The organism is Leucobacter sp. Psy1, assembly GCF_020096995.1.
GTDB lineage: Bacteria > Actinomycetota > Actinomycetes > Actinomycetales > Microbacteriaceae > Leucobacter.
The window spans coordinates 2,282,481-2,340,151 of record NZ_CP083692.1 but is presented as its reverse complement, the minus strand read 5'-3'; the positions used below and the strand labels follow the sequence as shown (position 1 = coordinate 2,340,151).

General features: G+C 67.0%; 50 protein-coding genes and 1 tRNA gene (2 of these 51 cut by a window edge). 32 read left to right on the top strand and 19 right to left on the bottom strand.

From position 1 onward, the window contains the following. From K8P10_RS11070 to K8P10_RS11050, 5 genes are all read left to right on the top strand, one after another. Window positions 1-3,509 carry the 3' portion of a choice-of-anchor G family protein gene (locus K8P10_RS11070; RefSeq protein ID WP_224778976.1) on the top strand. It extends 52 nt beyond the left edge of the window, so 3,509 of the gene's 3,561 nt are visible here — the last part of the coding sequence; the start codon falls outside the window, past its left edge; its stop codon occupies window positions 3,507-3,509. Window positions 3,510-3,627: 118 nt separating this feature from the next. Further along, entirely contained in the window at window positions 3,628-4,449 is an 822-nt protein-coding gene (locus K8P10_RS11065; protein ID WP_224778975.1) for a DUF5819 family protein, read from the top strand. Continuing rightward, entirely contained in the window at window positions 4,446-5,549 is a 1,104-nt protein-coding gene (locus tag K8P10_RS11060) for an HTTM domain-containing protein (protein WP_224778974.1), read from the top strand. Before K8P10_RS11065 ends, K8P10_RS11060 begins: the two co-directional genes overlap by 4 nt. 9 nt (window positions 5,550-5,558) lie before the next feature. Next, complete coding sequence (gene radA, locus K8P10_RS11055) at window positions 5,559-6,887, top strand: DNA repair protein RadA (protein ID WP_224778973.1); 1,329 nt, start codon at window positions 5,559-5,561, stop codon at window positions 6,885-6,887. Between the two features lie 66 nt (window positions 6,888-6,953). Beyond that, window positions 6,954-8,447, top strand: a complete 1,494-nt coding sequence (locus K8P10_RS11050; protein WP_224778972.1) for a malate:quinone oxidoreductase — start codon at window positions 6,954-6,956, stop codon at window positions 8,445-8,447. A gap of 60 nt (window positions 8,448-8,507) precedes the next feature. On the opposite strand, the gene K8P10_RS11045 is transcribed toward K8P10_RS11050, so the two are convergent. Together K8P10_RS11045 and K8P10_RS11040 are read right to left on the bottom strand one after the other, a co-directional pair. Next, window positions 8,508-9,275 carry an HAD-IIB family hydrolase gene (locus K8P10_RS11045; protein ID WP_224778971.1) on the bottom strand — a complete coding sequence of 256 codons (768 nt, stop codon included), beginning with the start codon at window positions 9,273-9,275 and terminating at the stop codon, window positions 8,508-8,510. Between the two features lie 30 nt (window positions 9,276-9,305). Then, the gene (locus K8P10_RS11040) at window positions 9,306-10,715 is read right to left on the bottom strand and encodes an alpha-amylase family glycosyl hydrolase (protein ID WP_224778970.1); all 1,410 of its coding nucleotides are present in this window, start codon (window positions 10,713-10,715) and stop codon (window positions 9,306-9,308) included. 182 nt (window positions 10,716-10,897) lie between these two features. Here K8P10_RS11040 and K8P10_RS11035 point away from each other — a divergent pair, with 182 nt between their 5' ends. Further along, complete coding sequence (locus tag K8P10_RS11035) at window positions 10,898-11,173, top strand: DUF2277 domain-containing protein (RefSeq protein ID WP_224778969.1); 276 nt, start codon at window positions 10,898-10,900, stop codon at window positions 11,171-11,173. A 19-nt stretch (window positions 11,174-11,192) separates the two neighbouring features. Here the strand turns inward: K8P10_RS11035 and K8P10_RS11030 are convergent, their stop codons facing one another. Then, entirely contained in the window at window positions 11,193-12,149 is a 957-nt protein-coding gene (locus K8P10_RS11030) for a carbon-nitrogen hydrolase family protein (protein ID WP_224778968.1), read from the bottom strand. 181 nt (window positions 12,150-12,330) lie between these two features. Between K8P10_RS11030 and K8P10_RS11025 the strand changes: the two genes are divergently transcribed. After that, window positions 12,331-12,579 carry an antitoxin gene (locus K8P10_RS11025; protein ID WP_224778967.1) on the top strand — a complete coding sequence of 83 codons (249 nt, stop codon included), beginning with the start codon at window positions 12,331-12,333 and terminating at the stop codon, window positions 12,577-12,579. On the opposite strand, the gene K8P10_RS11020 is transcribed toward K8P10_RS11025, so the two are convergent. Next, window positions 12,562-13,758 carry a benzoate/H(+) symporter BenE family transporter gene (locus K8P10_RS11020; RefSeq protein ID WP_370632010.1) on the bottom strand — a complete coding sequence of 399 codons (1,197 nt, stop codon included), beginning with the start codon at window positions 13,756-13,758 and terminating at the stop codon, window positions 12,562-12,564. The two genes, K8P10_RS11025 and K8P10_RS11020, sit on opposite strands and share 18 nt — an antisense overlap. A 137-nt stretch (window positions 13,759-13,895) precedes the next feature. On the opposite strand from K8P10_RS11020, the gene K8P10_RS11015 reads away from it, so the two are divergent. From K8P10_RS11015 to K8P10_RS10970, 10 genes are all read left to right on the top strand, one after another. Continuing rightward, window positions 13,896-14,534 carry a DUF1345 domain-containing protein gene (locus K8P10_RS11015; RefSeq protein ID WP_224778965.1) on the top strand — a complete coding sequence of 213 codons (639 nt, stop codon included), beginning with the start codon at window positions 13,896-13,898 and terminating at the stop codon, window positions 14,532-14,534. Between the two features lie 78 nt (window positions 14,535-14,612). Beyond that, window positions 14,613-17,123 carry an FdhF/YdeP family oxidoreductase gene (locus tag K8P10_RS11010; RefSeq protein ID WP_224778964.1) on the top strand — a complete coding sequence of 837 codons (2,511 nt, stop codon included), beginning with the start codon at window positions 14,613-14,615 and terminating at the stop codon, window positions 17,121-17,123. Next, window positions 17,098-17,256 (top strand): hypothetical protein, encoded by a 159-nt coding sequence (locus tag K8P10_RS11005; RefSeq protein ID WP_224778963.1) that lies wholly within the window; start codon window positions 17,098-17,100, stop codon window positions 17,254-17,256. Before K8P10_RS11010 ends, K8P10_RS11005 begins: the two co-directional genes overlap by 26 nt. A gap of 10 nt (window positions 17,257-17,266) precedes the next feature. Further along, entirely contained in the window at window positions 17,267-17,416 is a 150-nt protein-coding gene (locus K8P10_RS11000; RefSeq protein WP_224778962.1) for a hypothetical protein, read from the top strand. 133 nt (window positions 17,417-17,549) lie between these two features. After that, the gene (locus K8P10_RS10995) at window positions 17,550-17,867 is read left to right on the top strand and encodes an HPP family protein (RefSeq protein WP_224778961.1); all 318 of its coding nucleotides are present in this window, start codon (window positions 17,550-17,552) and stop codon (window positions 17,865-17,867) included. Window positions 17,868-18,078: 211 nt separating this feature from the next. Continuing rightward, window positions 18,079-19,353, top strand: a complete 1,275-nt coding sequence (otnK, locus tag K8P10_RS10990; protein ID WP_224778960.1) for a 3-oxo-tetronate kinase — start codon at window positions 18,079-18,081, stop codon at window positions 19,351-19,353. 44 nt (window positions 19,354-19,397) lie between these two features. After that, window positions 19,398-20,618 carry a TIM barrel protein gene (locus tag K8P10_RS10985; RefSeq protein ID WP_224778959.1) on the top strand — a complete coding sequence of 407 codons (1,221 nt, stop codon included), beginning with the start codon at window positions 19,398-19,400 and terminating at the stop codon, window positions 20,616-20,618. A 36-nt stretch (window positions 20,619-20,654) separates the two neighbouring features. After that, window positions 20,655-21,635 carry a D-erythronate dehydrogenase gene (denD, locus tag K8P10_RS10980; RefSeq protein WP_224778958.1) on the top strand — a complete coding sequence of 327 codons (981 nt, stop codon included), beginning with the start codon at window positions 20,655-20,657 and terminating at the stop codon, window positions 21,633-21,635. Next, the gene (locus K8P10_RS10975) at window positions 21,632-23,080 is read left to right on the top strand and encodes a GntP family permease (protein WP_224778957.1); all 1,449 of its coding nucleotides are present in this window, start codon (window positions 21,632-21,634) and stop codon (window positions 23,078-23,080) included. The genes denD and K8P10_RS10975 overlap by 4 nt, the downstream gene beginning before the upstream one ends. 68 nt (window positions 23,081-23,148) lie before the next feature. Continuing rightward, window positions 23,149-23,811: an aldolase gene (locus tag K8P10_RS10970; protein ID WP_224778956.1), complete on the top strand. Its 663-nt coding sequence runs from the start codon at window positions 23,149-23,151 to the stop codon at window positions 23,809-23,811. 293 nt (window positions 23,812-24,104) lie between these two features. On the opposite strand, the gene K8P10_RS10965 is transcribed toward K8P10_RS10970, so the two are convergent. Continuing rightward, window positions 24,105-24,181, bottom strand: a tRNA-Pro gene (locus tag K8P10_RS10965). Window positions 24,182-24,308: 127 nt separating this feature from the next. After that, complete coding sequence (locus K8P10_RS10960; protein ID WP_224778955.1) at window positions 24,309-25,076, bottom strand: alpha/beta hydrolase; 768 nt, start codon at window positions 25,074-25,076, stop codon at window positions 24,309-24,311. Between the two features lie 62 nt (window positions 25,077-25,138). Between K8P10_RS10960 and K8P10_RS10955 the strand changes: the two genes are divergently transcribed. Beyond that, window positions 25,139-25,705 (top strand): DUF4916 domain-containing protein, encoded by a 567-nt coding sequence (locus K8P10_RS10955; RefSeq protein WP_224778954.1) that lies wholly within the window; start codon window positions 25,139-25,141, stop codon window positions 25,703-25,705. A 15-nt stretch (window positions 25,706-25,720) separates the two neighbouring features. On the opposite strand, the gene K8P10_RS10950 is transcribed toward K8P10_RS10955, so the two are convergent. The 5 genes from K8P10_RS10950 to K8P10_RS10930 form a co-directional block, all read right to left on the bottom strand. Next, complete coding sequence (locus K8P10_RS10950) at window positions 25,721-26,803, bottom strand: aldo/keto reductase (protein ID WP_224778953.1); 1,083 nt, start codon at window positions 26,801-26,803, stop codon at window positions 25,721-25,723. Between the two features lie 21 nt (window positions 26,804-26,824). Next, the gene (locus tag K8P10_RS10945; protein ID WP_224778952.1) at window positions 26,825-27,337 is read right to left on the bottom strand and encodes a GntR family transcriptional regulator; all 513 of its coding nucleotides are present in this window, start codon (window positions 27,335-27,337) and stop codon (window positions 26,825-26,827) included. An 18-nt stretch (window positions 27,338-27,355) separates the two neighbouring features. Continuing rightward, on the bottom strand, window positions 27,356-27,841 hold the full coding sequence (locus K8P10_RS10940; protein WP_224778951.1) for a glutathione peroxidase: 486 nt from the start codon (window positions 27,839-27,841) through the stop codon (window positions 27,356-27,358). Window positions 27,842-27,890: 49 nt separating this feature from the next. After that, a complete protein-coding gene (locus K8P10_RS10935) occupies window positions 27,891-29,492 on the bottom strand; it encodes a DASS family sodium-coupled anion symporter (protein ID WP_370631854.1) in 1,602 nt (533 codons plus the stop codon). 106 nt (window positions 29,493-29,598) lie between these two features. Further along, complete coding sequence (locus tag K8P10_RS10930) at window positions 29,599-30,369, bottom strand: sulfite exporter TauE/SafE family protein (protein ID WP_224778950.1); 771 nt, start codon at window positions 30,367-30,369, stop codon at window positions 29,599-29,601. A 245-nt stretch (window positions 30,370-30,614) separates the two neighbouring features. Between K8P10_RS10930 and K8P10_RS10925 the strand changes: the two genes are divergently transcribed. Continuing rightward, on the top strand, window positions 30,615-32,654 hold the full coding sequence (locus K8P10_RS10925) for a BCCT family transporter (protein WP_224778949.1): 2,040 nt from the start codon (window positions 30,615-30,617) through the stop codon (window positions 32,652-32,654). A 19-nt stretch (window positions 32,655-32,673) separates the two neighbouring features. Here K8P10_RS10925 and K8P10_RS10920 read toward each other — a convergent pair whose 3' ends face one another. Beyond that, window positions 32,674-33,588, bottom strand: coding sequence for a formylglycine-generating enzyme family protein (locus tag K8P10_RS10920; RefSeq protein ID WP_224778948.1), 915 nt, complete (start codon window positions 33,586-33,588; stop codon window positions 32,674-32,676). Between the two features lie 35 nt (window positions 33,589-33,623). Here K8P10_RS10920 and betC point away from each other — a divergent pair, with 35 nt between their 5' ends. The 5 genes from betC to K8P10_RS10895 all read left to right on the top strand — a co-directional run bounded on the left by betC (window position 33,624) and on the right by K8P10_RS10895 (window position 39,207). Beyond that, the gene (betC, locus tag K8P10_RS10915; RefSeq protein WP_224778947.1) at window positions 33,624-35,156 is read left to right on the top strand and encodes a choline-sulfatase; all 1,533 of its coding nucleotides are present in this window, start codon (window positions 33,624-33,626) and stop codon (window positions 35,154-35,156) included. 183 nt (window positions 35,157-35,339) lie between these two features. Then, window positions 35,340-36,374, top strand: a complete 1,035-nt coding sequence (locus tag K8P10_RS10910) for a substrate-binding domain-containing protein (RefSeq protein ID WP_224778946.1) — start codon at window positions 35,340-35,342, stop codon at window positions 36,372-36,374. Between the two features lie 4 nt (window positions 36,375-36,378). Beyond that, on the top strand, window positions 36,379-37,425 hold the full coding sequence (locus K8P10_RS10905; protein ID WP_224778945.1) for an ABC transporter permease: 1,047 nt from the start codon (window positions 36,379-36,381) through the stop codon (window positions 37,423-37,425). Next, complete coding sequence (locus K8P10_RS10900) at window positions 37,422-38,294, top strand: ATP-binding cassette domain-containing protein (RefSeq protein ID WP_224778944.1); 873 nt, start codon at window positions 37,422-37,424, stop codon at window positions 38,292-38,294. Before K8P10_RS10905 ends, K8P10_RS10900 begins: the two co-directional genes overlap by 4 nt. 55 nt (window positions 38,295-38,349) lie before the next feature. Continuing rightward, window positions 38,350-39,207: an inositol monophosphatase family protein gene (locus K8P10_RS10895; protein WP_224778943.1), complete on the top strand. Its 858-nt coding sequence runs from the start codon at window positions 38,350-38,352 to the stop codon at window positions 39,205-39,207. 48 nt (window positions 39,208-39,255) lie between these two features. Here K8P10_RS10895 and K8P10_RS10890 read toward each other — a convergent pair whose 3' ends face one another. Genes K8P10_RS10890 through K8P10_RS10880 form a run of 3 tightly spaced genes read right to left on the bottom strand, consistent with a single transcriptional unit; the run spans window position 39,256 to window position 42,346 of the window. Further along, window positions 39,256-40,236 (bottom strand): TAXI family TRAP transporter solute-binding subunit, encoded by a 981-nt coding sequence (locus K8P10_RS10890; protein ID WP_224778942.1) that lies wholly within the window; start codon window positions 40,234-40,236, stop codon window positions 39,256-39,258. Then, window positions 40,233-41,684, bottom strand: a complete 1,452-nt coding sequence (locus K8P10_RS10885) for a HAMP domain-containing sensor histidine kinase (RefSeq protein WP_224778941.1) — start codon at window positions 41,682-41,684, stop codon at window positions 40,233-40,235. The genes K8P10_RS10890 and K8P10_RS10885 overlap by 4 nt, the downstream gene beginning before the upstream one ends. Then, window positions 41,681-42,346 (bottom strand): response regulator transcription factor, encoded by a 666-nt coding sequence (locus K8P10_RS10880; protein WP_224778940.1) that lies wholly within the window; start codon window positions 42,344-42,346, stop codon window positions 41,681-41,683. Before K8P10_RS10880 ends, K8P10_RS10885 begins: the two co-directional genes overlap by 4 nt. Window positions 42,347-42,543: 197 nt before the next feature. On the opposite strand from K8P10_RS10880, the gene K8P10_RS10875 reads away from it, so the two are divergent. Beyond that, window positions 42,544-43,836 carry an Nramp family divalent metal transporter gene (locus K8P10_RS10875; RefSeq protein WP_224778939.1) on the top strand — a complete coding sequence of 431 codons (1,293 nt, stop codon included), beginning with the start codon at window positions 42,544-42,546 and terminating at the stop codon, window positions 43,834-43,836. A 68-nt stretch (window positions 43,837-43,904) separates the two neighbouring features. On the opposite strand, the gene K8P10_RS10870 is transcribed toward K8P10_RS10875, so the two are convergent. The 4 genes from K8P10_RS10870 to K8P10_RS10855 are packed head-to-tail and all read right to left on the bottom strand — an operon-like array spanning window position 43,905 to window position 46,713. Beyond that, complete coding sequence (locus K8P10_RS10870; RefSeq protein ID WP_224778938.1) at window positions 43,905-44,654, bottom strand: sulfite exporter TauE/SafE family protein; 750 nt, start codon at window positions 44,652-44,654, stop codon at window positions 43,905-43,907. Beyond that, window positions 44,651-45,109 (bottom strand): SprT-like domain-containing protein, encoded by a 459-nt coding sequence (locus K8P10_RS10865; RefSeq protein WP_224778937.1) that lies wholly within the window; start codon window positions 45,107-45,109, stop codon window positions 44,651-44,653. The genes K8P10_RS10870 and K8P10_RS10865 overlap by 4 nt, the downstream gene beginning before the upstream one ends. 3 nt (window positions 45,110-45,112) lie before the next feature. After that, window positions 45,113-45,964 carry a spermidine synthase gene (locus tag K8P10_RS10860; protein ID WP_224778936.1) on the bottom strand — a complete coding sequence of 284 codons (852 nt, stop codon included), beginning with the start codon at window positions 45,962-45,964 and terminating at the stop codon, window positions 45,113-45,115. 32 nt (window positions 45,965-45,996) lie between these two features. Further along, the gene (locus K8P10_RS10855; protein WP_224778935.1) at window positions 45,997-46,713 is read right to left on the bottom strand and encodes a phosphatase PAP2 family protein; all 717 of its coding nucleotides are present in this window, start codon (window positions 46,711-46,713) and stop codon (window positions 45,997-45,999) included. Window positions 46,714-46,966: 253 nt separating this feature from the next. Between K8P10_RS10855 and K8P10_RS10850 the strand changes: the two genes are divergently transcribed. From K8P10_RS10850 to rpsG, 7 genes are all read left to right on the top strand, one after another. After that, window positions 46,967-50,470 carry a DNA-directed RNA polymerase subunit beta gene (locus K8P10_RS10850; protein WP_224778934.1) on the top strand — a complete coding sequence of 1,168 codons (3,504 nt, stop codon included), beginning with the start codon at window positions 46,967-46,969 and terminating at the stop codon, window positions 50,468-50,470. A 36-nt stretch (window positions 50,471-50,506) separates the two neighbouring features. Next, complete coding sequence (locus tag K8P10_RS10845; protein WP_224778933.1) at window positions 50,507-54,400, top strand: DNA-directed RNA polymerase subunit beta'; 3,894 nt, start codon at window positions 50,507-50,509, stop codon at window positions 54,398-54,400. Window positions 54,401-54,632: 232 nt separating this feature from the next. Beyond that, window positions 54,633-55,685, top strand: coding sequence for a hypothetical protein (locus K8P10_RS10840; RefSeq protein ID WP_224778932.1), 1,053 nt, complete (start codon window positions 54,633-54,635; stop codon window positions 55,683-55,685). Further along, on the top strand, window positions 55,682-56,311 hold the full coding sequence (locus K8P10_RS10835) for a hypothetical protein (protein ID WP_224778931.1): 630 nt from the start codon (window positions 55,682-55,684) through the stop codon (window positions 56,309-56,311). Before K8P10_RS10840 ends, K8P10_RS10835 begins: the two co-directional genes overlap by 4 nt. Before the next feature lie 2 nt (window positions 56,312-56,313). Next, window positions 56,314-56,955: a spermidine/putrescine ABC transporter substrate-binding protein gene (locus tag K8P10_RS10830; RefSeq protein ID WP_224778930.1), complete on the top strand. Its 642-nt coding sequence runs from the start codon at window positions 56,314-56,316 to the stop codon at window positions 56,953-56,955. A gap of 265 nt (window positions 56,956-57,220) precedes the next feature. After that, window positions 57,221-57,595, top strand: coding sequence for a 30S ribosomal protein S12 (rpsL, locus tag K8P10_RS10825; protein ID WP_208237877.1), 375 nt, complete (start codon window positions 57,221-57,223; stop codon window positions 57,593-57,595). Continuing rightward, window positions 57,595-57,671 carry the start of a 30S ribosomal protein S7 gene (rpsG, locus tag K8P10_RS10820; RefSeq protein WP_224778929.1) on the top strand. 394 nt of this gene lie beyond the right edge of the window, so 77 of the gene's 471 nt are visible here — the first part of the coding sequence; the start codon lies at window positions 57,595-57,597; its stop codon lies beyond the right edge, outside the window. Before rpsL ends, rpsG begins: the two co-directional genes overlap by 1 nt.

Sequence of the window (57,671 nt, the reverse complement as noted above, 5' to 3'; positions counted from 1 at the left end):
GCCTCAGTCTCGGCCTTATTGGCGGCGCGAGCTCGCTGAGCGAGTATCCGGGCACCGTCACCGACACCCACGGTCTCGATCTCGAGCTTCTTGAGACGGTCAACGTCGATCTCGGTCAGATCGATATTCCGCTCATCGGAGACGGTGAGAACGGTGGACTCCTCGCGCTGGGCGGGCTCGGGGCGATCTCCAGCCACAGCGAGTCGCCAACTGAGACGCACTCCTTCTCGTCCTCCGGCCTCATCAATGAGAACGGCTCGCTGAATCTGAGTCCCGTCGAGGACCCGGCGAGCTTCGAGCCGGCCTCCCTCAACCTCAGCGACCTGCTCCGTCAGGTCCTCTCCGAGGAGGTCGTGAACACGGTTCTGAGCGACGCATCGATCGAGGTCGGCGCCGTTGGCGCTCGCGCTGAGAAGAACGGCGTGACCATCGAGGATGTCGAATCCGAGTACATGCTCTCCGACCTGCAGCTCGACGTACAGAGCCCGCTCGTTGGGGACCTCAGCGGCGTGCTGACCGGAGCGGTGAATGACATCGTCGCTCCCGTCAACGGGCTCGTGGGTGAGGGCGGACTGCTCAACGAGGCGGTCACGCAGGTGAGCGAGGTAGTCGACTCGATCGACCTGACCATTCTGGGGACCGGCGTTCAGCTGGAATCCGATCCCGAAGCCAGCGGCCTCGAGCTTACGGGCGTCGATACCCTTGTCAACGGTGTAGTCGAGGATATTCTGCAGGAGGAGACCTCGAACGCCTCCGGTTCGGTCGTGGTCGACCTGTCGACCGGCCTGATCCACGTGAACCTCGCGGAACTCATCATCGAGGCGCAGGACAACCCGGAGATCACGAACCTCAGCCAGCTCCCTGCGAACACGTCGGTGCTCACCGAGGAAGTCGTGAACGCGCTCACGAACGGTGTGACCGAAGCGTTGGTGGGCAACTCCGAGAACTCCCTCATCAGCAAGGTCCAGACGCTGCTCTCTGAGCGCATTTGGGACGTGGGAGTGAACCTGAACATCAACGCTGGCGGTCAACTCTGTGTGCTCATCGCATGCTCCACACTCGCCGATGCCGAGATCAACATTCAGGGAACCCTCGCGGAGTTCGCTGCGCAGAATGGTGAGTCGCTCGATTCGAGCAACATCTCTACCACGTTGGATCTCTTGGGAATCATCCCGGTGGGCGATCTCATCAACGGTATTTCCAGCCAGATCCTTGCTCCGATCGTGAACAACGTCGCAGGCCCGCTCGTTACGGTGATCACCGACGACGTGCTTGGCAACGTTCAGTCGATCTTGCAGACGACGCTCGAGGCGACGCTCGGCCAGCTGGTCGGTGCGCTGGAACCGCTTCTGGAGCAGACGGTGGCTCTGACGATCAACCAGCAGCCAGTAGCCGCCGGTGGCACAGGCGACTTCGGCGCCGACAGCTTCACGGTGCGCGCGCTTGCCGTCGAACTCCTTCCCGGACTGGCGACGAACGCCGCGACGCTGCAGTTGGGCTCCGCTACCGTGAAGGCTCTTGACGAGCTGCCAGCAACGCTGACCGCAACGCCAAACCCGGTCGAGCAGGGCGGCGTCGTCACCCTGACCGGCACGGGCTTCGAGCCGGGCGAGGACGTCGAGATCACCCTCCCGGACGGGTCGATTACCACGGTCGTCGCGGACGAGGACGGCAACATCGAGACGACGTGGGATGTTCCCGCGGATTATGCTCCGGGCGCCGCGGACTTCGTGGCCACGGGACAGACGAGTGAGCGAACCGCTACCGCTTCGACCGAGGTGGAGGCAGCTGCCGATCCGGACGCTGATGCTGATGCAGACGCGGATCCGGGTGCTGCGGTGAACACGAACGCTTCGGCTTCGGCTGCGGCTTCGGCTGACGCGGACAACAACTCGAACCCCGCGGCCCAGGCTGCGGCAGAGGTTGCTGCTCAGGCTGACGCGACCACGACGGCTTCGGCTACCGCGGATGCGGATGCAACGGCTGCGGCTTCGGCTGCTGCGAACGAGGATGCGTCGACGACGGCTTCGGCCGACGCCGCACCGGATGCGAATGCTGCCGCTCAGGCCGCCTCGCAGGCCAGCGCCGACTCGACCGCTACTGCCGCTGCCAACGCTGAAGCTTCGGCTGCAACGGACGCGACCGCGACCGCGGATTCCTCCTCGGCAGCTCAGGCTGCTTCGGAGGCCGCTGCTGAGGTCGATTCATCGGCCACCGCATCGAGCACGGCTGCTGCTGACGTAGACGCTGACGCTGCTGCCGACCCGGCTGCCGAGACCACCGCAACCGCTGATGCGACTGCGGATCCGGGTGCTGCGGTGAACACGAACGCTTCGGCTTCGGCTGCGGCTTCGGCTGACGCGGACAACAACTCGAACCCCGCGGCTCAGGCTGCGGCAGAGGTTGCTGCTCAGGCTGACGCGACCACGACGGCTTCGGCTACCGCGGATGCGGATGCGACGGCTGCGGCTTCGGCTGCTGCGAACGAGGATGCGTCGACGACGGCTTCGGCCGACGCCGCACCGGATGCGAATGCTGCCGCTCAGGCCGCCTCGCAGGCCAGCGCCGACTCGACCGCTACTGCCGCTGCCAACGCTGAAGCTTCGGCTGCAACGGACGCGACCGCGACCGCGGATTCCTCCTCGGCAGCTCAGGCTGCTTCGGAGGCCGCTGCTGAGGTCGATTCATCGGCCACCGCATCGAGCACCGCGAGTGCGGACGTAAGCGCAGACGCTGCCGCTGACCCGGCTGCCGACGCCACGGCGACGGCAACTGCCGACGCAGATGTGGACGCGGACGCGAACGTCAACGCTTCGGCTTCGGCTTCGGCTTCGGCTGACGCGGACGACAATTCGAACGCTTCGGCACAGGCTGCAGCTCAGGCCGCTGCCGACGAGGACGCGAATACGACCGCTTCGGCTGCTGCCGACGTGGACGCAAACGCTGCCGCGGAGTCCGCTGCGAACGAGGATGCGTCGACCGACGCCTCGGCCGAGTCGAACGCTGCGGCTTCCGCAGCTTCGCAGGCCAGCGCCGATTCGACGGCTGACTCGGCATCGAACGCTGAGGCTTCCGCTGCAGCGACCGCGGATGCGAATGCGGCATCCGAAGCAGCCGCGTCTGCCTCCTCCGAGGCCGCCGCCGAGGCGAACGCTTCGGCTTCGGCGTCGAGCTCGGCATCCGCCGATGTGACCGCGGACGCGACGGCTGCTGCCGCCGCTGCCTCGCAGGCGGACGCAGACGCTTCGGCTGCTGCTTCGGCTGACTCGTCGGCGAACGTCGACGCTGATGCCTCGGCTGCTGCCGGTGCTGCTGCGGACGACAACACGTCGGCCTCGGCGAACGCTGCCGCGGATAAGGCTGCCTCGGGTTCGGCCGCCGCGAAGGGTGACCTGTCGAACACGGGTGCTGCGAACATGGCGCTGATGGGAACGGCTGCTGCACTGCTGCTGCTCCTCGGTGCTGGTGTCGTGGTCCTCCAGCGGTACCGTAGTCGTCAGACGCAGTAACCGCTCCCTGCGCCCGGTGCGGGCGGGGTCGTGATTCACGGCTCCGCCCCGCCGGGCGTTTCGGGCGTCCACGGGCGTCCGACCGACACACTTGGCAGATCGAACATAAGGGAGAGCAGTGGGCTCAGAGTCGTCCCCCTCACGCACTCAGAAACCGAAAGTCTGGGTGCGCCTGGTCGCCTTCGTGGCCGTGCTCGCGACCGCCTGGCACATCTTCGCCTCGTTCCTGTGGATCGCCCCGCCGTCGCCGCTGCGCGAGGTGGTGCCAGGCAACGCCCTGAGTTCATACATGATTCCGATGTTCGGGCAGTCGTGGAGCGTGTTCGCTCCCGAGCCCATCAACGGTGACTTCCACTTCAACGTCCGCGCAAAGGTGCCGGGCGATGACGGTGAACTTCGGGAGACGGGGTGGGTGAGTGCCACCGATGTCGAGCTCTCGATGATCCAGTACAACCTCACCCCGCCTCGTGCAGGCCTCCAGTCCAGCGAGGTCGCGTCGAGCTACAAGAACGCCTACGACAAGCTCGAGCAGGTGCAGCGCACGACCGTCGGAGGGAACTTCGCCGTCGATGACTGGCTGGTCGGACTCGAAGCCGCGCTCGAGAACCAGGCAGAATCCGCGCAACAGGACTCCGAAGAGGGTGAGCAGGCACAGCCGAACACCGCAGAGATCGAGCAACTCGTCGCTGAGGAGCGCCGATCCACCGCCTACGCCACCCAGGTGGCGCGTGCGATCTGGGGCGAGGAGGTCGAGGAGGTCCAGTACCGCGTGAGCCGTCAGAACGTGGTTCCTTTCGCGCAGCGACACAACGACAATGCTGAACGGCCGGAACCGACGGTGATCCTGCCAGGATGGCGAGGCCCCGTGATCGAGGAGGGCCAGGACGACGGCAACTTCGCCGCGACCTTCCGCAAGCAGTACGAGAGGAATGCAGAATGAGCGACCAGCCCACCACTCCGGTCGCCAGATTCGGCGCATTCATCGGAAGCCTCATCGCGGGCACCTGGATGGCCGCGATGAACGGTCTCGGCCGCGCGATCGAGGCGCTTGAACGCTGGCTGTTCAGCGGCAAGAAGTCGCTGTACGGCCTCGCGGTGACCCGCATCATCTTCGGTCTGACAGCGCTCGGACTGTTGCTCACCAACTTCAGCACCCGCCTGTACACGTTCGGCTCGGGCTCCGCCTGGAACGGGGAGATGCGCGCTCCGCTCAGCGACTTCCCGCAGATCTGGCTCTTCAGCGCGTTCCATCGCGTCGCGGCGAACGACGTCGCGTTCACGATCCTGTACGTTCTGCTGATGGTCATCGCCATCCTGTTCGCGCTGGGCTGGCGGTTCCGGATCGTGCTGCCCGTGTTCTTCGTGATGTGGGTCAGCTTCATCGAGATGAACGACATGGTCGGCGATCAGGGTGACAATATGTTCAGGATCGCGCTGATCCTGCTCTTCTTCGCGGATCCCGCGGCGCGCTGGTCGCTCGACGCCAGGCGGCGCGCGAAGCGCGAGTGGTTCCCCGAGGGAAGCTCGGGCAACCAGATCGGGACCGTCCTGCACAATCTCGCACTCGTCGCGCTCACCGCTCAGGTGGCGTTCGTGTACGCCTCAGGCGGGCTGTACAAGGCGCAGGGCGCACCGTGGGCAGAGGGATACGCGGTGTACAACCCCCTGCAGACGGCGCGGTTCGGCACCTGGCCGATCCTCAGCGACCTGGTCACGGCCTGGGGCCCGATGGTCGCGATCGCGACCTGGGGGTCCGTGCTGCTGCAGATCGCCTTCCTGTTCATGCTCCTCTCGCGTCCGACGCGCCTCGCCGGACTGTTCGGTATCCTCAGCTTCCACATCGCCATCGGTGTGCTGATGGGGCTGCCCTGGTTCTCGCTCACGATGATCGCGATCGACTCGATCTTCATCCGCGACCGGAGTTGGCACGAGCTCGGCGAGCAGATCAAGACGCGGTGGCGCGCCACGGCTCGGCCGCAGACCGGGGAGTCCGAAGCGGAAGTCGAACGCGAGACCGTGGGTGTCGGAGGTGACCGCTAGGCTCGCCGCATGGCGAAAACCAGAAGCGGGTACGTCTGCTCCGAGTGCGGGTGGCAGACGAGCAAGTGGGTCGGTCGCTGCGGCGGCTGCCAGCAGTGGGGCACGCTGCAGGAGAAGGCGCCAGAGGGGGCGAAGCTCGCCCGCACCGTCGCCGCGACCGTTCCGGCTTCGGGCCGCGAGGCGCAGCCGATCACGCGCGTCAGCGGCGATCGGGTGGCCCACATGCCCACGGGCATCGGTGAGCTCGATCGGGTGCTCGGGGGAGGAGTCGTGCCCGGCGCGGCAATCCTGTTTTCGGGCGAGCCAGGAGTCGGCAAGTCGACTCTGCTGCTAGACGCCGCAGCGCGCGTGGCGGCCTCAGGCGCCCGTGTGCTCTACGCGAGCGGGGAGGAGTCGACGGGGCAGATCCGTCTGCGCGCCGAGCGCACCGGAGCCCTCCACGACACGCTCTTCCTGGCCAGCGAGACCGATCTCGCGACGGTACTCGGGCACATTGAACAGGTGCGCCCTGGCCTCATCGTGGTCGACTCGGTGCAGACGCTCGCGAGTGCTCAGGTCGAGGGTGGTGCCGGCGGCCCCGCGCAGGTGCGGGAGGTCGCGGCAGCGCTGATCCGGGTCGCGAAGGAAAGCGGTATCCCGGTGATCATCGTCGGCCACGTCACGAAAGACGGCACGGTGGCAGGGCCCCGGTTGCTCGAGCATCTCGTCGACGTCGTCTGCCACTTCGAGGGCGACCGGCAGACGGCACTGCGTTTTCTCCGCTCGCTGAAGAATCGCTACGGGCCGACGGATGAGACCGGCTGCTTCCAGATGGCGAGCGGTGGAATCGAGGAGGTCCCCGACCCGAGCGGACTGTTCCTGAGTCGCACTGAGGAGCCGGTGAGCGGCACGTGCGCGACGGTCTCGCTCGAGGGGCGCCGCGCCCTGCCCGTGGAGGTGCAGGCGCTCACCGCCACGAGCTCGACACCGAATCCGCGACGCGTGACGAGCGGGGTCGACTCCTCCCGGATCGCGATGATCCTCGCGGTGCTCGAGCGGCACACGGGGGAGAAGCTGCACGACGTCGACGTGTACGTGTCGACGGTCGGTGGGGTGCGCCTCACCGAGCCTGGAGCGGACCTCGCGATCGCCCTCGCGGTGCTCTCGTCGATTCGGGATCGGCCGTTGCCGCGCGACTTCGCCGCCGTCGGCGAGCTCAGCCTCGCGGGGGAAGTGCGTGCTGTCGTCGGAGGCGAGCAGCGGGCCGCTGAGGCGAAACGTCTCGGCTACGCCCAGTTCATGGATGCCACCGTGAAGACCGTCGTCGCGGCGCGGGATCGCCTGCTCCCGCGGTCGTAGCGCACGTGATTCGCTCTGCGGAGGTGCGTCACCGGCGCCCAGTCACGAGGAGTAGACTTGGTTCCTGTGAGTAATAACACGGTAGATGTCGTCCTGATCGGCAGTGGCGTGATGAGCGCCACACTCGGCACCCTGATCAAGCAGGTCCAGCCGGACTGGTCCGTGACCATCCTCGAATCCCGCAGCGCCGTCGCGACCGAGAGCAGCAACGGCTGGAACAACGCTGGCACCGGGCACGCGGCGCTCTGCGAGCTCAACTACATGCCCGAGGCCATCGACGGGACGCTGAACGTCGACAAGGCCGTGAAGATCAACGAGCAGTTCCAGCTCTCGCGGCAGTGGTGGAGCTCACTGGTCCGCGACGGCGTGCTCGAGGATCCGTCAACCTTCATCAACGCGACGCCGCACATGACGTTCGTCCGCGGTGAGGAGAACATTGCGTATCTCCGTCGTCGCTGGGAGCTCCTCCGTGACGAGCCGCTCTTTTCCGACCTCGAGTTCAGCGAGGACCCCGAGCAGATCGCCGAGTGGGCCCCGCTGCTCATCGACCGGCGTGCGAAAGACGAGCGCTTCGCCGCGACTCGCTCGGAGAGCGGTACCGATGTCGATTTCGGGGCGTTGAGCGTGCAGCTCATCGACCACCTCAGCGAGCAGGGCGTCGACGTCGAGATGTCGACCGAGGTCCGTCGTCTGCGCCGGCTGCCCGACGGTACCTGGGATGTCCTCGCCCGCAATCGCAACGGTTACGGTCGCACACGCATCAACGCGCGATTCGTCTTCGTGGGTGCGGGCGGCGGAGCGCTCTCGCTGCTCCAGTCGTCGAAGATCCCCGAGATCAAGGGGTTCGGCGGCTTCCCGATCAGTGGCAAGTTCCTCCGCTGCGACAACCCCGAGGTCGTCCGTCAGCATCAGGCCAAGGTGTACGGCAAGGCCTCGGTCGGCGCGCCCCCGATGTCGGTTCCGCACCTCGACACCCGCGTGGTCGATGGTCAGGAGAGCCTGCTGTTCGGCCCCTATGCCGGGTTCAGCCCGAACTTCCTGAAGAAGGGCTCCTGGTGGGACCTGCCAGGATCGATCCGACTGCACAACCTCGGGCCGATGCTCAAGGTCGGCCTCACCGAGTTCTCGCTTGAGAAGTACCTCCTCAAGGAGCTCCTGGCGAGCCGTGAGAAGCAGATGGAGACACTCCGGGAGTACATGCCTGCCGCGCGCACGGAGGACTGGTCGATGATCTCGGCCGGCCAGCGCGTCCAGGTGATGAAGAAGGACCCCGAGAAGGGCGGAGTGCTGCAGTTCGGCACCGAGATCATCACCGGCGCAGACGGCTCCATCGCCGGACTGCTCGGGGCTTCCCCCGGGGCGTCGACCGCGGTGCACGCGATGCTCGACATCATGCAGCGCTGCTTCCCGGAGAAGTTCGAGAACGAGTGGCGCGAGAAGATCGTGGAGCGGGTGCCGGCGTACGGAACCGGCCTCAACCACGACCGCGACGCCGCAGCGGCTTCGCTCGCCGAAACCGCCGACGTGCTCGGCCTGTCGCGTCGGGCCGTCGAGGCGTAGCATCAGTTTTCGCGGTCGATGTCGGCGCATCTCGACCGCGAAAGCGAGCGCGGCTCCGGGTCAGTCCTCGGAGGTGAGTTCTTCGAGGAACGCGACGGTGTCCTCCCACCCGGTGACGGCGTGCGTGGCGACGCCCATCGCCTTCACCGGGTAGTCGTTGCCCGCCGGATCGAGACGGTCGCCGATGAAGAGCATGTCGTCGAGATCGATGCCGGTGTGCTCGGCGAGCTTGCGCATGCCGTATGCCTTGTCGATGCCGCGCCTCGTGATGTCCACTGAGGTCGAGCCTCCGCTGCGCACCTCGAGATCGGGGAGTCTCGCCGCGACAGCGGCGCGGAGGGCGTTCTTCTTCGCGCCGTCCGGATCCCAGACCTGCTTCACCTCGACGGGGGCGGTCTGGCCCAGTGCGGAGAATGTGACCTGAGAGCCGCGATCCTCCAGGATCTCGCCCCAGGGCTCGGCCTCCCAGAGCCCGAGTCGCTCTGCTTCCTCTCGCAGTGCGATGAGGGCCGCGTCCCGTTCTGCGGGAGTCAGGTGCTCCTGGTAGATCGTGCGCCACGTGCCGCGTTCGCGCCGTTCGTAGCGAGTGCCGCAGGTGGGGAGCAGGTGGAGGCGTTCGAGCGCCACCTCGGTCACGTCGGGGGACCGCTCGAGGCTGCCGACCAACTGTGCAGTGAACTGCTCGAAGTTGCCCCCGGAGATGACGGCGACAGTGGTGCGGTCGAGCAGAGCGAGGAGCGCTGACACCATACGCGGGTCGACGGCGGACTTGGAAGGTGCGAGGGTGTCGTCGAGGTCGAACGCGACGAGGCGAGGGATCTGAGGCACGGCAGTATTCTCCCACAGCCGTTGCGCCTCTCAGACGACGCGGAACCAGGCTGTCGTCTCCCCGCGGAGTGTGGCGGTGTCGCCTCGGGCTCGCCGCGGTGCGCTGCTGAGGAGGAGGTGGACGCTTCCCAGCGCTGCGGGCAGTCGCACGTCGGCCGATCCGAAGTTGGTGACGGTGAGCCAACCACCGGGTCGCCGGAACCCGACGACGTCGGGGTGGCTGCAGTCGATCCACTCCAGGCTCTCCGAGGTCTGCAGTTCGCGACGCAGTGCCACGGCCCGTCGGTAGAGCGAGAGCGTGGAGTCCGGGTCAGCCGCCTGCACGAGTGCGGCATGGTACTTGAACCACTCCGGCTGAAGGATGTCGGTGGGGCCGCCGAAACCGTATGAGGGGCCGTCGAGGGTCCAGGGGAGCGGGACGCGGCAGCCGTCCCGTCCGACACGGGTTCCGGCGCTGGTGAAGAACAGAGGATCCTGCCGTTCGTCGTCGGCGATGTCGGCAACCTCGTGCAGTCCGAGCTCTTCGCCCTGAAATAGCGATGCGCTCCCTGGTAGCGCCAGCATGAACAGAGTCGCGGCGCGTGCCCTCCTGAGTCCGATCGCGTGATCCGGTCCTGCCGTGCGCCCGCGGCTGGCCACCCAGTGCTCCGCGGCGTCCAGGTGCCCATTCGGCGAACTGCGAAGGCCAGGTGGGCTCTGCTGCGGAAAGCCGTAGCGGGTCGCGTGGCGGACCGTCGTGTGATGCGACAGTGCCCACGTGGGTGCGGAGTCGGATGCCGCCGCCCGGGCGAGTTGATCCCGCACCACGACGCTGAACGCGTGCGCCTCGAACGGTACGCGGCAGAGGTCGAGCGTGAGGACCTGGCCCGTGCTGGTGGGTGGCGCGGCGGTGGGCGCTCGCTCATCTGCGCGAACCGCCGTGACCGCGTGACGTGGAACGGGGTACTCGCCGAGCGTGCGTCTCCACTCGCCGATGACGGCGTGGAAGTCCTCCCGCGCCCAGAAGGCGGGGGTCCCCTCGACGCGGAAGCCGTCCACGCCGCGGTCGGACCAGAATCGCATGGTGTTCTGGAAGTCGTCGCGCACCTCGGAGTCCCCCCAGTCGAGATCCGCCGCGCGATCCGGGAGGAGCGTGATCATCAGCTTGATGTCTGCCGCATGCATGCGGGCGACCATGTTGTCGAAATCCTCGAGTGTCCCGAGCCGCAGGTCCACCTCGCGGGGGTCGTCTGCGTCGGAGCCGTCGCCCGTGCGCGCGGAGGGGTAATGCGGGCTCAGGCATACGGCATCGACGCCGAGAGCGCGGAGATGAGCGATCCGTGAGGTGATCCCCCGAAGGTCGCCGATACCATTCCGGTCGGCGTCGGCGAATGAGCGCGGATAGATCTGATAGACGCAGGCCTGGCGCCACCAGTCAGCGGTCGATGAGTGATGGGGCATGGTGTCCTCTTCCGCTCGAGACTCTGCCGACCCGATGCGGATCGGCTCAGCCGAGCGGCGCAGATGCGTGTTCGGCAACCCCACCCTGATGTTCCATGCCAATTATATTCGGCCACGTGCAGTGGCGCAAATCCCTGCGCTCCAGGGTGGCGCAAGCGAGTCGCTCGGCGTACGGTGACGGTATGTGCCGCAATATTCACACACTTCACAACTTCGAGCCGACAGCCACGTCCGACGAGGTGCACGCGGCCGCGCTGCAGTATGTGCGCAAGATCGCGGGAACATCGAAGCCGTCCCGCGCGAACACCGCGGCCTTCGACCGAGCAGTCGCCGAGATTGCTCACGCGACCGAGCACCTCCTCGCATCGCTGGTGGCGACGACTCCTCCGAAGAATCGCGAAGCGGAGGCCGAGAAGCAGCGCGCGCGGGCGCTCGCGTCGGGCCGATACGCGCGCTGACGCGGCCGGGTGCGTCGCGTCAGCTCGAGGGAATGACCGGGATCGCCGACGTGTCGACCGGAACCAGGGCAGCGACCACCGGGATCGCGGAGGTGTCGGACGGCACGCTCAGTGCCGCTGCCGCGGGAACCTCGTAGTTCCACACCGCCGGGTCGATGCGGCCACCGTAGAGCGGAAGCGGGATGGGCGCATCGTCGTTGCGGAACTGCGACCAGGGACGGGATACGGCGGCGGTGCCGAACTGCCTGGCCGCCGCCGCGTCATCGAAGTTGACGAGCGCGGTCAGCACCTCTGGCCCGGACTCCGGGCATGCGGCTCGCACGACGCCCTGCGGGTCGACGAGCAACGAGCGGCCCCGCCCGGTCGGCGCGGCCGAGTTCACGGAGGCGATCCACACCTGATTCATGATCGCGTTGCCACGGACGATGGTGTGCTCCTGTTCGCGATCGCTCGTGCCGGTCTGTACGAGATTCAGCACGAGTTCCGCGCCCATCCACGCCAGGTGGCGGGTGTGCTCGGGGTACCAGACGTCGTAGCAGATCGACATGCCGACGCGGCCGTAACCCGGCATGTCGAACACCTCGAAGGCGCTGCCAGGGGTGCTCGCCTCTGCGGGGCGCCAGGGGAAGATCTTCCGATACGTCGAGACGCGCTCACCGTCGGGGGAGTAGACCAGCGACGTGTTGTAGATGCGTCCGTCACCGCCGCGCTCGTACACGCTGCCGGGCACGAGCCACACCCCCAGTTCGCGGGCGAGCTCCCCGAGTGCTGCGAAGCGGGCGTCGTCGAGCGGGTGGGCGAGCTCTTCCGGATTGCGCCAGGGCTCGGCCGAGTCCAGGTGGAGCTCGGGGAACACCCACATACGGACCTGCGGGTAGCGCGCGGCGAAGCTCCGCATCCGGTCCGCGAAGTCGGACGAGTCGGGCCGGGCCTCTGCCGGGTACTGCACCATTGCCAGGCTGAGCGTGCGAGACATCAGTGTCCTCACCGTGTTGACGAGCGAATGCTCTGCGAACAGATGTCTTCTAGCTTAGGGGGAACAGCGACGTCTCGATGGCCCGCGGCTCACAGTGATCTGCTCCAGCGTCCCTGACGCTCACCGCTGAGTTCACTGAAATCCCTTGACAGTGATGGCCGCCGCAACGAAGCATATGGTCATGGGACTCGACAAGATCGTGAACGCCGCCAAGAAACTCGCCAACGACCCGAAGGTGCAGGAACACCTGAAATCGGAGCGGGCCGAACAGATCAGCGATTCCGTCCTCGACAAGGCGGCCGGTGCCGCGAACTCGGTCACGGGCGGGAAGCACGAGGAGAAGATCACCCGTGCGCGGGACGCTGCGGATCGGGCGATCGGCACCGACGGCGATCCCGATCAGCGGGGCGACTCAGCGCCGCGACGCTGACCCGAGGAGCACGGCCCGGGTCGCCAGCCCGATGAGGAGCGCCCAGAACGCCGCGCCGATGCCCCACACCGTGATCCCGGATGCGGCCACGAGCAGCGTGAGCGCGCATGCCAGGCGATCCTCGGCGTCTGCCCACGCGCTCTGCACGGACGAGGCGAGGGTACCGATGAGGGCGAGCCCGGCAACCGCCGGGATGAGGCCTCCTGGCGCGGCGAGCGCGATGGTCGACACGGCCGCTGCCCCGATGGCGAGGGGCAGGTAGAAACTGCCGGCCCACGCTGCGCTGCGCCACCGACGTCCGAACGGAACCCCGGTTTCGTTGCCGGCGGCGAGCGCGGCGCTGATGGCAGCAAGGTTGATGGCGTGCCCGCCGAAGAATGCCGCTGCCGACGTGCCGAGTCCGGTCGTGATGAGTGATGGACGCCACGGGGCGGTGTAGCCGAACGACTGGAGCACCGCGGCGCCCGAGACGTTCTGCGACGCCATCGTGACGATGTAGAGCGGCAGCGCGAGGCCGAGCATCGCCTGCCAGGTGAACGTGGGGAGCACGAACTCGAGCGCGGGCGCCCAGCGCACGGCTGCCACATCTGCCGCGCCGATCGCGAAAGCGATCGCAATGATGACGAGCGCCGCGCCGAACGCGATCGGAACCGCCCACCTGGGCCAGAACCGCATGCCGATCAGCCAGACCAGTGCCACGGGCAGCACGACCGCTGGACTCGCCACAGCCGCCTGGACCGGTACGAGACACAGCGGGACCAGCACTCCGGCGAGCATCGCCTGCGCGATGCCGGCGGGGATCCGTGTCATGAGGCGCCCGAGCTGCGGCCAGAGCCCGGTCACGAGGAAGAGAACACCGCACACGACGAACGCCCCGACCGCGTCGGAGAACCCGCCTGGCAGTCCACCGGACCCCGCCAGTACCGCAGCGCCGGGAGTCGACCACGCGAGCGTGACCGGTACCCGATACTTCAGGGACAGGACGAGGCCGCCGAGCCCGACGACGAGGCAGAGCGCGCCGAGGCCGGAGGCGGCCTGGGCGGACGATGCTCCAACCGCCTGCAGTCCCGTCAGCACCACGGCGAATGAGGCGGTGAACCCGACGGCGGTCGTGACGAACCCTGCGCCGACCTCGTTCGCCTGGACACGGGGAACGGGTGCGGCAGTCACGCACTCCATTATGGGTGACGCCGGCACCGCAGTGCCGCGGCTCCGTGCCAGGACGCTATCCGGTCAGAAGTGATCGCCCTGCAGCGTATAGGCTCTTCGCCACCGCACCCCGGCAGGGAACGACTTCGAGAATCGAGGCACGAACGATGAACGCACTCCGCAGATCCACGCGACTGAGGTTGGTCCTCAGCGCCTGCGTGGGCCTCGCGGCAGGGTTCGGAGTGTGGATGCTCGGGGAAGTGCATCTCGGAGTGACGATAGGGATCACCGTGGCAGAGGTGTGCTTCGTTGCTGCCACCTGGGGGCTCCTGTGGACACTCGACGAACGCGCTACCGCCGAGAACGCCAGGCGCGAGGACTTCAACCCGGTCGCCGACGAACTGCTCGTCGTCGTCGCCTCGAGTCTGGCGATCGTATCGGTGATCGCTCTGCAGCTGGTCAACGGTGCCGAAGCCGGGGTCCTTGCTGCTGTGTTCACGCTGATCGGCGTCTTCGGTGCGTGGGCGTGCGTGCAGCAGACATATTCGCTGCACTATGCCTCCCTCTACTATCGGGAACCCGTCGGCGGCCTCGACTTCAACCAGAGCGACCCGCCTCGGTACTCCGACTTCGTCTACTTCAGTTATGCCGTCGGCATGACCTACGGGACCACGGACGTGGCGGTCGGGAATCGCGAGTTCAGGGCGATCGTGCTGAGACACGGACTCACAGCGTTCATCTTCGGCCTGGTCATCCTGGGTGCTTCCGTGAACCTGGTGGCCGGTGTGTTCGGCCTCGGCGGGTGACGCGCCGTCATCCGCTACCCAAATGCGTCTGCGGGACGTAGCCTGGGACCTACTGACCGTGGGGTGGGGGGAGCGCTCATGACACAGCAGGACGGGGACAACGGGCTCCAGGGTCGCCATGAGCGTGAGGACCATGGCAGCGCGGATCCTGACCCGACGCACCACGCGGCTGAGAGCATCGAGCGACCGCCGGAGGAGCGGGGTTCGGCGGTGCCAGAGCAACTGCCGATTGTGAACGCGCGTGGTGAACAGGGCGCCGGAGGCTACGGTCCGCGCGTGGACGGGCGCTCGAGTCAGCGCGACTACGACCATCCAGCTGCAGGCTGGGGCGCGGCGCTGTCAGTCGGTGAGGTGCTGATCCGTGAGAAGGAACCGATCGCCGGTTCTGCGGCGATGCTGAAGATGAATCAGGAGCGCACAGGTTTCGACTGCCCAGGATGCGCTTGGCCGGATGACCTGCACGGATTGAAACTCGATATCTGCGAGAACGGCGTCAAGCACGTGACGTGGGAGATGACGCGAAAGCGGGTCGATGCGGAGTTCTTCGCCCGCCACACGGTCTCCGAGCTCAAGACCTGGACCGATTTCGCACTCGAGGATCAGGGGCGACTCACCGAGCCGATGACCTATGATCCGGAGACCGACACGTACGTCCCGATCTCCTGGGAGGACGCTTTCGCTCTGGTCGGCGCAACGCTCCGAGACCTCGACTCGCCAAATGAGGCGGCGTTCTACACCTCAGGCAGGCTAGGGAACGAGCCGACCTTCCTCTATCAGCTCTGGGCGCGCGAGTTCGGTACGAACAACCTCCCCGACTGCTCCAACATGTGCCATGAAGCATCGGGGCGTGCGCTGAAAGCATCGCTCGGCACCGGGAAGGGCACCGCGGACCTGGTCGACTGGGAGAAATCCGACGCGCTCTTCATCATGGGAGTGAACGCCGCCTCGAACGCTCCTCGCATGTTGACCTCGCTTGCCGAGGCCTACCGACGGGGCGCGAAAATCGTCCATGTGAACCCGCTCGTCGAAGCCGCTTCGCGTTCGACGATCGTGCCGCACGAGTTCGTCGACATGGCACTGTTCAAGGCTACGAAGACATCGAATCTCGATCTGCAGGTGCGGCCCGGCGGAGACTTGGCCCTGATCCGAGGAATGGCGAAGATCGTGCTCGAGCGAGCCGAGTCCGACCCAACGGCGATCGACGCATCGTTCCTCGAACAGCACACCAGCGGTTTCGCCGAGTATCGCGCCCTCGTCGAGCGGACCAACTGGGGCGACCTCGAGCGAGATGCCGGCCTCTCGAGGCAGCAGATCGGCGAAGCCGCAGAGATCTACCTGGGTGCGGAACGAACGGTCATCAGCTGGTGCCTGGGGGTATCGCAGCACGAGCACGGGGTCGATACCGTCCGCGAGATCGTCAATCTGCTGCTGCTTCGCGGCAATGTGGGGCGCACCGGCGCCGGTCCCTCGCCCGTACGCGGGCACAGCAACGTGCAGGGCAATCGTACGTGCGGCATCGACCACCGTCCGGACGAGGATTTTCTCTCACGCATGGATCAGGCGACGGGAATCACCTCACCGCGGGAGCACGGACTCGACACCGTCGGCACGATCAAAGCCATGGACGAGGGGCAAGTCAAGGTTTTCGTCGGGATGGGCGGCAACTTCGTTCGGGCCGCGCCGGATACGGCGTACACGGAGCAGGCGATGCGAAAGTGCGCACTCACTGTGCAGGTCTCGACAAAACTCAATCGAAGTCACTTGGTGCACGGTGAGCGCGCACTGATCCTCCCCTGCATCGGACGCACCGAGCGCGATGAGCAGGATACCGGCGTGCAGGAGACCTCGGTCGAGGACGCCATGAGCATGGTCCATCTGTCTCGCGGCCACCGGCGCCCTGCTTCGCCGCACCTGCGCTCCGAACCCGCGATCATCGCAGGGATGGCGCGCGCCACGTTGCCCGATTCGCAGACCCCGTGGCAGTGGTACGTGGGTGCCTACGACCGGATTCGAGAGGTGATGTCGCGGGGTCTCGCCGGATTCGATCGATTCAACGAGGTCGTGCGGCAGACCAACGGATTCCGGATCCCGCAACCCGCGCGTGAACGAGAGTTCCTCACGCCGACGGGGCGCGCCGAGTTCTCCCTGGCCGAACTGCCGCAGGTCGTGCCAGACAATCCGGACACGTTGATCCTGCAAACCATGCGGTCGCACGACCAGTGGAACACCACCATCTACACCGACGACGATCGGTATCGGGGGATCCGGAATCTGCGGACGCTCGTCTTCATGCACCGGGACGACATGCGCGCGCGAGGCATCGCGCATGGGGACCTCGTCGACATCACCTCCACGTCGAAGGACGGTACGGTGCGTGAGCTGCAGCGATATCGGGCCCTGCAGTACGACCTGCCCGCGGGGTCAGCGGCCGGCTATATGCCAGAGATGAACGTGCTCATCGGGTGGGCCGACTACTCGGAGCAGAGCGACCAGCCGCTGATGAAGAACCTGAACGTGACGATTCGCAAGAGTCGCGCCGACACCACCGCTGAAAGGAACCCGCATGGGACATCACGACAAGAACGATGAACTGCGCGAAGCACGCGCCGAGCAGGAGCGGCGTCGCGAGGAGCGACGTGATGAGAACTTCGACCGAACGGGTGACAGCCTGGACGAAGGATCTCAGGACGAGCGCCGCCACGAGGGAGATCGACGGGGGTAGGGACTTTCTGATGTCTCGGCGAGAGAAGCGCGACGAACGAGAGGCTGAAGCTCTCGCGAACGAGCAGGCGCAGGAAGCTGAGCGAGAAACAGAGACGGACGATTCTTCCGTCGACCCCGACGAGAACCTTGAGCAGGAAGAGGAGCCGGCGTCGAGGTAGTGGGTCATGACGACGCCCTCCCCGTGCGAAGGGCCGCCACCGGGTCGCCACCTCCGAGCCGCACGGCGCCCAGCTGTCGCTCGAGCGTGACGCCAGTGATGGAGATAGGGATCAGACGCTTGTCCTGCTCCGAATGGTCAGCGACCTCGCGCGGACGCTGATTCTGATAGCGGCGTTCGGATCATCGTGCGTGCTCGTCTTCCTCCTGCCGGACGCCCCGCTATCGAGGCCGCTCAGCGTTGTCGGGGGCCACTCCATCGCGGCGCTGTGCGGGCTCCTTGCTCACACAGTGTTTCCGACCAGGTGGTGGAGCTTGGGTATCTCGGTAGGCGTTGCGATGGCAGCCATGGCCTTGGCGCGCGTGATCCATCCTCGTGCGGGTGGCACACCGATCGCGATCCTGCTCACGCACGAGACTCGCAGGCACGGAGTGGAACTGGCGGGGGAGTAGCTGAGCATGAACGCGGCTCGACGGCTTGAGGATTCTCGGCACTCGGCGCCCATGCAAGTCCGGCCATCATCGCCTAGCACCTCGAGTGCAACCCGCTTCCGTCGAGTGGTACCCCTCAGCTACGAGTGGTGCAGTTGCTTCCAGTGTGATACTTTTTGTGAAGCCAGTTCACAAGTTTTAACAGTGGCGGATTTCTCGCCGGGGAGTAGCAATGGGGCTCAAGATCGGAGTGATCGCCGATGATTTCACCGGCGCGACGGATATCGCCGGGTTCTTGGTGGCGGGTGGAGTTTCTACGGCGCTCCTGACCGACCTCGATGCCGCTTCGGAGGTAGCTGAGGACACTGGTGCGGTCGTGATAGGACTCAAGACGCGTTCGATTCCCGCTGCCGAGGCGGTCGCCCAGAGCTTGGCCGCCCTCGAAACGCTCCAGCGATGGGGAGCGGACCAGATCATATTCAAGTACTGCTCGACGTTCGACAGCACGCCCGCCGGAAACATCGGCCCGGTCACCGACGCGTTGCTCGAGGCGCTCGAGCAGGACTTCACCGTCGTCGTCCCGTCGCTCCCCGTCAACGGGCGCACGGTCTATCGTGCGAACCTCTTCGTGCACGGTGAACCGCTCGCCGAGTCAAGCATGCGGAACCATCCCGTCACCCCGATGAGCGACTCCAATCTCGTCCGTCTCATGGAAGGTCAGAGCCGCGGCCGAGCGACCAACGTCCCCTTTGACATGGTCGAACGCGGCGGTGATGCAATCCGCGAGGCTCTCGATGAGGCCCGGAAGGCCGGCTTCAGCTACGTCGTGGTTGACGCGATGACCGAGTCGCACCTCGACGCCATCGCCGGCGCCGTCGCCGATTTGCCGCTCATCACAGGGGGCTCGGGCATTGGAGGGGCCATCGCCGCGCATCACACGGAGCGCTCCGATGACTCCGATCCCGTCGACGAGTGGACGGCCACCGAGGCTCCCGCGATCGTGCTCTCCGGATCGTCCTCGCACGCGACGAACGAACAGGTCGCGCGCTACGCAGCAGAGGCACCGCACCACTCGTTGGATCTGGAGCGCGTGCTCGAGGACGCCGAAGCCTATCGCTCCGAACTCCTGGACTGGATCCAGACATCCTCGACCGGAGCCAGCGCACCGATCGTCTACGCGACCGATGCGCCCAAGCGCGTCTTGGCTGCCCAGCAGGCGTACGGAGCGGAGCGGCTCTCGGGGGCCATCGAAGTCTTCCTCGGGCGGCTCGCCACCGAGCTGGCGGAGCACGGCTTCCGTCGTTTCATCGTCGCTGGGGGTGAGACCTCCGGTGCCGTCACGCGGGCGCTCGGCGTCCGCGGGTTCGACATCGGTCCGTCCATCGCGCCTGGCGTGCCCTGGACTCGTGCGCTCGGCACAGACCTGCAGCTGGCGTTGAAGTCGGGCAACTTCGGTGGTCCCGATTTCTTCTTCGCGGCGCAAGACCTTCCCGCCCCGGCGGCCTGAGGCCCCAGAGCTCATCCGATCCCGCCCGATCCCTGGAGAACCCGATGCCGCGCTTCGCCGCCAACCTCAGCATGCTCTTCACTGAGCTCCCCTTCCTCGACCGATTCGACGCCGCGGCCGCGGCCGGTTTTCGGGGGGTCGAGTACCTCTTCCCTTACGATGTTCCAGCGTCGGAGATCGCTGAGCGGCTCCGCGCGAATGAGCTGACCCAGGTGCTGTTCAACGCTCCACCGGGTGATTGGGGGGCCGGAGAGAGAGGGATCGCATCCCTCGCCGGTCGCGATGACGAATTCGACCGGGGCATCGACCTCGCTTTGGCGTATGCGAAGGAGCTCGGGAACACGCTGATCCACGTCATGGCCGGCGTACCGGAGGACCGCGCGTCCGACGAGACACGTGAGCTCTACGTGTCTCGCATCCGGCGCGCGGCAGACATGGCAGCGCGTGAGAACCGAACGATTCTCATCGAGGCGATCAACCCCTACGACATGCCGGGATACTTCCTGGGGAGCGTCGCGCAGGCGAGGGAGCTCCTCGTCGAGATCAGCCGCCCGAACGTGGAGCTTCAGCTCGATCTGTATCACGCGCAGATTACCGACGGCGACCTCTCGCGCCTCATACGTGCAACGCAGGACGGTCGCCTCATCTCGGTGGCAGGCGGTGTTGCGGTGCCCGCGAGGATCGCCGTCGACGCGAGCCACGAAGCAAAGTTGCGCATCCGCCAGGACGAGAAGCGCGCCATCGCGGCCGTCGCGGTCTCACGCATCGCTCCGAGCGATGTGGTGTACCTGGACGCCGGAACGACCACCCTCCTGATCGCCGAACTCATCGCTCGAGATCTTGCGGATCACGATTTGACGATCGTGACGCCCGACTTCGCGGTGGCATCTGCTTTTCGCGCGACCCGGCGCGTCAGCGTCCACGCGCTCGGTGGTCACGTCGACCTCGCCAACATGGCGACGGATGGGCCCTTCGCCGCAGCCTCACTCGGCGACTACAACATCGACGTCGCCTTCATGTCGACGTCGTCCTTCGACCTGCGCGGACTTTCGGTGCCGGCCGAGTCCAAGGTGGTCGTCAAGCGAGCCGTCGTCGAGAACTCCCGTCGTTGCGTGCTGGTAGCAGACAGCAGTAAGTACGGTCGCGTCGCGTCGCATCGGGCGGTCAAGCTGTCGGCCTTCAGCGCGATCATCACCGATGCGGGCCTCCCGGACAGCGCGGCCGAGTTCGCCGCGCAGCAAGGGATCGAACTTGTTCTGACGTGACACCCCTCATCTACCACCCTCAATGAAAGGACGACGATGAACATCATCGTTACCGGCGGTGCCGGATTCCTCGGGAGCAGAGTGATCGCTCAGCTTCTGGCAGCCAAGGACGGCGGCACACCCCCAGTGGAGTTCGACCGCATCGTCTCGTTCGACCTCGCTCCGTCGAAGGTTCAGGACGACCGAGTCGACTCGGTCGTCGGCGATCTCGCGGATCCGGATCTGGTGCGAAGCGTGGTGAACGACAACACCGTCGCGGTCTTCCACCTCGCGGCCGTGCTCTCGGGCGGATCGGAGGAAGACTTCGACCTCGCGTACCGCGTCAACGTCCAGGCAACTCGCGAGCTGCTGGAGGCGGCGCGAGCCGCGACGACGACGCCGCGCTTCATCTTCACGAGCTCGCTCGCCGTCTTCGGCGGACCGATGCCCGAAGTGGTCACCGACACGCTCGCGACCCAGCCGGCCTCGACCTACGGCGCCTTCAAGTCCATCGGAGAGCTCCTGGTCAACGAGTACTCCCGCAAGGGGTATGTTGATGCGCGCATCTGCCGCCTTCCGACGATCTCGGTGCGCCCGGGGCGTCCGAACTCCGCAGCGTCTTCCTTCGCAAGCGGCATCATCCGGGAGCCGCTCCTCGGAGAGCCATCGACGGTTCCCGTGCCGCTCGACACCACGATGTGGCTGTCCTCACCCGATACCGCAGTCACGAACCTCGTGCATGCGCTTCGGCTGGAGGCCGCCGATTTGCCGGAGTGGCGCGTGATGAACCTGCCGGGAGTGAGCGTGAGCGTCGGTGAGATGCTCGAGGCGCTCACCGAGGTCGGCGGACAGCAGGCGCGCGATCTCGTGACCATCGAGCCGGATCAGCGCATCATCGATATCGTCTGCTCGTGGCCGGGGAGCTTCGATGTGAGCGGCACCCTGGCGCTCGGGTTCACCGCGGATATGAGTTTCGCGGACGCGGTGCGGCAGTTCGCCAACGAGTTCGCTTCGCAGGAAGCGGGGGCAGTTCGATGAATGACCCCGTCATCGCGATCATCGGCCTCGTCGCCGCCATCGCGCTGCTCATCTTCTTCGTCGTCCGTACGAAAGTGCACGCGCTACTTGCTCTGGTTATCGCGGCATCGATCGCCGCACTCGCGGCGGGAATGGCACCGGCAGAGGCCATCGCCACGATCACGACCGGTTTCGGCGCCACTCTCGCGTCCATTGGCCTGGTGATCGGCTTCGGAGTCATGCTCGGGCGGGTACTCGAGTCCTCGGGTGCGGCGGAGCGACTCGCGATCGCGCTGGTCCGTGGTCTCGGCAAGGGGCGTGAGCAGTGGGCGATGGCCGGTGCCGGCTTCATCGTCTCGATCCCGGTGTTCGTCGATTCGACGTTCATCATCCTCTCGCCGCTCGTGAAGTCGCTCGCCCGAACTGCGCAGCGTTCCGTGATCACGCTCGGTATCGCGCTTGCGGCGGGTGCCGTGGTGATGCACCACGCTGTGCCGCCCACGCCCGGCCCGCTGGCAGCCGCCAGCATCTTCGGCGTTCCCCTCGGGGAGCTCTTCATCTGGGGCACGGTCATCGCGATTCCTGCGGCAGTCGCCATGACCCTGTACGCGACATGGGTGGGACCTCGCATCGAGGCCAAAATGGCCGGCACGGCAGCATCCGAGATGGCAGAGGAGTCGATCGCGGTCTCCGCAGCGCAGGGCGGTGGCAGCACTCTCGTCGCGGAGCGCGCTCAGGGCGAGGCGCTCGCCGAGTTCGAGGCCGCCGCGCAGGATCGCGTGACGAAACTCCCGTCCCTCTTCATGAGCCTGGTGCCGATCTTCGTCCCGATTCTGCTGATCGTGCTGAACACGTCAGTCGCTGCGCTCGCACAGAATGAAGCACTGAACGTGCCCGAGTGGGTCGCCGGTTCGGCTGCGTTCATCGGAAGCCCGGTCATCGCACTCCTCATTGGTGTGCTCCTCGCGATCTATGGTCTCGCCCGTCAGCAGACCCGCGAGGGCACGCTCGCCGACATGGAGAAGGGGATCGAGTCAGCTGGCATCATCCTCCTCGTGACCGGCGCCGGTGGAGCACTCGGTGCGGTGCTGCGTGAGAGCGGACTCGGCGACACGATCGGCCAGTGGGTGGCCGGTCTCCCGCTGCCGTCGATCCTGATCCCGTTCATCATCGCTTCGCTCGTGCGCGTGGTGCAGGGATCCGGAACAGTCGCGATCATCACGGCAGCATCGATCGCCGCGCCGATCATGGCGGACGTTCCCGGCGTCAACATGACGTTGGCCGCTCTTGCCGCGTGTATGGGAGCGATGGTGTTTAGCTACTTCAATGACAGTCTCTTCTGGGTCGTGAACCGAACACTCGGCATCACCGACGCGAAGCTGCAGATGCGCGCGTGGTCGGTGACCACGACGATAGGCTGGGCGGTCAGCCTGGTCATCCTTCTCGTGCTGAATCTCTTCCTCTGAACGGGTGGGGGCGGGGGTATTCGCCCCCCGTCCCCCTCCCGCGTTCACACGCTCAACGAAAGGTCCATGTGACTGCCGAAGATCTGAGAAACGATCTAGTCCTTCTCGCCCGGAGCCTGTTCGACCGAGGATTCTCGGTGGGCTCTGCCGGGAACATCAGCGTCCGATTGCCGGAGGGTGGGTTCCTCATGACTCCGACGAACGCGTCTCTCGGCAGGCTCGTTCCGGACGAGCTATCCGTGCTCGACACAGAGGGGCGGCACATCTCAGGGCCGAAGCCGTCCAAAGAGGTCGTCATGCACCTCGCGGTATACGAAGCTCGTCCGGCCGCAGGGGCGGTGGTCCACCTGCACTCGACCTATGCGACTGCGATGAGCTGCCTCGCAGGCACCGCACCCGCGGGGGAGGGCCCGTCACGTGCTGACACCATTCCCGCGCTGACCCCGTACTTCGTGATGCGCGTCGGTCGGTCAGTTCCCTTTGTTCCCTACTTTCGCCCCGGTACCGAAGCGGGCGTCGCCGATGTTCGCGCCGCGGCGTCCGTCTCCGCGGGGATCCTGCTCGGCAATCATGGCTCGATCGTTGCGGGCAGCACGCTTCACGACGCCGTCAACGCCGCTGAGGAGTTCGAGGCATCTGCGCAGCTTGCGTTTCTCCTGGAAGGGCGCGCGACGCGCGCGCTCACTCCTGACGAGATCAGTGAGCTCGAACACATGAAGGTCGGGCGCTGAGGCGAAGCTCCTCGTCCCGCAGAGTGGGGACTCCACCCCGGTGGGATTCGGGTCGGACCGTTCCCGAGACGACTCCGGTCCTCGTGCTCATTTGTGACTGCGAAGTCGTTACCAGTGTCGCCCGCACCGGTGAGGTCATCGCCGAGCACACCATCGATCCTGCGAAAGGCCACCAGCCTCGGAAATGATGGATCGGTTGTCGACAACGTCGGGTCCCGCCGGCCCCGGTGCGCCGTAAACACGATGCACCCAGAAGAAAAGCCCTGGTGAGAACATGTTCTCACCAGGGCTTTTGGTCGGGATGACAGGATTTGAACCTGCGACCCCGTCGTCCCGAACGACGTGCGCTACCAAACTGCGCCACATCCCGATTGCGCTGTTGCGCAACGACTACTCTAGCGGGTCGCGACGCAAACGCGAAAACGGGTGCGACGGGGTGTCGGGTCGGCCGCCGCGAGGCTGCAGTTTCTCCGGTTTCGAGGGGCGCGAAGGGGGACTTAGTGCAACTTCGACGACGATCCAGATCCGCCCGCGATACCCGTCGGCACGTGCGTGATCAAGAACGCGGCGATGTCGGCTGCCTCGCCCGGACCGATCGAGTGGCCGACGCCCGCGTACTCGCGCACGGTCGCCTCGACATGGTGGGGGAGCCACTCGGCAAGCGCCTGCACACGTGCCGTATCGATGACCGGATCCGCGGGGTCCCGCCCCCAGAAGACCGGCGGCCGCACTTCCGAGAGCAGCACGTCGTGCTCGCCGAAGCCCGGGGCGACGAAGCCTGAGCATACGACGGCCGCCGCGAAGCGCTGAGGCGCGATCCGCAAGAGGGACGTGACCATGCAGCCGCCCTGCGAGAAGCCGAGCAGCATCTGCCCCGACAGTCCGTGTCCCGTGGCCACGCGCACGCGCTCCTCAACGCCGTCGAGCCAGTCGATCACGGCCTGCGCAGCCCGTGCATAGGGTGTCCCCTCGAACCGCTCCACCGACGGCTCGGGCGCCGCCTGGCCGGCTTCGGTGACGACGAGCGGTGCCCACGCGAACCCGCCGTACTCGTGGACGGGCAGGGGAGCGCGCAGCGATGCGCACACGTATCCGGTCGGTAGTGCGGGTGCGAGGCCCAGCAGGTCGGTTTCGGACGCACCGAAGCCGTGCAGCAGGATCAGCAGCGGTCGCTCGGCGAGCAGCGCGATCGCGTGCTCTTCGAGTGCGGGTGCGCCGTCCACCGTCCACTGCACGGGTGCCGGGTCGATCGTGAAGTCACTCATGACCACAGCCTAACGAGGGGCCCGTGCACGTCGCACCCGATTCGACGGTGCAGAATGGCAGTATGAGCATCGACACCGCCGACCTGCCGGATCCGGACGATCGCCCCACCCCGAACGACAATCCCGGGTGGCTCAGCGAGGACGAGCTCAGGTTCGTCCGCGGTCGTCTGCCGATCGTCTACATCGAAGCCGTTCCCGTGCGCCTCGACAGTCTCGGTCGGATCACCGAGGTGGGGCTGCTCCTGCGGAGCACCCCTGAGGGTGTGATGACCCGATCCCTGATCGCGGGGCGCGTGCGATTCGGCGAGACGCTGCGCGAAGCGCTGTTCCGGCATCTGGAGAACGACCTCGGACCGATGGCGTTCCCTCAGATGCCGGTCTCGCCGGTGCCGACGCAGGTCGCCGAATACTTCCCCATGCCGGGAGTCAGCGCGTTCGTCGACGAACGGCAGCACGCCGTCTCCCTCGTCTTCGTGGTGCCGGTGACCGGCAGCTGTGACCCCCGCCAGGACGCCCTCGAGGTCTCCTGGATGTCACCGGAGGAGGCGCTCGCCGTCGACACGCTCGACGAGTTCCACGGCGGTCGCGGAACGCTCCTGCGTCAGACGCTTGCAGCGCACGGCTGCTGAGCCGGAGCCGGAAGCTCAGGCCGGATCGCTCGTCCGTTCGAACGTCTCCGCCGTCACGGTCGGCAGCGGGCCGCCCTCTCGCGCCGACCGCCAGTTGTCGATGCCGGCTTCGACGGCCAGCTCCTCGATCGCCGCGAGTTCATCGTCCGAGAAATCGAGTCGATCGAGCGCTGCCAGGTTCTCCTCGAGCTGGGACACGCTGCTCGCCCCCGCGACGAGACTGGTCACGCGCGGATCGCGCAGCGCCCACGCGATCGCGAGCTGGGCGAGCGACTGACCGCGCGCCGAAGCGATTCGGTCGAGGCCCCGGAGGCGATCCCGAAGCTCATCCGTGACCCATGATGCGTCGAACGAGCCGCCCTGTGCCGCGCGAGCGTTCTCGGGGATCCCGTCGAGGTACTTGCTCGTCAGCAGGCCCTGCCCGAGCGGGCTGAAGCCGATGATCCCCATCGCCTCGTCTGCGGCGGCATCGATGAGCCCCTCGGTCTCGATCCAGCGGTTCAGCATGGAGTACGAGGGCTGATGAATCGTGAGCGGTGTGCCGAGTTCGCGCATGAGCGCGGCCATCTGGCGCGTCGCCTCGGGCGAGTAGGAGGAGATGCCGACGTAGTGGGCTCGGCCCGACCGCACCACGAAGTCGAGGGCGCGCGCCGTCTCCTCGATCGGGGTGCCGGGATCGGGACGATGGGAGTAGAAGACGTCGACAGCGTCGAGGCCCAGTCGCTCGAGGGATCGGTCGAGACTGGAGACGAGATACTTGCGTGCGCCGCCCGACCCGTAGGGGCCTGGCCACATGTTCCAGCCCGCCTTGGTGGAGACGACGAGTTCATCCCGGTAGGGCGCGAGGTCGGTCGCGAGCAGTCGCCCGAAGTTGCGCTCGGCCGACCCTGCAGGCGGGCCGTAGTTGTTCGCGAGGTCGAAGTGGAACACCCCGAGATCGAACGCGCGCAGCACGATGTCGCGCTGCGTCTCGAACGCTCGATCGTCTCCGAAGTTCTGCCAGAGGCCGAGCGACAGGGCGGGAAGCTGGAGTCCGCTGCCTCCCGAGCGTCGGATGGGGGTGCGTGCGTACCGGTCGTCTGATGCCACGAAGCTCATGCCGCGATGCTATCGTCCCCGCTACTTCGCGACCAGGGTCGTCTCGAAACGGTAGAGGTCGGGGCGGTAGCAGTGCATGCCGTACTCCACGACCTCGCCGGCGTCGTTGAAGACGACGCGCTCCGTCGTGAGAACCGGGCCGCCGCGGGCGACACCGAGCAGGTCGGCCTCGTCGCCGTGCGCGAGCCGTGCGCTGATCGCCTGGTTCGCGATGCGGATCGCGACACCGCGCGCGCGGAGCACCTGGTACAGGCCGCGGGTGTCGAGGTCCCCCTCGGTGATGTCCGTGTACGGCACGGGCAGATAGTTCTCGAGAATAGCGACCGGGGTGCCTTCGGAACTGCGCACGCGGCGCAGGTGCAGCACGTTACTTCCCGGAGCGACGCCGAGCTGCGTCGCGATCTCCGCGGGAGCCGGAACGATCGCGTGCACGAGTGAGCGGGTTGTCGGGGTCCGGCTCGTGCTCTGCAGATCGTCGTAGAGGCTCATGAGCTCCATGGCTCGGCTCTGCGGCCAGGCGGTTGCGTTCGACATCTGCTCCTCCTTCGTCGGTCAGGCCGGGAGGCCTGCTTCGATTGCGGCGATGATTTCGGGGTCGTCCGGTCGGGTCTTCGAACGGAAACGCGAGATCGAACCGTCCGGGGCGATGACGAACTTCTCGAAGTTCCAGCGCACCCGTCCTGCCTTTCCAGAAGCGTCGGGTACTTCGCGGAGCTCCGCGAATAGCGGGTGCTGGCCTCGACCGTTGACCTTGACCTTCTCCATGAGCGGAAACGACGCCCCGTACGTCACGGAGCAGAACTCCTGAATCTGCTCGGCGCTGCCGGGTTCCTGGCCGAGGAACTGGTTGCAGGGGAATCCGAGCACGGTGAACCCCCGAGATCCGTAGCGTTGTTGGAGTTCCTCGAGCTGCTCGTACTGCGGTGTGAACCCGCACTTCGACGCGACGTTCACCACGAGCACGACCTCGTTCGCATGCTCGGCGAGCGAGGTCTCTTCGCCGCTGATCGTCGTGAGTGGAATATCGCGGAGGCTCATATCTGCATGGTACGCCGGGCGGCTGATCGCCGCTCAGGAGACTTCTGGTTCAGTAGACGATGCCGAACACCCATACCGCGAGTGTCATGGTGGTCAGACTGATCATGACGATGCCGGCGAGGTTCAGGAAGACACCGGCCTTCGCCATTTGCCCGATCGTGACGTAGCCGGTGCCGTAGACCACGGCGTTCGGCGGCGTCGCGACCGGCAGCATGAAGGCGCACGTCGCCGCGAGTGCCACGGGGATCGTGAGGAGCATCGGGTCGACGCCGATACCGATCGCGATACCCCCGACGAGGGGGAGGAACGTCGCAGCGGTCGCGGTGTTCGACGTGATCTCGGTGAGGAAGAGAATCGCTGCGGTCAGGATCACGACCATGAGGACGACCGGAAGCCCCCCGATGCCCTCAGAGACCTCGCCGATCCACTCAGTGAGTCCGGAGTTCGAGAACTGGCCGGAGAGAGCCAGGCCTCCGCCGAAGAGCAGGAGAACACCCCAGGGGAGCTTCACCGCCGACTCCCAATCGAGCAGGCGGACCCCGCGTGCTGCGCCGGCCGGAATGAGGAAGAGCAGGAGGCCGGCCGTCATCGCGATGCCGGCGTCCGAGATCGGCGGGTCCTCGAAGAGCAACGGAACCGCAATCCAGCTCACCGCGGCGAGGACGAAGATAGTGAGTACGAGCTTCTCGCCGGTCGACACGGGCCCGAGTTTCGCGATTTCTGCGCGAATGACCTCTCGGCCACCTGGGATCGTCTGCACCTCGGGCTTGTACATGACCTTGACGAGCAACCACCAGGTGAACGCGAGCATGATGATCGACAGCGGCATGCCCACCACCATCCACTGGCCGAAGCCGATCGTGATGTCGTGCTCCTGGCTGAGGTAGGCGGCGAGCAGAGCGTTCGGAGGCGTCCCGATGAGCGTTCCGAGAGATCCGAGTGACGCTGCGTAGGCGATGCTCAGCATGAGCGCAGTGCCGAACTTGGTCTTGATGGCTCCTGCGGCCCCCGAACCCTTCTCGATGACGCCCTTGCGCTCCATCGCCTCGCTCACGAGCTCGAGCACCGACAGACCGATCGGGAGCATCATGACCGCCGTCGCGGTGTTCGACACCCACATGGAGAGGAAACCGGTCGCGACCATGAAGCCCGCGATGAGCGCGCCCGTGCGCTCGCCCATGGCGTTGAGAACGATCAGCGCGATGCGACGGTGCAGGTTCCACCGCTGCATCGCCAGTGCGATCATGAAGCCACCCATGAAGAGGAAAATGATGTTGTTGCCGTAGCTCGCGCCGACCGAGTCGACGGTCACGGGATTTTCATCACTCCCGGTGGCGAGGATCGGGAACGCGACGAGTGGAACGAGCGCCGTTGCTGGGATCGGAAGCGCCTCCGACATCCACCACACGGCCATGAGCCCGGCGATAGCCGCTGTCAGGCGAGCATCGTGAGGAACGTCGTCCGGCATGATCGTGTACAGCAGCGCAGCGAGGATCAGGCCGCCTGCGAAGCCGATCCACCGCGTGCCCGCCGTGCGCTGGGAGAGTCCCTCGGCCCGTTCTCCCGGCGATTGGAGCTGCACCTCCGTGTTCGCGGTGGGAAGGGGCGACATATGCGCAGCGCGTTCGCCTGCTGGCCGTGAACCGGACATCTCGATGCTCCATTGGATCGTCTCCCGCAGGATCCGCCGCGGGCTGCATTCATTGTCAGCACACCATCCGGTCGATTCGCAACCATTGTCGGGTTGCGATCGCGTCTCATGCGGTCGTGAGGATCTCGATGGCGCCTCGAGTGATCGCTGCGACGCCGCCAAGCGCGGCGAGCGTCATTGCGAGCCTCCGAGCTAAGGACACGGGTACGAACCGCACCAGGGCGGTGGCGATGCCGATGCCGATGATCACGGTTGCCGGAATGCCGATCACCAACCAGATGAACGGGACGTCCAGCGCGGCGTGCTCCCCGACGGAGCCGACCGTGAGTTTCGCGACCACCGACGCCGCGCCCATCGTCATGAAGATCGGTTGCAGCGTTGCGGAGAAGCGGAGCTGATCCCAGCGGGACACTCTCGAGTAGATCACCATGACGGGAGCCGCGACACCCGATGTGGTGTTGAAGAATCCGCCGATGAATCCCGCGACAAGTGCGGCGGATCGGTGTTTCCACTCGGGGAGCCGTCGCAGCGTGACGGTCACGAGGAGTGCGAGCACAACGATCGTCCCGAGCAAGACCGAGAGCCAGCCTGTCGGAAGCACGCTCACCAACCACGCGCCGGGCCAAGCGCCGACGGCGGCGGCCGGCGCGATCAGCAGGTACGCCCGCCAGTCGATGCGGCTCCACACCGCGAACATGATGAGCAGGCCGGAGACGATGGTCGTCATGTTCGTCACCAGAACCCCGAATGCCGGGCCGAGAAGCAGCGAGAGAACCGGGGCGACGACGAGTCCGACGCCGGTACCCGAGAGCCTCTGGAGGATCGTGCCGACCAGCACGGCCGAGGCGATGATCGACAGTGTTCCCAGAACGCTCACGTCATCGAGTCTAGGGGCGAGGGCCGCCGGGGCAGGGTCTCGATGGTCCGTCCAGGAGCGCTGGGCCCTGCTACCATCAGCTGGCATGACGGAAACCCAGGGCATCGCCGCGATCCGCGGCACCGCTGGGTACGCCAATGATTCCTGGACACCGGCGGCCATCGGCTGGTGGGGGAGAGAGCCGTAGCGACTCGCTGCGCACCCCCATCCACTCCTCCATTCGATGTCGAAAGGCCGACCCCGTCATGTCCGAAGATCGTCCGTCCACGCCCGATCGAGAACCCCACCCGAGAGCAGATCGACCTCAGCGACCCGGGATCCCGTTCGCCGGTCTCGATTACCAGCGGCCGGACCTGCAGAAGTCCGAGTACCCGCACAACATCCATCCTGCGCTCGTGCCTGGCATCGCGATCGACGAGCAGCGACGCGACTACCGCATCGGCAAGTTCGTCTTCTCCGTCGCCGGAATTCTGACGGTCGCCTTCGTGATCTGGGGCGTCGTCAGCCCCGAGAGCGTCGCATCGGTCGCCCAGGTCGCGTTCGACTGGGCGACCGGCAATCTCGGATGGTTGTTCAACGCGATCGCCACGGTCGTGCTGGTGGCGCTGCTCATCATGGCGTTCTCCTCCTACGGCAAGATCAAGCTCGGGAAGGACGACGAGAAGGTCGAGTTCAGCACCTTCGCGTGGGTGGCGATGCTGTTCGCCGCCGGCATCGGCATCGGCGTCCTCTTCTTCGGCCCGTCCGAGCCGCTCACCTACTTCACCTCACCGCCGCCACTCACCGCTGAGGCTGAGTCGACCGAGGCGTTGCACCGGGCGATGGCGCAGACGTACTTCCACTGGGGATTCCACGCCTGGGCGATGTACGCGCTCGTCGGCGGCTCGATCGCCTACGCAGCGTACCGGCGCGGGCGCTCGCTCCTGATGTCCTCGGTGTTCCGCACGCTCTTCGGGGAGCGCGCCACCGACGGGTTCGCCGGCAAGCTGGTCGACGTGTTCGCGATCGTCGCCACGCTCTTCGGTACGGCGGCGGCGCTCGGCATCGCCGCGATGCAGATCGGTACCGGCGTGAGCATCGTGACCGACGCGGGTCCGCTGACGAACAACATGCTCGTCGTCGTCATTGCGATCCTCACGGTGGGCTTCATCGTCTCGGCCGTCTCGGGGGTCTCGCGCGGCATCCGCTACCTCTCGAGCATCAACATCGTGCTCACCGTCGGCATCGTCCTGCTCGTCCTCTTCCTCGGACCGACGCTGTTCCTCATGAACCTCTTGCCGTCCGGCCTCATGGAGTACTTCGGGTCGATGTTCGACATGATGGGCCGCTCGCTCTCCTGGGGAGCGGAGACGCAGGAGTTCCAGTCGATCTGGACGGTCTACTACTGGGCGTGGTGGATCTCGTGGTCGCCCTTCGTCGGCACGTTCATCGCGCGCATCTCCCGCGGTCGGAGCATCCGCCAGTTCATTCTCGGCACGATCTTCATCCCGTCGTCGCTGCTCTTCGTCGCCTATGGCGTCATGGGTGGCACCTCCATCTGGATGTACCGCGAGGGGAAGCCCGGCTTCTCCGCCGACATGGCGCCGCCTGAGGTGTTCTTCACGCTGATCGACAACCTGCCGTACGTGGAGTGGTTGCCCTTCGTCGTGATCCTCGTGCTGGCGATCTTCTTCATCACCTCGGCAGACTCCGCATCGGTCGTCATGGGCATGCTCACGACGCGAGGGGATCAATCGCCCAGCCGCTGGGTCGTGATCTTCTGGGGTCTCGTGATGTCGGGTATCGCGGTCGTCATGCTGCTGCTCGGCGACGCGACAGCGCTCGAGGGTCTGCAGCAGCTCGTCATCGTCACGGCGGTGCCGTTCGCGATCATCATGATCCTCATCATCATCGCCTGGTTCAAGGACCTGAGGACCGACCCTTATACGCTCCGCCACCACTACGCGGACAATGCCATGCGCAACGCCGTGGTCGAGGGCGTGGACCGTTACGGCGACGACTTCGCGCTGCAGGTGGTCGAGACGAAGCCGGGGGAGGGCGCCGGAGCGGATGTCGACTCCCACGACGAGATCTACACCTCCTGGTACCAGCGGACCAACGAGGATGGCGAGCCGGTGGGCTACGACTTCGAGACCGACACGTGGGAGGACGGCTACGACCCCGAGACCGGACAGATCGCCGCGATCACCGGCGAGGACGGCCGGCGGGCCGACGAGGACGGCCGGAAGACCGGAGAGGAACGCACACCGGGCGAGGATCGGAAGCCCGGTGATGAGCCGGCGTAAGCCGGGGTTCGGTTCGCCGTCACCCGGTATCGACGGCGAGCCGGAACCCGGTGTGTCCGAGCGACGTATCCGCCGTCGCTGCGGTGCGCGCGGAGGTGCGGTAGCGGCGGCAGTAGGAGTCGTGGCAGAGGTACGATCCGCCGCGCATGACCGGCCGCTGGTCCAAGTCGCTGAAGGTGCCTGCGGACCACTCCCAGACGTTTCCCGTCATCTGGTGCAGGCCGAAGGCGTTCGGATGAAAGCCGGAGGCGCACGCGGTTCCGACGGGAGCCGACGGCGCGTCGGGGAACCGGCCGGGGAACGTGTTCATGCGCGGAACGCCTCCCGGCTCGCGCACCGACCCCCAGGGGAACGGCTGCTGATCGAGGCCGCCCCTGGCCGCGAACTCCCACTCAGGTTCGGTGGGGAGGCGGCAGCCAGCCCATGCAGCGTAGGCCTCTGCGTCCCGGTGCGACACATGGGTCACCGGATGGTCGGCGCGAGCCTCAACCGAGGTGCCGGGTCCCTCAGGGGAGAACCAGTGCGCGCCGGTAACGCGGCACCACCAGGGGGCGTCCACCACACGTGGCGAGTCCGCGCGCGTGCGCTCCGTGAGCCTGCCGGCGAAGACCAGCGAATCGCCGTGGCGCTCCGCATCGGTGAGATACCCCGTAGCGGCGACGAAGACGGCGAACTCCGCGTTCGTCACGGTCGTCGCCGCGATCGCGAACGGAGCAACGTGCACGGTACGCACCGGCCCCTCGAGATCGGCAGCGTACGCCGCGGGATCCTCGGATCCCATGCGGAATGCTCCGCCGGTCAACCCCACCATCCGCAGATCCCGCGGCGCACCCGCGGCGAGCGCTTCCAGCTCGGATCGCCGGATCGCACCGCCACCACCCGACAGGGACGGCCCCGCCGTCCGATCCGGCCCGCAGCACGCTCCCACACTCACCTCCAGATTGCCGTACAGAAAGGTACCGAAAGTCTATGAGACCGCCGAACATCGTCGTGATCCAGGCCGACCAGATGGCGGCGCAGGCACTCGGAGCGTACGGAGACGAGGCCGCGCAGACGCCGCACATCGATGCGCTCGCCGCCGAGGGGGCGGTGTTCGACCGTGCGTACTGCAACACCCCGCTGTGCGCGCCCTCCCGTGCTTCGATGATGACCGGCCGCATGCCGTCCGACATCGAGTGCTTCGACAACGGCGACGACTTCCCGGCTTCCACGCCGACGTTCGCGCATCATCTCCGAGCCGCCGGGTACCACACGGCCCTCATCGGGCGCATGCACTTCATCGGTCCCGACCAGCATCACGGCTTCGAGGAGCGCCTGACCACCGATGTCTACCCGGCCGACCTCGACATGGTGCCGGACTGGCGGCGGCCGCTGTCGGACCGGCTGCAGTGGTACCACGATGCCGATTCGGTCTTCACGGCTGGCGTCTCCTTGGCCACGGTGCAGCAGGACTTCGATGACGAAGTGGGCTTCCGCGCACTCCGCCACCTGAACGACCGCGCCCGAGCGAACCGGTGGGAGGGGGAGGAGATCCCGTTCCTCATGGTGACCTCGTTCATCCACCCGCACGATCCGTACGAGCCGCCGCGCGAGCACTGGGACCGATTCGCGGGGGTCGATATTCCGCCACCGGCGCATCCGGAGGTTCCGGATGCCGCGCAGGATCCCCACACCCATCGGCTCCGCGCCATGAGCGGGTTCGATCTGCGCGAACCGGCGGCCGCCGATGTGCAGCGAGCCCGTCGCGCCTATTACGCAGCCGTGAGCTACATCGACGATCACGTGGGGCGAATCCGCGAGCGGCTCGCCGACCTCGAGCTCGCGGAGAACACTGTCGTCATCGTGACGAGCGATCACGGGGACATGCTCGGCGAGAAGGGGCTCTGGTACAAGATGTCCCCGTACGAGCAGTCGGCGCGGGTGCCGCTCATCGTGTACGGTCCCGAGCATCTCATGCCCCGCGGACGCTTCGCCGCACCGGTCAGTCTGCTCGACCTCCTGCCCACGCTGCTCGACATCTCCGGTGCCGACGCCGACGAGGCCGCTCCGGGCGATTCCCTCCTCGCCATCGCTCGTGACGAAGCTCGGGGCGAGGAGCACGTGCGGGCAAGACAGGTGGTGATCGAGTATCTGGCGGAGGGCACTCAACGGCCGCAGCTGACGCTCGTCAGCGGCTCCCTCAAGCTCGTCGTCTGCCCCGGAGATCCCGATCAGCTCTTCGACCTCGATGAGGATCCGGACGAACTCACCAACGTCGCATCCGACGCCGGATACGCCGATGCGCTCGCAGCGCTCAGATCCGCGCTCGCAGCGCGATACGACCTCGACGCACTCGAGTCCGCGGTCTCCCACAGTCAGGCGCGCAGACGGCTCGTCGCGGCGGCACTGCAGGCCGGTCGCGCGCGGCACTGGGACTTCGACCCCGACCCCGAGCAGCGGTACGTGCGGGGCGACTTCTGGGACGCACTGGAACGCGGCAAGCTCCCGGATCCATCGCGCTAAGGTCCCCATCCCTCGCGCTGAACAGCCGGCCCTCCGCCGGGTGTGGCAATATACTTGCGGACGCCTCCGGAATCCGAAGTCGGGTCACACCCGCAGGCGGCGTCGCGAGACGCGCGTGCCGCACGCGCGGTCGAAACGGATGCGTGCCAGAGCGCCCGTCCGCTGAACACGATGGAGTGCAACATGATCAAGTCACGTTCGGGGCGATGGAGCCGCTCGGGGGTGTTCGCCGCCCTGCTTGCCGCGGGTGCCCTGACACTGACCGCGTGCAGCGGCGGGCCCGCCGGGGCGGGCGCCGGAGGAGGGGCCGCAGAAGACCTCCCGGAGCTCCGGGTCGCGATGGTCACCCATCAGGCACCGGGAGACACGTTCTGGGACGTCGTCCGCGGCGGTGCAGAGTCCGCTGCGCACCGGAACAACGTCGACCTCCTCTACAGCTCCGATCCGGACGGCGCTCGGCAGGCCCAGCTCGTCGAGCAGGCCATAGACCAGGAGGTCGACGGCATCGTCGTGACGCTCGCGAAGGCTGACGCCATGTCCGGTGCCGTCGAACAGGCGGTGGAAGCGGGGATCCCCGTCTTCAGCATCAACGCCGGAGAGGACCAGTACCGCGACCTCGGCGTCGTCGCGCACTTCGGTCAGAACGAGTTCATCGCCGGCCAGGCCATGGGCGAGCAGCTCAATTCCGAGGGTTCGGAACAGGCCGTCTGCGTGATCCACGAGCAGGGCCATGTCGGCCTCGAGTCGCGGTGCGAGGGGATTGCGGACACGTTCGACGGAGCGGTCGAGGTGCTCTACGTCAACGGACAGGACATGACCAACGTCGCCTCGACGATCACCTCGAAGCTCCAGACGGACACCGACATCGACTTCGTCGTCACCCTCGGCGCGCCATTCGGACTCGCCGCGATCGACGCCATCGCCGACGCCGGCAGCGACGCCCGTCTCGCCACGATGGATCTGAACCGCGAGGTCTACGCGGCCATCGACGAGGGGAGCATCGTCTTCGCCTCCGACCAGCAGCCATGGCTGCAGGGGTATGCATCGGTCGAGGCCGTGCGGCTCTACTCCGAGGGCGGCTACGTGCTCGGAGGCGGCCAGGCCGTGCTGACCGGGCCGGCGGTGATCACCCAGGAGAACCTCGACACCGTCGCCTCCCAGTTCTCCGAAAACGGGGACGAGAGCGCCGGAGACGAGAGCACCGCGGACGCGGAGTGACACCATGACCATCGCAACCGCCCCGGCCCGCGACGAGCGGATCGCCTCCGGCAACTGGTTCACGCGCTTCTTCACAAAGCCCGAGGCGGGGGCGACCGCGGCCGCGCTGGTCGTGTTCATCCTCTTCGCGGCAGTCGCCCCGCAGTTCACCCAGCCGAGCTCGATCGCGACGACGCTGTACGGTGCGTCGACGGTGGGCATCATGGCCCTCGGCGTCTCCCTCCTCATGATCGGCGGAGAGTTCGACCTCTCGGCGGGCGTCGGCGTCATCTCGAGCGCGCTCGCCGCATCGCTGTTCGTGTACTGGTTCGGCACCAACGTCTGGGTCGGAGTCGTCTTCGGGCTGGTCTTCTCGCTGCTCGTCGGGTTCATCAACGGATGGCTGCTCATCAGGACTCGTCTCGCCAGCTTCATCGTGACGCTCGCGACGTTCTTCATGCTGACGGGCCTCAACCTCGGTCTCACCCGCTTCATCACGGGAGGCGTGGCGAGTCCCTCGATCGAGCAGTGGGCCGGGTTCGACTCGGCGGTCGCGGTGTTCGCCTCCGACGTCCCCGTTCTCGGCGTCAATGTCAAGATCACGGTCTTCTATTGGATCGCCCTCGTCGCGGTGGCGACGTGGATCCTCCGGCGCATGCGCATGGGGAACTGGATCATCGCCTCCGGTGGTGCGCCGGACGCCGCGCGTGCCGTCGGCGTGCCCGTAGCTCGCACGAAGATCGGGCTCTATATGGGCGTCGGATTCTGCGCGTGGCTGCTCGGCATGCACAATCTGTTCGCGTTCAAGACGGTGCAGTCTGGCGAGGGGATCGGCAACGAGTTCCTCTACATCATCGCCGCGGTCGTCGGTGGCTGTCTCCTGACCGGGGGAGCCGGCTCGGCGATCGGCGGTGCTATCGGCGCGCTGATCTACGGCATGGCCCTGAAGGGCGTCGTCTACGCGGAGTGGAACCCCGACTGGCTCCGCTTCTTCCTCGGAGCCATGCTGCTCGGTGCGACCGTGCTGAACTTCTGGCTGCAACGGCGCGCGGCGAAAGGACGGGGGCGATGAGCGCAGCAGATCTCGCGCACTCCGGTGCTCCGAGTGACCCCCTGGTCGAGCTCCGGAACGTCGGTAAGCGGTACGGCAACGTGATCGCGCTCCAGGACGTGAGCCTCGCGGTCGGCGCCGGCGAGGTCTTATGCGTCCTCGGCGACAACGGGGCGGGGAAGTCCACGCTCATCAAGATCATCTCCGGCCTTCACCCCCACGACGATGGAGTGTTCGAGATCTCCGGGACGCCGGTTGCGCTGGCCTCTCCCCGGGACGCGCTGAATCGTGGCATCGCCACCGTCTACCAGGATCTCGCGGTTGCGCCGCTCATGCCCGTCTGGCGCAACTTCTTCCTCGGGTCCGAGGTGACGAAGGGCCGCGGACCATTCCGTCGTCTCGACACCGAGTTCATGCGGCGAACCGCCAGGCATGAGCTGCAGGCCATGGGGATCGACCTGCGCGACGTCGACCAGCCGATCGGTACCCTCTCGGGCGGCGAGCGGCAGTGCGTCGCGATCGCACGCGCGGTGTACTTCGGCGCACGCGTGCTGATCCTCGACGAGCCGACCGCCGCGCTCGGGGTGAAGCAGTCAGGGGTCGTCCTGAAGTACATCGTCCAGGCGCGTGAACGCGGCCTGGGAGTGATCTTCATCACGCACAATCCGCACCACGCCTACCCGGTCGGGGACCGATTCCTGCTGCTGAAGCGGGGGCGCAGCATCGGGTACCACGAGAAGTCCGAAATCTCGCTCGCAGAGCTGACCGGGCTGATGGCCGGCGGCGCGGAGCTCGAGCAGCTCGTCCATGAGCTGCGGGAATCCGGGTCGGAGGACGCTTCTGAGGTGCTGCACGAGATCGAGGAGCAGCGAGGCGGATCCTCGTCCTGAACTCGGGCTGCTACCGTCGGGCGGAGTGCCGTCCCCCATCGCGAGGAGTTCGTCCGTGTCTGTTGCAGCATCCGCCCACGCGTCCACCGCGCTCCGCCGATCCGCCGAAGTCGCGGCCCGTGCAGGCGCGGCAGTGGCGATGCAGGGGTTCCGCGCGCCTGGTCTCGTCGCGCACGAGAAGACCGACCATCACGACCTCGTCACCGTCTACGATCGCGGCAGCGAGGAGGCGATCCGGGAGGTGCTGCTCGACCGGCACCCCGACTCCGCCGTGCTGGGGGAGGAATACGGGCTCGTCGGCGATGAGGATGCTCGCCTCGTCTGGCACGTAGACCCGATCGACGGGACGGCAGCGTACGCGACCGGCCTCGCCATGTGGTGCGTCTGCATCGGCGCCGAACTCGACGGGAGGATCGTCGCCGGAGTGGTCTTCGATCCGGTAGCCGATCAGATGTTCGCGGCCGATGCGGATGGCGCGACCCTGAACGGCGACCAGCGACTCGATGCTGCCGGCCGTGGAACCCCTGCCCGGGCGACCGTCTTCTCGCACTTCCCCTGGCCGCGAGATCTCGTGTGGGCGCCGGACGCGGCGATGGAGCAGTTCCGGCGGGTGACCGAGGAGTACGGCACGGTCCGCTCGATCGGCAGCGGGGCGCTCGCGATGTGCGCCATCGCGGCGGGATGGGCCGACGCCGTGCTGAACCTCGGAGCGAACTCGTGGGATGTCGCGGCGAGCGCCTTCATCCTCAGGCAGGCAGGCGGGGAGTACACGGCCTACAGGTCAGGGGAGCGCGTCGACCCCGAGCGCGATCATCACTGCGGCAACTATGTCGCGACGGTGCGGGACGCCCGCTTCGACACGCTCCACGAGCTGGTGCGGTTCCAGAGCGGTCGAGACGCCGCGCTCGGCTGAAGTGCCGCGTCGCCCTCGGGGCCCGCTCGATTTTGAGCCGAGACGCACCTACCCGTGGAAGCGCCGGTACGCCTCGGCTGCGGCGGGGTGCAGCGGCTGTCCGCCCGTGGAGATGAGCGTCTCGGGGCTGAGGAACTGGATGCCGGCGCTCGACGCGGGCACGAGGGCACCCGCGTGCTCGATGAGCAGCTCCACGACTTCGGCGACGACGCGATCGTCGAGGTCCGGCCGGCAGAGGAGCAGGTTCGCGACCCCCACGGTGCCGATGGTGTCCGTGCCCGCGTAGGTGTGCTCGGGGACGACGCCCTGCTCGTAGACGCCCGGGTACCGGTGTCGGAGCTCGGGGAGCACGCTCGAGAGGTCGAGCAGCCGGAGGCCGAGGCGCTCATTGAGCGCCGTGATGCTGCCGATCGGGATGCCCCCTGAGATCATCATCGCGTCGACGTCGCCGCGCTCGAGCGCCTGGAGGCCGTCGTTGAGTCCGAGTCGCAGGTCTTGCGACGGTGCGGCAGGGCCGGTGAGCCCGGCAGCTTCGAGTATCCGGCCACCCGTGAGCCGGGTCCCTGAGCCGGGCGCACCCGTGGCGACGACTCGGCCTGAGAGATCGGCGACGGTGCGCACGGGGCCGTCGCGACGCACGACGCAGTGGAAGTAGTTCTGGTAGATGCGTCCGATTGCCACGACGTCGCCTCCGGCGACCTCATCGGAGGCGGCGACGGTGTCGAGGAGGGCGAGACCGAGGTCGGCCTCGCCGGCGACGATCAGTTCGATGTTCTCGCGGCTCGCCTCCGAGACGAGCGCCTCGGAGTGCTCGGCGACGTCGTGTCGGGTGAGTGCGTCGGCGAGCAGCGTCGCGAACTCCTGATAGAGACCGCCCGCCTCGCCTCCGGCGACGCGGAGCCGCGTCGCGGGAGGGCGGGCGACGCACCCGGAGAGTCCGAACGCGGCCGCGGCTCCGAGCGCACCGAGACCCGCGAGCCCGAGCAGGCCGCGGCGGCTCACGAGGAGGCGGCTATCGTGTGATGTCACGCCTCCTCCTCGGGGGTGCGGCGCGTCTCGGGGTCACTCATCGGTGCGGTGAGGCGCGGCAGTTCCAACGTTGCGAGGAGTCCGCCGCCGTCCGCGGTGGCAAGCGCGAAGCGCCCGGCATTGGCCGCTGCGAGCCGTTCGACGATGGCGAGGCCGAGGCCGGTGCCGACGATCCCCCGATGCTTGGCGCTCCGCCAGAACCGCGAGCCTGCCTGCTCCAGTTCATCGGGAGCGAGTCCGTCCCCGTGATCCCGCACGGTGAGGGTCGCGCGACGACCCTCGGCGACGATGTGGATGTCGATCGGAGCTGCGGGCGCGTACTTCATGGCGTTCTCGATGAGTTCGCCGACGATCTGCCCGAGGTCGGCGCGATTGCAGCGCATCGAGATCTCTCCGCGGGTGGCACCGGTGATCCGCACGGGGGCGCCGTGCGCCGCCACCAGGGGAGCGAGCCGCTCGAGCTCTTCGGCGACGACCTCGACGGGATCGACTTCCGGCAGCTGCGTGATCGCCGCGGTATCGATGGGGCCCTGCGCTCCGCGTTCCGTGGCGCGGTGCTCAGCGCTCGCGACGCGGAGCACCGCGGCGAGGAGCGCTTCGACGTGCTCGAGCTCGTGCTGCACGGTGCGCAGCGCCTCGGGGCGGTTCTCCTCTGGCACCATCGCGAGCGTATCGACCCGCAGACGCAGTGCTGCAACGGGATTCCGGAGTTGGTGGGAGGTCTCGGCGATGAGCTGGCGCTGCTGTTCCAGGCTCTCGGTCACCGTCGCGGACATCGCCGAGAATGCGCGCTGCAGCTGCCTGAGCTCTGGCGGTCCGCCCTCCTCGATCTCGCGGGCTCGCTCGGTCTGCGCGAAATCCTGCACGGCGGTCTGGAGGCGTCCGATAGGGCCGAGAATCCAGGCGGTGACCCGCCAGGCGAGCAGGAACAGGGCGGTGCCTGAGACGACGGCGACGAGGACGACGGCCAGCCAGCGCTGCAGCACCGCGGCTCTGGCGTCATCCGTTTCCACTTCGAGCACGACGGCGCCGAGCACCTGGCCGGAGGTGCCGAATGGGCGGACGATGAGCTCCTGCTCCGCGCTCCACGGGGTCACCATCGGCAGTTCGGTGCGCGGCAGATTCATCGCGGCGCGACGGAGCGTCTCCGCGACGCCCGGGTCGTCTGGGTGCAGGTCGCCCGAGACGAGATGCCGGTCGCCGATCCGCACGATCACCCCCTCTTCGTAGAGGTCGGAGTACCGCTGCATTTCGATGTCGAGTTGATCGGTGCTGCCGTCCGCCTCGGCTTGAGCCGCGAGCTCCACGAATCGGTTCAGCGATGCGACCCGGTTGATCTGCAGCTCACGGGTGACATCGCGGCTCGCGGCGAACACGAGGGTGAGTGAGACGAGGGCGACGAGCAGCGCGAGCAGGGCGCTCAGCAGCCCGAGCACGCGCAGTTTCACGGGGTTCCCGGTTCGAAGCGGTACCCGACGCCTCGCACGTTCACGATGCACCCGGGGCGATCGAGCTTGGATCGCAGGCCGCTCAAGTGGACGTCGAGCGAACGCGAGACCGCGGCGAAGGCGTCGCCCCAGAGGGTGTCGAGGATCTGCTCGCGCGTCACCACGGAGCCCGCGCGCTCGGCGAGGACCGCCAGCAGATCGAACTCCTTGGCGGTGAGGCCGAGCTCGCGCTCGGACAGGTGAGCGCTTCGCCCGTCGAGGTCCATGGTGAGATCACCCGCGACGATCTCTCGCCGCTCGGGAACCGCGGAGGGAACGCGCCTGGCGACGGTCTCGATGCGCGCGAGCAGCTCGAAGAGCCGGATCGGCTTCACGAGGTAGTCGTCGGCGCCGAGGCGCAGTCCCCGCACCACGCTGCGCTCGTCGTCGCGAGCCGTCAGAATCAGGACGGGTTTCTCCGTTACCTGACGCAGTTTGCGCAGCGCCTCGAGTCCATCCATGTCGGGCAGCCCGAGGTCGAGCAGGATCATGTCGCCCTCGTGGTGACGCAGCAGAGCGTCGGCACCGCGGTCGACGCGCACCGCTGCGTGACCGGCGGCGCGCAACGCGTCTCCGAGAGCGGCTGCCATCGAGTCGTCGTCTTCGACGATGAGCAGATCCATGGGTATCAGCGTAGCGCCAGGGCGTGCCCCGCCCGCGCACGCGGGTGCATCAACGGGGTGCACCTGCACGATTCCTAAGAGAGTGTTAAGAGTGGCCGCGCGGCTTCGCACCTCGACTCGGCGGTCGTACGGTGGAACGGCACATGGCCCGAACCGCGCGTTCGGGCGACACCGAAGACAAAGGAGTCATGGGCGCGATGAAGCAGTCCGAGCCGACGCAGTTCGTCGGAAACGAAGGTATCGAGAGCGGCGGCAAGCCGAAGTGGAAAGTCGTGGGGCCCGGCCTCGTCGTCGCGGCCACCGGCGTTGGCGCGGCAGACATGGTGGCGACGCTCGTCGCCGGCAGCCTGTACGGGTATGGGCTCCTCTGGGCGGTGATTCTCGGCGTCTTCCTGAAGATCGTGCTCGTCGAGGGCGCGGGCCGCTTCACGCTCGCGACGGGGAAGACGATCTTCCAGGGCTGGCGCTCGCTCGGCAAGTGGACCACCTGGTACTTCGGTCCTTACATCATGATCTGGGGCTTCGTCTACGGTGCGACGGCGATGAGCTCGGCAGCCATGCCGCTGGCGGCGCTCTTCCCGGCAATCGATCTGAAGATCTGGGCCGTCTTCATGGGCCTCGCGGGCTTCACGATGATCTGGTTTGGCAAGTACGCCTTCTTCGAGAAAGTGACGGCGGTCTTCGTCGGCATCATGTTCGTCACGGTCGTCGGTCTCGCCGTGATCGCAGTGCCGAACATCCCCGAGATGTTCGCAGGCCTCGTCCCGATGATCCCCGAGGGCGGCGTCGTCTACACGCTCGCACTCGCCGGCGGCGTGGGCGGCACCATCACCCTTGCGGCATACGGCTACTGGCTCCGCGAGAAGGGGTGGGCGACCCCGAAGTGGATGCGGGTCATGCGCATCGACAACTCGATGGCCTACGTCATCACCGGCATCTTCGTCATCGCGATGCTCATCGTCGGCGCCGAGGTCGTCCGTTCCGCAGGTGTGGTGCTCTCGGCGGGAGACGCCGGTCTGCTCGACCTCACCGACGTGCTGAAGGAGCGTTACGGCGACGTGGTCGGTGTGGGCTTCCTCATCGGCTTCTGGGCGGCCTCGTTCTCGTCGATCATCGGCGTGTGGAACGGCGTTTCACTCATGTTCGCCGACTTCTGGGGCAACATGCGGAAGAAGGAGTCGGGCCACCCCGATACCCGCGTGGGCGGCAAGTACTTCAAGTTCTACGTGCTCTGGTTGACCTTCCCGCCCATGATCCTCTTCCTGCTGGATCGGCCGATCGCGCTGATCCTCGCGTACGGCGTGCTCGGGTCGCTGTTCATGCCGTTCCTCGCGCTCACGCTGCTGGGACTCCTCAACGGCAAGCGGATCCCGAAGGAGTGGCGGAACAAGCTCCACACCAACATCGCGCTCGGGGTCACGGCAGCACTGTTCCTCGCCCTCGGCATCAGCGAGCTCGTGAAGGCGGTGGCCCCGCTCTTCGGCGGGTAGCGGCCGGTCTCGGTGCGCGTGAGGGGTGTCGGAGCATAGCGCGCCCGCACCCCTCACGCGTGTCCGCGCTACGACACGATGAGGTACAGCGCCCCGAGTACCGTCAACGCCAGCACTGCCCGCTCGAAGAGACGCTGCGAAATGCGGCCGGCGATCCAACGACCGCACAGCGCCCCGACGAGCAGCGCGGGGACGAGCAGCAGGTCCATGAGCAGCGTGCCAGGGGTGATCAGGCCGAGTCCGATGGAGAACGGCACCTTCGTGAGGTTGATGATCGCGAAGAACCAGGCGGCGGTTCCGAGAAAGGTCTGCACCGGCATGCGGGCGGCGAGGAAGTACATCGACATCACCGGTCCTCCCGCGTTCGCGACCATCGTGGTGAAGCCCCCGAGGGATCCGTAGGAGAGGCGGCCGAAGAGCCCGACCTCGCTGCTGCCGCGCCGCGTTGCACGCCGCCAGATCGTGATGGCGACGAGCACGAGCAGGACGACGCCGATGACGCGGCGCACCCAGGCATCGTCGACGAGAGCGAGGAACACGACACCGGCCAGCAGTCCGACGAGCACTGCCGGTGCGAGTCTGAGAAGTGCGCGCCAGTCCGCGTGCTGCCGGTACATCGAGAGGGCGACGAGGTCGCCGACGATCAGCAGGAGCAGCAGGGCGCCGGTCGACTCCTTCGCGGGCATCAGCGAGGCGAAGATCGCGATCGAGATGGTGTTGGCTCCGGGCATCGACGACTTCGAGAGGCCGACGATGAGGGCGGCGACGGCGAGCAGAGCCCATGCCAGCGGAGTGAACTCGGGCAGCAGGCCCGTCATGAGATGGTCCGCCGACGCCACTCGATGCGGTGGGCCTCGGAGTATCCCCTGGCGCAGGACCCGCACGAGAGCGGTCGGGTCGGACGTCGGAATCGGACGTGCTCGTGTCCGGCGGCGCAGGTGCCCACCCACGGGGCGAGTTCCTTCGCGATCTCGCCGTCGTGCGTCCGCCCACCGACGTAGCCGATATCGGCGGCCATGCGCTTCCACTGCGGCCCGTGCCCAGCCGTCGGCCCGGCCATCGCGTGGGCGACCTCGTGGAGGAGGACCTGGTAGATCTCGTCGTCCTCCCACCGCGAGGCGAGATAGCGGGAGACCGAGATGCGGTGTTCGGTGAAGTTGCAGAGTCCGGCTCGGCGCTTCGCCGTGTCGAAGCGGAACGACCAGCGTGCGGGGTCGAGGTGCATACGTATCAGGGCATCGGCCCAGATTCGGACGCGTTCGAGGTCGGCCATACTTCAGCCCTGGTCGAAGAGTGATCGCGCGGGGAGGGGGGAGTCGACGGCCGTGGCATCGGTGACCGGCGAGGCGCCGCGAATGAAATCGGCGAACTCGTCGCCGATGAGCTGGCGTGCGGGGTGCGGTCCGCTGGCGAGAAGCCGGGGCAGCCATTCCCATGCCGCCCCGCTCGCGCCAGCGACGAGGATCACGTTGCCGAACCGGCGCCCCTTGAGCACCTGCGGTTCACCGATCGCGGCGACGGCGGGGAAGAGCGCGTCGAGCGTTGCTGCCTGGCCCCGCACGAACCGCATGCCAGCCCCGTCCGCAGCGTTCACGACGACCACGCCGTCGGGGGAGAGGAGGGGTGCGATGAGTGCGTAGAACTCGCGGCTCGACACGTGTGCCGGCGTCTGCGCGCCCGCGAAGATGTCGACGACGACGAGATCCATCGCGCCGTGCATGCCGGCCGGCAAGCGTCCGAGCACGTCGCGGGCGTCACCGCGTCGCACGCGGATGCTCGCCTGTTTCGGCAGCGGTGCCGCCTCGCGCACGAGGTCGACGAGGTCGCCCTCGAGCTCGATCACCTGCTGGCGGCTGCCAGGCCGCGTGGCCTCGATGTAGCGGGGCAGCGTGAACGCGCCACCGCCGAGGTGCAGGGCTGAGATCGGACTGCCTGGGGGCCTGCAGAGGTCGATGACGTGGCCGATGCGCCTGATGTACTCGAAGAAGAGGTCGGAGTTGTCGTGGAGGTTCACGTGCGACTGCGGGGTGCCATCGATCACGAGCTGCACGGCTCCTGGCACCCAGCGGTCCTCTTCGACTCGGGCGGTGAGTCCTGAGGAGAGGGTGGTGGTGAGGGGGAGAGTCACGCTCTCAGCCTACGCGCGACCACCGACATGGCTCACCTCGTCCGGGTGCCGGGGCGCGAGGTCATGATGCCGCCCCTGAGCCTGGGCCTGATCGCGATCCGGCGCGCGATGAGCGCGACCGCGATGCCGAGGAGTGCCCCGGCGAGGGTGTCGGTCAGCCAGTGCACGTGGAGTGCGGTCCGGCTCCACATCATGGCGAGGATCCAGGCAGCAGCGAGGATCCCCGCGGCCCGCACGAGCTCGCGCCGCACGCCCTCGGCCCCCAGGAGCACGAGGAACAGCGAGCATGCGAGCGCTGCCGCGCCCATCGAATGGCCTGAGGGATAGGAGAGGCCGGTGGCGTGGTAGAGCGGGTCGGACGGGCGTCCGCGCTCGACCACGACCTTCAGGAGCTCGGACGCGACGACGCCGAGGAGCGCCGCGAGCATCACCGCGAATGCGTCCCGAGGTCGCCGCAGCGCGAAGAGCGCGGCACCGGCGATGGCGGCGGTCGTCGCCCCGCCCACGCTTCCCCCGATGTCCGCGAGCGCGATCGCGACGGCGAAGAGCAGAGTGCCAGGCGCGGCCTCCACCGCCCCGTGCCACCAGCGGTCAACGGGCAGCGCGCCGAGTTCGCCGAAGCGGATCCAGATGCCCCCGAGCGCCACGAGCGCGATGGCGGCGACCGCCCACCACGCCGCGGTCACGGAGGGTCGGGCGGGCGTGCCCGCCTCCCAGAGGATTTGCCCAGCACGTGTTGAACGACCCATGCTCATTCACGCTACAGGTTCGTGTCTGGGATTCGTGTCTGGGGCTCCGTACCCGGTTCGACGGCCGTGGTTGACCTGTGGTATGAGATGGGGTACAGTTGGCAGTTGCACTACGGACACCAGTGTGCCTTCATATAGCGGTCGGCCCCGGGAGCACGCGCGAGAGCGCGCAGACGTCCCGCCCGTGATCCAGAAGCAATATCACTGCAAGACCAGGTCAACCGGCCCGACGGGGCCCACGGAGGTAGTTTCCTTGGCTGCTGCGCCCAACGCATCTTCCACTCATTCACCCCAGAACGGCCGGAATCATCACCGGCTTTCTTTCGCCAAGATTTCCGACACGCTGTCGGTACCGAACCTGCTCGCGCTGCAGCTCGAGAGCTTCGACTGGCTCGTCGGCAACGACGACTGGAAGCAGCGCGTCATCGAGGCCCAGGCGGAGGGGCGCGACGACATCGCCCTGAAGAGCGGGCTCGAGGAGATCTTCGACGAGATCTCTCCGATCGAGGACAACGCAGGCACCATGCAGCTGTCCTTCGAGAATCCCATCCTCGATGAGCAGAAGTTCTCGATCGAGGAGTGCAAGGAGCGCGGCAAGACCTACTCGGCTCCGCTCTACGTAGAGGCCGCCTTCTACAACACCGAGACCCAGGTGCTGAAGAGCCAGACGGTCTACATGGGCGACTTCCCGATCATGACCGACAAGGGCACGTTCATCATCAACGGCACCGAGCGCGTCATCGTGTCGCAGCTCGTCCGCAGCCCCGGTGTGTACTTCGAGCGCTCGCAGGAGAAGACGAGCGACAAGGACGTCTTCACGGCACGCGTGATCCCGAGCCGCGGCGCGTGGCTCGAGTTCGAGGTCGACAAGCGCGATCAGGTCGGCGTGCGCATCGACCGCAAGCGCAAGCAGTCGGTCACGGTCTTCCTCAAGGCGCTCGGCATGACCAGCGAGGAGATCCTCGAGGAGTTCGCCGGCTACGAGTCGATCGCACTCACCCTGGAGAAGGACGGCATCGTCACCCAGGAAGAGGCGCTGAAGGACATCTACCGCAAGCAGCGTCCGGGTGAGCAGGTGGCCATCGAGGCCGCGCGTGCGCTCCTCGACAACAGCTACTTCAACGAGAAGCGCTACGATCTCGCCAAGGTCGGCCGCTACAAGATCAACCGCAAGCTCGGCGTCGACGCTCCGATCACCGACTCGGTGCTCTCGCTCGAGGACATCGTGGCGACCATCAAGTACCTCGTCGGCCTGCACGCTGGCACCGAGACGCTGCCGGGCACCCGTGAGGGCAAGCCGGTCGACATCCGCCTCGACACCGACGACATCGATCACTTCGGCAACCGCCGCATCCGCGCGGTCGGCGAGCTGATCCAGAACCAGGTGCGCACCGGCCTCAGCCGCATGGAGCGCGTCGTCCGCGAACGCATGACGACGCAGGACATCGAGGCGATCACGCCGAACACCCTGATCAACACCCGCCCCGTGCTGGCGGCGATCAAGGAGTTCTTCGGAACCTCGCAGCTGTCGCAGTTCATGGACCAGAACAACCCGCTCGCGGGCCTCACCAACAAGCGCCGTCTGTCGGCGCTCGGCCCCGGCGGCCTCTCGCGCGACCGCGCGGGTGTCGAGGTGCGAGACGTTCACCCGTCGCACTACGGCCGCATGTGCCCCATCGAGACCCCTGAGGGCCCGAACATTGGTCTGATCGGTGCGCTCGCGACGTTCGCGCGCATCAACGCCTTCGGCTTCATCGAGACCCCCTACCGTCGAGTCATCGACGGCAAGGTCACGGACCAGGTCGACTACCTGACCGCGCACGAGGAGGACGAGTTCCTCATCGCGCAGGCGAACGCACCCCTGACGGACGAAGGCCGCTTCGCCGAGGAGCAGGTGCTTGCGCGCCCCCGTGGCTCCGAGGTCGAGCTCGTCGGCGCGGACCGCGTCGACTACATGGACGTCTCGCCGCGCCAGATGGTGTCGGTCGCGACCTCGCTCATTCCGTTCCTCGAGCACGACGACGCGAACCGCGCGCTCATGGGCGCCAACATGCAGCGTCAGGCCGTGCCGCTCGTCCGGAGCGAGAGCCCGGTCGTCGGCACCGGTATGGAGGGCTACGCCGCGATCGATGCCGGTGACGTCGTCACGGCATCGAAGTCCGGTGTGATCAGCGAGGTCTCCGCAGACTTCGTCACGATCCAGCAGGACGAGGGCGGCGTCGGCCGCTACTTCCTCCGCAAGTTCGACCGCTCGAACCAGGGTACGAACTACAACCACCGCGTCATCGTCAGGGAAGGGGAGCGGATCGAGGCCGGCGAGGTCATCGCCGACGGTCCCGCCACCGAGAACGGCGAGCTCGCGCTCGGCAAGAACCTGCTCGTCGCGTTCATGTCGTGGGAGGGTCACAACTTCGAGGACGCCATCATCCTGAGCCAGAACCTGGTGAAGGACGACACGCTCTCGTCGATCCACATCGAAGAGTACGACGTGGACGCCCGCGATACGAAGCTCGGCAAGGAAGACATCACGCGCGACCTGCCGAACGCGTCGATGGAGGCACTGAAGGACCTCGACGAGCGCGGCATCATCCGGATCGGCGCCGAGGTCAACCCCGGCGACATCCTGGTCGGCAAGGTCACCCCGAAGGGCGAGACCGAGCTGAGCGCCGAGGAGCGCCTGCTTCGCGCGATCTTCAACGAGAAGAGCCGCGAGGTGCGCGATACCTCGCTGAAGGTGCCCCACGGCGTCTCGGGCACCGTCACCTCGGTGAAGGTGTTCGACGCGGAGAACGACAACGACGATGAGCTCGGCTCGGGCGTCAACCAGCGCGTGGTCGTCTACATCGCCCAGAAGCGCAAGATCACGGAGGGTGACAAGCTCGCCGGCCGTCACGGCAACAAGGGCGTCATCTCGAAGATCCTGCCGGTCGAGGACATGCCGTTCCTCGCCGACGGCACGCCCGTCGACGTGATCCTCAACCCCCTGGGTATCCCCGGTCGAATGAACTTCGGTCAGGTGCTCGAGATCCACCTCGGGTGGATCGCGAAGCAGGGCTGGAAGGTCGACGAGTCGGCGCTCCAGGACTGGGCGGCACGTCTTCCGCAGGAGGCCATGCAGGCCGAGCCGGGCACGAAGGTCGCGACCCCTGTGTTCGACGGCGCCACCGAGGCGGAGATCGCCGGTCTGCTCGACTCGACGACGAAGAACCGCGACGGCGAGCGTCTCATCGACTCCACCGGCAAGACGCGCCTCTTCGACGGCCGCTCCGGCGAGCCCTTCCCGTACCCGATCTCGGTCGGCTACATGTACATCCTGAAGCTGCACCACCTCGTGGACGACAAGATCCACGCGCGCTCGACCGGACCGTACTCGATGATCACCCAGCAGCCGCTCGGTGGTAAGGCGCAGTTCGGCGGCCAGCGCTTTGGCGAGATGGAGGTGTGGGCACTCGAGGCATACGGTGCGGCCTACGCGCTGCAGGAGCTCCTCACCGTCAAGTCGGACGACATCCTCGGCCGCGTGAAGGTGTACGAGGCGATCGTGCGCGGCGAGAACATTCCGGAGCCCGGCGTTCCCGAGTCGTTCCGCGTGCTCATGAAGGAGATGCAGTCGCTCTGCCTGAACGTCGAGGTCCTCGGCGCCGACGGTGCGGCAGTGAACCTCCGCGATAACGACGACGAGGCGCACCGCACCGCGGAAGAGCTCGGCATCAACCTGTCCACCCGCTTCGAGTCCTCGTCGATCGACGAGATCTAAAGCGCCCAGACGTCAATTTTCAAGCAAGGAGAACCATTGCTCGAGGGTACGAGTTTCAACGAGCTGCAGATTCGTCTGGCGACCGCCGAGGACATCCGCAGCTGGTCGTTCGGCGAGGTCAAGAAGCCGGAGACCATTAATTACCGCACGCTGAAGCCCGAGAAGGACGGTCTGTTCGGTGAGCAGATCTTCGGGCCCAGCCGCGACTGGGAGTGCGCGTGCGGCAAGTACAAGCGCGTCCGTTACAAGGGCATCGTCTGCGAGCGCTGCGGCGTTGAGGTGACGAAGTCCAGCGTCCGTCGTGAGCGCATGGGCCACATCGAGCTCGCCGCTCCCGTCACGCACATCTGGTACTTCAAGGGCGTCCCGTCACGCCTCGGGTACCTGCTCGACATGGCGCCGAAGGACCTCGAGAAGGTCATCTACTTCGCCGCGTACATGATCATCGACATCGACGAGGAGGGCCGCCACGAGGACATGGCAGGTCTCGAGTCTGAGCTGCGCCTCGAGCTGAAGACGCTCGAGGATCAGCGCGACATCGCGATCGCCCAGCGTCAGCAGCAGGCGGAGGCCGATCTCGCAGCGCTCGAGGCCGAGGGAGCGAAGGCCGAGCAGCGCCGTCGCGCCGAGGCGAGCGCCGAGAAGGAGATGACCTCCCTCCGGAAGAGCTACGAGGATCAGATCGCGCTCCTGCAGCGCGTCTGGGAGGACTTCCGCAACCTCAAGGTTGGAGACCTCAAGCCCGAGGACGCCAACTTCGCCGAGCTCATGGACCGCTACGGAGACTACTTCGAGGCGCACATGGGTGCCGAGGCGATCAAGAAGCGTCTCGAGTCCTTCGATCTCGCAGCGGAGAGCGACGCGCTCCACCTGCAGATCTCCGAGGGCAAGGGCCAGAAGAAGATCCGCGCCATCAAGCGTCTGAAGGTCGTGAACTCGTTCCTGCAGACCGGAGCGAGCCCCGCATCGATGGTCCTGGACGTCGTCCCGGTGATCCCGCCGGAGCTGCGTCCGATGGTGCAGCTCGACGGCGGTCGTTTCGCGACGTCGGATCTCAACGATCTGTACCGTCGCGTGATCAACCGCAACAACCGCCTCCGTCGTCTGCTCGATCTCGGTGCTCCCGAGATCATCGTGAACAACGAGAAGCGGATGCTGCAGGAGGCCGTCGACGCGCTCTTCGACAACGGTCGTCGCGGCCGCCCCGTGACGGGCACCGGCAACCGTGCACTGAAGTCGCTCTCGGACATGCTGAAGGGCAAGCAGGGCCGGTTCCGTCAGAACCTGCTCGGCAAGCGCGTCGACTACTCGGGCCGTTCGGTTATCGTGGTCGGCCCGCAGCTCAAGCTGCACCAGTGCGGCCTGCCGAAGCAGATGGCGCTCGAGCTGTTCAAGCCGTTCGTCATCAAGCGCCTCATCGATCTGTCGCACGCGCAGAACGTCAAGGCCGCCAAGCGCATGGTCGAGCGCGCGCGCTCCGAGGTGTGGGACGTGCTCGAGGAGATCATCCGCGAGCGTCCCGTGCTGCTGAACCGCGCACCGACGCTGCACCGTCTCGGTATCCAGGCGTTCGAGCCGCAGCTCGTGGAGGGCAAGGCCATCCAGCTGCACCCCCTCGTCTGCACGGCGTTCAACGCCGACTTCGATGGCGACCAGATGGCCGTCCACCTGCCGCTGTCGGTCGAAGCCCAGGCCGAGGCCCGCGTGCTCATGCTCGCGTCGAACAACATCCTGAAGCCGTCGGACGGCCGTCCGGTCACCCTGCCCTCGCAGGACATGATCATCGGTCTGCACCACCTCACCACCGTCAAGAAGGGCGCAGTGGGCGAGGGCCGTGCATTCGGTTCGATCGCCGAGGCGATCCTCGCGATGGACGAGGGCACGCTCGACCTGGGCGCGCAGGTGCGGATCCGTCTCATCGGCTACACCGATGAGAACGGCGTCACCAGCGAGAAGCCGCTGCTCGTCGAGACGACGCTCGGACGCGCGATCTTCAACGAGGCGCTCCCGGCCAGCTACCCGTACTTCGAGCGGGTCGCCGACAAGGGGTCGCTCTCGGGGCTCGTCAACGACCTCGCGGAGCGCTACCGCAAGGTCGATGTCGCAGCGACGCTCGACGCGATCAAGGATGCCGGCTTCTACTGGGCTACCCGCTCGGGCGTGACGGTGTCGCTGTCGGACATCGTGAGCCCGTCGAACAAGGCCGAGATCCTCGAGGCGCACGAGCAGGCCGCTCAGGCCGTGCAGAAGAAGTACGACCGTGGTCTCATCACCGACGCCGAGCGTCACCGCGAGCTCGTCGACATCTGGAGCGAGGCGACCGAGGAGGTCGCGGCCGCGATGCGCGAGGCGTTCCCGGAGGACAACACGATCTTCCGCATGGTGTCGTCCGGTGCCCGTGGTAACTGGCTGCAGATCCGCAACATTGCGGGTATGCGCGGTCTCGTGAGCGATCCGAAGGGCGAGATCATCCCCCGTCCGATTCTCAACTCGTACCGCGAGGGCCTTTCGGTGGCTGAGTACTTCATCGCGACCCACGGTGCGCGTAAGGGTCTCGCCGACACGGCACTGCGTACGGCGGACTCGGGTTACCTGACCCGTCGTCTCGTCGACGTGTCGCAGGATGTCATCATCCGCGAGGAGGACTGCGGCACCCGTCGCGGCCTCGACATGCCGATCGCCGCAGCCGACGCCAACGGCTCCCTCGTCCGCGACGAGAACGTCGAGAACTCGGTCTACGCTCGGACGCTCGCGGCCGACGCCACGACCGAGGACGGCACCGTCGTCGCGAGCGCCGGTGAGGACGTCGGCGACGTGCTCATCGAGAAGCTCGTCGATGCGGGCGTGACGGAGATCAAGGTCCGCTCGGTCCTGACCTGCGAGTCCGCCGTCGGCGTCTGCGCGACGTGCTACGGTCGCTCGCTCGCAACGGGCCAGCGCGTCGACATCGGTGAGGCCGTCGGCATCATCGCGGCGCAGTCGATCGGTGAGCCTGGCACGCAGCTGACGATGCGTACGTTCCACACCGGTGGTTCGGCATCGGCGGACGACATCACGCAGGGTCTGCCCCGCGTGCAGGAGCTCTTCGAAGCGCGTACCCCGAAGGGTGCATCCCCGATCGCCGAGGCGGCCGGCCGCGTCACGATCGAGGACACGGAGAAGAGCCGCCGCATCCTCCTCACGCCGGACGACGGCACCGAGGAGAAGGCGTACCCCGTCCTGAAGCGCGCCACCCTCCTCGTGGAGGATGGCGATCACGTCGAGCTCGGTCAGCCGTTCCTGCTCGGGACGCTCGACCCGAAGGACATCCTGCAGGTCGGATCCACCGAGAGCGGCAAGCACATCCCGGGCGAGCGTGCGGTGCAGAAGTACCTCGTCGAGGGCGTGCAGGGCGTGTACCGTTCGCAGGGCGTGCCGATCCACGACAAGCACATCGAGGTCATCGTGCGCCAGATGCTGCGCAAGGTCACCGTCGTCGATCACGGCGCGACCGAGCTGCTTCCGGGCGAGCTCGTCGACCGTGCGCGCTACCAGCGGATCAACCGCGAGGCGCTCATCGACGGCAAGCGTGCGGCCACGGCGCGCCCCGAGGTCATGGGTATCACCAAGGCCTCGCTCGCGACCGAGTCGTGGCTGTCGGCCGCCTCGTTCCAGGAGACGACCCGCGTGCTCACGCAGGCGGCGATGGAGGGTCTGAAGGATCCGCTCATCGGTCTCAAGGAGAACGTCATCATCGGTAAGCTCATCCCGGCCGGCACCGGCCTGAACGCCTACCGCGACGTCGAGGTCACGCCGACCGAGGAGGCGAAGGCGGAGCGCTACCCGAACCGCCTCTTCGCCACCGAGGGCACCTTCGACGAGAACGACCTGTCGTTCGTGGACTTCGACAGCTTCACCGCCGACGAGTTCAACCCGGGGAACTACAGCTAAGCGCTGAGGCCCCGCAGCCCGGTTCGCCGGGCCCCACGAGGAGTCGCAACACGCCGCCACCGCAGGGTGCGCACGGCGAGTTGCGACTCCTCGTCGTTTGCGGAGGCCGTTCACGGCGCGCCACGCGCACCACACCGGCGCGGGATCGCAGGATTCCACCGATCTGCTTGTATCGTGGGGCTCACAGCGGGCGTCGAGGGGTGCGCGCGCGACCGCGACGAAAGGTGGGACGATGAGCGATACGCGCGATCCGCAGTCGGCGGGTGCTCCCGTCGAGGAGTCCGAGTCGAGCAATACTGAGGTGCTCGCCGCCGTCGAGCGCTCGCGCGAGGCCGGTACCGGCGCGGAGGGCCGCGGGTTCGGTTCGGCCGAGCGCCCGGTCGAGAGCCTGGGCGAGGCCGCCGATGCCGATCCAGGTCCGCCGACTGAGCAGTGGGACCTCAGTGAGCAGCGCGCCGCCGAGTGGGCGAGTGACGAGCCAGTGGTCGACGACGCGGCAGCGTCGGATCGTACCGGCGCTCCGACGCCGTTCAGCCGTGATGTCAACCTCGACCAGCGTCCCATCACGCTCGACGACCTGCCGAGCGCGGGCTACGACACGAGCCGTACGGCATTCGCGCCGGCGCCGGTCGCACCGACCGGACCGGCTGACCCATCGGTGACGCCGGTGGATCCTCCGCGGGACGGGGAGATCCGGATCAGCTCCGACCATCCGATGGCCGCGCTCTACATGCAGACGCCGATGCCGCCGGATCTCCGCGGCAATCGGGGTGCGGGCGTGCTCATCAGCCTGCTCGCCACCATTGCCTTCGCGATCGTGTACGCCGGCGTCATCGCCCTGCGCCTGGCGCCGGTGACACCGCCCTCGCAGTTCCTGGCTGAGGGGTTGCTGCCGTTCGTCATGTCCTGGGGGTTCATCTCAGCCGTCGCCGCTTTCCTCCTCGGCATGATCATCCTGGTGCTCATCGTTGGACGAGCCGGGTGGTGGGCGTATGTGCTCGGTGGATTCCCCGTGGGGGTCCTGGTCTGGGCCGCTGCGGTTCTCGGGTACGCGTTCGATCCCTCGGTCATGGGACTGCCGGCGCCCGGCACCTGGAATCCGCTCGAACTCGCGCAGATCTTCGGCCTGACCACTCCGGCTCTCGGCGCTGCGATCGTCGCGCGCGAGGTCACGGTCTGGTTCGGTGCGTGGATCGGTGCTCGCGGCCGCCGGGTCAGCGCGAAGAATGCTCGTCTCGTGGCCGACTACGAGGAAGCGCTCGCCGAGGTGCGGTCCCAGCGATGACCCCCGAGCCGCGGCACCGGGTGACCCGCGGCTACGTCGGGATGCTGATCTTCGCCGTGGTCACGGTGGCCGTTGCGCTGACCGTTGCCGGCTGGGGGTTGCTCGCTCTCGGTATCTCGGCGGATCCCGTTTCTACGGCGGGGCGACCCCGTTGGGGCGGGCCGCTGGCGATCGTCCTCGCGCTCGTGCTGCTCGCCTGGACGCTCTGGCGCCAGGCGCTCGCCATTCTGCGCGGCAGGCGAGCGCCCGCTTGGGGGTACTGGGCTCTTGCCGGAGGCGGTGCGTACGTGCTCTGGAGTCTGGTCGGATCCCTGCTCGGACTGCCGTCGAGCGAGACCTGGGGGAGCCCGTTCGCCCTTATCCTGGTGCCGATCTGGGTCGTGTCATCGCTCGGCTTCTGGGCACTGCTCGTCCGCCGAGTCTTCACCGATCGCGGTCGACCGAGGTGGCCGTGGGAACGCGATGACGATCTCGGCCCCGACTGGGTGAACTACGGACTGGACCCCTGGCACGAGGGCCCTGCGGGGTCGGCAGGTGATCCCCTCGGAGACGAGCGGCCGGAGCGCCCGGACAGCTCGACTGACGGCTCGGAGGGCGAGACCGGCCCCGGCGACGGGCGAGGGTGATCGTGGCGACGGGAGAGTCGGTCGAGGAGCGCGTCGCCGCCGGAGTGGATGCGTGGCTGCGGTGGCTGCCGAAATGGGTTCCGGCGACGCACCGCGGGCGATCCAGACTGTGCAGGCGATGCACCGGATCGCCGATCGTCACCGCGGCCGGGATCAAGGCCGACGTGCCGCACCAGGTGACTCACGCGCTCGTCTCGCGGATGCAGCGCATCATCGATCGCCGGGTCGACGACTTCACGGCGTCTGGACTGCCGCTCCTCCACGCAGAACTCACCGGAGAGGCGATGTGGCGGACGGGCGGTTTCGACCCATCGGAGGGACTCGAACCGGAGTACGACGGGCTCGATCCGGATCCTGAGCCCGATCAGGGGGAGCAACCGTTCCTCTTCACCATGGCCGGGCTCGCCGAGGACACTCGACCGGAACCGCCGTTGCCGAGGCCGCCGCTCAGTCCTGACGAGAAGCGGCAGCTCCGGCGGGAGATCGAGCTCGCCGACGAGTGCGCGCTCGAGACGGGTCAGGCGGTCTGCCTCGCTCTGGTCGGGCACCGTCCGCGCGTCATCGCCGCGATCGAGCGGTTCGTCGATCCGCAGGTGCAAGCGCTCCTGGATGAACTGAGCCGCACGCTCGAGCCGCCCGACTGACCCTTGCAGCGAAGCCTCGGAGCGCTTATGATTGTTTCTTGGTGTGCTCCATTGCTACTGCCGTGCCCTCGGGCGGGTGGTGACGGGGGAGAACGCCAGGGTCACTCGCCTGACGGCTGACACCCCCACGGCATAGCTGCACTCGGCCTCCGGATCGGCGCACGCGTCGGAAACGAGGCAGCAGCTCAGCGACCATGCAAATCGTCGCACATGCTTGTCCATGTGAAGCATTCCTGTCACCGTGCAGGACGAAATAGGAGAATCAGTGCCTACTATTCAGCAGCTGGTTCGCAAGGGCCGGTCGCCGAAGGTCACCAAGACCAAGGCGCCCGCTCTGAAGGCGAACCCTCAGCAGCGCGGTGTGTGCACGCGTGTGTACACCACCACCCCGAAGAAGCCGAACTCGGCGATGCGTAAGGTCGCTCGTGTGAAGCTCTCGAACGGGACCGAGGTCACCGCCTACATCCCCGGCGAGGGCCACAACCTGCAGGAGCACTCGATGGTGCTCGTGCGCGGCGGTCGTGTGAAGGACCTCCCCGGTGTCCGCTACAAGATCGTGCGCGGCGCGCTCGACACGCAGGCGGTCAAGAATCGTCAGCAGGCTCGTAGCCGCTACGGTGCGAAGAAGGAGAAGAAGTAATGCCTCGTAAGGGTCCTGCTCCGAAGCGCCCCGTCGTCGCCGATCCGGTGTACGGCTCGCCCGTGGTCAGCCAGCT

Bases quoted from the DNA above. Each gene is read 5' to 3' on its own strand.
- K8P10_RS10865 (WP_224778937.1), bottom strand. From the start codon at position 45,109: ATGGCCGACCTCGAACGCGTCCGAATCTGGGCCGATGCCCTGATACGT.
- K8P10_RS11035 (WP_224778969.1), top strand. From the start codon at position 10,898: ATGTGCCGCAATATTCACACACTTCACAACTTCGAGCCGACAGCCACG.
- K8P10_RS11020 (WP_370632010.1), bottom strand. From the start codon at position 13,758: ATGGAGTGCGTGACTGCCGCACCCGTTCCCCGTGTCCAGGCGAACGAG.
- K8P10_RS10910 (WP_224778946.1), top strand. From the start codon at position 35,340: ATGATCAAGTCACGTTCGGGGCGATGGAGCCGCTCGGGGGTGTTCGCC.
- K8P10_RS10835 (WP_224778931.1), top strand. From the start codon at position 55,682: ATGACCCCCGAGCCGCGGCACCGGGTGACCCGCGGCTACGTCGGGATG.
- K8P10_RS10975 (WP_224778957.1), top strand. From the start codon at position 21,632: ATGAATGACCCCGTCATCGCGATCATCGGCCTCGTCGCCGCCATCGCG.
- K8P10_RS10925 (WP_224778949.1), top strand. From the start codon at position 30,615: ATGTCCGAAGATCGTCCGTCCACGCCCGATCGAGAACCCCACCCGAGA.
- K8P10_RS10940 (WP_224778951.1), bottom strand. From the start codon at position 27,841: ATGAGCCTCCGCGATATTCCACTCACGACGATCAGCGGCGAAGAGACC.
- K8P10_RS10935 (WP_370631854.1), bottom strand. From the start codon at position 29,492: ATGTCCGGTTCACGGCCAGCAGGCGAACGCGCTGCGCATATGTCGCCC.
- K8P10_RS11025 (WP_224778967.1), top strand. From the start codon at position 12,331: ATGGGACTCGACAAGATCGTGAACGCCGCCAAGAAACTCGCCAACGAC.
- K8P10_RS10950 (WP_224778953.1), bottom strand. From the start codon at position 26,803: ATGAGCTTCGTGGCATCAGACGACCGGTACGCACGCACCCCCATCCGA.
- K8P10_RS10955 (WP_224778954.1), top strand. From the start codon at position 25,139: ATGAGCATCGACACCGCCGACCTGCCGGATCCGGACGATCGCCCCACC.
- K8P10_RS11060 (WP_224778974.1), top strand. From the start codon at position 4,446: ATGAGCGACCAGCCCACCACTCCGGTCGCCAGATTCGGCGCATTCATC.
- otnK (WP_224778960.1), top strand. From the start codon at position 18,079: ATGGGGCTCAAGATCGGAGTGATCGCCGATGATTTCACCGGCGCGACG.
- K8P10_RS10880 (WP_224778940.1), bottom strand. From the start codon at position 42,346: ATGGATCTGCTCATCGTCGAAGACGACGACTCGATGGCAGCCGCTCTC.
- K8P10_RS11010 (WP_224778964.1), top strand. From the start codon at position 14,613: ATGACACAGCAGGACGGGGACAACGGGCTCCAGGGTCGCCATGAGCGT.
- K8P10_RS11015 (WP_224778965.1), top strand. From the start codon at position 13,896: ATGAACGCACTCCGCAGATCCACGCGACTGAGGTTGGTCCTCAGCGCC.
- K8P10_RS10945 (WP_224778952.1), bottom strand. From the start codon at position 27,337: ATGTCGAACGCAACCGCCTGGCCGCAGAGCCGAGCCATGGAGCTCATG.
- K8P10_RS10840 (WP_224778932.1), top strand. From the start codon at position 54,633: ATGAGCGATACGCGCGATCCGCAGTCGGCGGGTGCTCCCGTCGAGGAG.
- K8P10_RS10985 (WP_224778959.1), top strand. From the start codon at position 19,398: ATGCCGCGCTTCGCCGCCAACCTCAGCATGCTCTTCACTGAGCTCCCC.
- denD (WP_224778958.1), top strand. From the start codon at position 20,655: ATGAACATCATCGTTACCGGCGGTGCCGGATTCCTCGGGAGCAGAGTG.
- K8P10_RS10900 (WP_224778944.1), top strand. From the start codon at position 37,422: ATGAGCGCAGCAGATCTCGCGCACTCCGGTGCTCCGAGTGACCCCCTG.
- K8P10_RS10855 (WP_224778935.1), bottom strand. From the start codon at position 46,713: ATGGGTCGTTCAACACGTGCTGGGCAAATCCTCTGGGAGGCGGGCACG.
- K8P10_RS10870 (WP_224778938.1), bottom strand. From the start codon at position 44,654: ATGACGGGCCTGCTGCCCGAGTTCACTCCGCTGGCATGGGCTCTGCTC.
- K8P10_RS10995 (WP_224778961.1), top strand. From the start codon at position 17,550: ATGGTCAGCGACCTCGCGCGGACGCTGATTCTGATAGCGGCGTTCGGA.
- K8P10_RS10875 (WP_224778939.1), top strand. From the start codon at position 42,544: ATGAAGCAGTCCGAGCCGACGCAGTTCGTCGGAAACGAAGGTATCGAG.
- K8P10_RS10905 (WP_224778945.1), top strand. From the start codon at position 36,379: ATGACCATCGCAACCGCCCCGGCCCGCGACGAGCGGATCGCCTCCGGC.
- K8P10_RS11040 (WP_224778970.1), bottom strand. From the start codon at position 10,715: ATGCCCCATCACTCATCGACCGCTGACTGGTGGCGCCAGGCCTGCGTC.
- K8P10_RS11030 (WP_224778968.1), bottom strand. From the start codon at position 12,149: ATGTCTCGCACGCTCAGCCTGGCAATGGTGCAGTACCCGGCAGAGGCC.
- K8P10_RS10960 (WP_224778955.1), bottom strand. From the start codon at position 25,076: ATGAGTGACTTCACGATCGACCCGGCACCCGTGCAGTGGACGGTGGAC.
- K8P10_RS11005 (WP_224778963.1), top strand. From the start codon at position 17,098: ATGGGACATCACGACAAGAACGATGAACTGCGCGAAGCACGCGCCGAG.
- betC (WP_224778947.1), top strand. From the start codon at position 33,624: ATGAGACCGCCGAACATCGTCGTGATCCAGGCCGACCAGATGGCGGCG.
- radA (WP_224778973.1), top strand. From the start codon at position 5,559: ATGGCGAAAACCAGAAGCGGGTACGTCTGCTCCGAGTGCGGGTGGCAG.
- K8P10_RS11000 (WP_224778962.1), top strand. From the start codon at position 17,267: ATGTCTCGGCGAGAGAAGCGCGACGAACGAGAGGCTGAAGCTCTCGCG.